The following is a 57,671-nucleotide window of genomic DNA, read 5'->3' as shown; positions in this document are numbered from 1 at the left end:
GGAGCTGCTAAAGGCCGAGTCGGAGCACGAAGCGCTCAGCCGCCGGCGGGAGCGCCGGCTCGAGCTGGAGCGGGTCGAGAAGCAGTTGGCGGAGCTCGATGCGGAGGCGCCCCGGATCGCGGAGCAGGAAGCGCTTCTGGAGAAGCTGAAGCACGCGGAGCGGGTATCGCCCGCCATTCTCGACAACGACGAGGCGGAGCGGGACGCGGCCGTTCGCCGGGAGGAGCGAATCGCCGCCGAAGCCGGACGTGCCGCCGGCTCCAAGGAAGCGGATGAGGCCGCTGCCGGATGGATGGCCGCCCAGGAGGAAGCCGCGAAGCGGGAGCCGGAGCTCATTCTCCGGGCGGAGCGGCTGTCGCAGGCGGTCAAGCTGGAGGACGAAGCCGCCGAGTGGGAAACGAAGCGGAAGGAAGCGTCTTCGGAGCTCGTACATACGGAATCCCGCGGTGAGGAGGTCGAGCGTGCCTTCGCCGAAGAAGCGGATCGCCTGCAGCGGGCCAAGGCGAAGCAGGCCCAGCTTCGCGCCCAATGGGAGGAGCTCGGCCCGCAAGCCGAATCCGCCGGCCGCCTGCAGCAGGCAGCGGCGCGCAAGGAACAGGCGATGGAAGCCGCCCGCCAGGAAGAAGAAGCGGAGCGCGAAGCGGCCGATTGGCGGGACAAGCTCGCCAAGGCCCAAGAGAGGAAGGCGGCTGCGGAGACGGCTGCGGATCTAGCCCGGCGCCAAGGAGCGGCTCTTCGCAGCCGGCACGAAGAGGCAGCCGAACGCGCGGAGGAGCTGGTCGGGCGGATCGGATTGCTGATCCAAGCCGCTGAAGAGGCTTCCCGTCGCGACCAACAAGCGCACGCGGCCGCCCATCTCGCGGAAGGGCTGCGGGAAGGCGAAGCCTGCCCCGTGTGCGGCTCAACGGCGCATCCGCGCCTCGCTTCCGCCGCATCATCGGCGGCTGCGGCGGAGGTCGAAGCGGCGTCCGTCTGGACCGATGCGCTGCGAACGCTCGAGGCGACGGAGAAGGAGTTGGACGCCGCCGTCGAACGGACGGCTTGGTATGCCGACCGCCTGCGTTCCCGGCTGTCCGAAGCGGACGAGGACGGCCTCCTCCCTTCGGCATCCGAAGGGCAAACGCCGGATGATCCGCTCTTGCGGGAAGCGGCGGCGACAGCCGAGCTTCAACCGTTGATTTTCTCCAAGACCCCGGATCACCCGGCCGAATGGCGCGAAGAGCTAGACGTCATAAGCCGGTACTCCAAGGAGTGGCGAGAGCTCAGCGGGAGCGTTGTCTCGCTTCAGGAACGGTGGGAATCCGAGGTTCAAGCGAGCATGCGCGAGCAGGAACTGGCGAAGGAAGCGGAAGCGTCCGCAGCGGCGACGTCGGCCCAATTCCGGGACAAGCTCGCCCGGCTGGCAGAGCAGGCCCGGGTCTTGAGGGAAGCTTGGGATCGGGATTACCCGGATCTCCCGTTCGCGGACGTTCAGGCGCTCGCCTTGTCGGCGGCTGAAGCCGAGAAGGAAGCGAGAACGCTGCGGGAGCGGCTGGACAAAAGCGTCGACTTCGTCGGAGAGCTCGACGAGCGCCTCCGCGCGATGGAGCGGGAGAAGCAAGCGCTCGCCGTGCGTCGAGCCGAGCTCCGCGCCCGCTCCGAAGCGATCGCCGCTTCGGCGGACGCCGTGGCGGCCAAGCTGCGCGAATGGACGGGAGGAGCTCCCGCCCGCGAGATGCTGGCCGAAGCCGAACGGGAGCGAGCCCGGCTCCAATCGGCGCTGGCCGCAGCGAGGAGCAGGCACGACGCTGCGCAGAGGAAGCTCCAGGAAGCGGAAGCAGCCAAGACGGCCGCGGCCGAACGCGCCATCGCGGCGGACGATCGGCTTCGGCGGACGTCGGCCCGGCTGGCGGAGGCGATCGCGTCTTCCGGCTTCGGCGATGCGGCAGAGATTCGCCCGCTCGTCGACCGGCTGTCCGAGATGCCGATACTCGCGGAGGAGATCGAACGCCATCGCGGGCTGCGCCAGCAATTGACCGGGCAGGCGAAGCTGCTGAAGGAAGCGCTGGGAGACGAGCCGGCGACCGAGGAGGCTTGGGCGGAGAGCGCCGCCCGGCTGTCCGCGTTGAAGCGGGAGCTGGAGCTGGCGGCCGAGAGCGCGGCGAAGGCGGAGCGGGACGCCGAGGATTTGACCTCGAGGCGCGACCGGTGGGAGCGGCTCGAGACGCGCCGCGCTTCGCTCGCGGAAGAGAGCGGAAGGATGGCGCAGCTCCAGTCGGTGTTCCGCGGCAATGCGTTCGTCGAATACGTCGCGGAGGAGCAGCTCGAGCAGGTGTGCCGTTCGGCTTCCGAGAGGCTCGGTTACTTGACCCGGCGGCGCTACGCGCTTGAAGTGGACGCGGGGGGCGGTTTCGTCATTCGCGACGACGCCAACGGCGGGCTCCGTCGCCCGGTATCGACGCTGTCCGGCGGCGAGACGTTCCTGACGTCGCTGGCGCTGGCGCTCGCCCTGTCGGCTCAGATCCAATTGAGGGGCCGGTATCCGCTTCAGTTTTTTTTCCTGGACGAAGGCTTCGGCACTCTCGACCCCGAGCTGCTCGATACGGTCGTCACGTCGCTCGAGAAGCTGCAGCAGGACGAGCTCGCCGTCGGCATCATCAGCCACGTGCCCGAGCTGCAGGCCCGGCTTCCCCGGCGTCTCGTCGTCGCTCCAGCGGAACCGGGCGGACGGGGCAGCCGTATAAGTTACGATACGATTTAATTACGTTACTTGAAGAGGAGATATCATGTCCGGCAAAAGATCCTACACGATCCCCATCCTGCTGATCGTTATTACTGCTATGGCCATCGGTCTCGTCGCGCTCTACTCCAAGGTTCTGCTGGACGGCCAGTCGCTCAAGACCGACCGGGGAGAACGCTTGGCCTCCTCGTACAACTATTGCCTGGCGCTCGCCAATACGCTCAATAACGGCGCGTCCGAGCTGGCTCCTACCCAGACAGCGGCCGAGCGGCTGCCGGTCAAGATCAAGATCGGGCAGGTCCAGCTGATGTCCGGCGAGTGCTCGGCCGCGTTGATCGAATCCGGCAGGCTGAGCGGCCAGTCGAAGGAGCAGGCGACGGAAGCCGTCGCGACGGCTCTTCAGGCCGTCTGGGCGAAGCTGGAGCCGATCGGCGACCACGACGGACCGCTCACGGACGAGGAGCAGACCGCAATCCAGCATATTCAAGCGGCAGGCTCCGAGCTCGAAGAGACGCTGCAGGCGTACGCCGTGCCGACGGGAGGGGACCGCTACCGGCAGATGGCCGCCGGTGTCGATTGGACCGCTCCCGCCCAGAAGGCGGTCAAGCAGCTGCAGGAGCTGGCGGCCGCTCTCAAGTAAGCTCGAGTGCCGCTCCGCCTCCGTTGGACGGGGCCGGCGCCGATGCGGTAAGATGAGGGTATTCCCATTTTTTCCGGTGGAGGTTGCGATACGATGGACTGCCTATTCTGCAAGATCGTCGAGGGAACGATCCCGTCGACCAAGGTTTACGAAGACGAATACGTCTACGCGTTCAAGGACATTCAGCCGCAAGCGCCGGTACACCTGCTCGTCATTCCGAAGAAGCACATCGCTTCCCTGAACGAAGCCGAGCCCGGCGACGCCGAGCTGCTCGGACGCGTGACACTGGCCGCCCAGCGGGTAGCGAAGGAAGCGGGCCTCGGCGACAGCGGCTACCGCGTGCTCACCAACGTCGGCAAGGACAGCGGCCAGGTCGTGTTCCACATTCACTTCCATGTCCTTGGCGGCGAGAAGCTCGGCGCTCTGAACGCGAAGGGGTAAGCCGCTCGCGCTTGGTTTTCCAAACAAAGATCTGGAGCGGAACTTGGAAACTATGAAACGTCTCTCGCTTATGCGGGGGGCGTTTTTATTTTGGGAGAAGCTTAATGCAACATGAAATCAAAATTAAAAAAACATAAAAAAATGATTCGATGGTAATTGAAGGAATTTGTCGCTTCGTGTAAGATAGTGGAAATAGGGAACTGGGACTTAAGTTTTGGTTCTCAACGAACAAAACAAGCAGCAGATAATGGCAAACCCGACCGAAAGGCGGGGACGCAAAGCCACGGGCCTGGGACATTCGTCGTGCGACGAAGTGACGGCAGCCGGGTTGCCTAATTGGCTTGTTTTTTTATTTTTCGGGAACAGGAGAGGGTTGAAGTTATGAGAGTTTTTTTAAGAGCGGGGATCATTGTATTATGTATGGTTATTGCTATACCGTTCGTCTCGCCTAATAACGGTTCTCGAGCCCATGCGGAAGCACTGCCTACGGTGAAGATGGACTTTCTCACTCCGGACGCGGAAGGGACGGAGGGATATCTTCCCGATTACGGGCATGAATTCGGAGAACAAAATGGCGTTAACTATGGTTGGACCTTGGATCAATCATCCAATATGGTTTTGATAACCGCGACCGACTCGCCGCTCGAAAGCTCCTTCATCCGTTTGCAAGGGGAGGCGACTTGGGAAATGGAGCTTCCTAACGGGAAATACAATATAAAAGTTGCGGTAGGAGACGCGGAGCAGGACAGCTTGAACACCCTATTCGCGGAAGAGTCGGAATTATTGGCTCAACTTGCAGTTCCGGTGGGAGAATCAAAAGTCCTAACCAAAACTGTTCAAGTAGATGACGGAAGGTTGACTATACATACGGAAGATTCTACGAACATAACGGCACTGCAGTATTTAGAAATTACTCCTTATCGCGAAACGATTCGTAAACCTCGCGCCTTCATAGCTCCTCATATCGGATTACCGGCAGAAGAGAATAAAGTTCCTAGCAACCATATTATTCTGTCAGGCAATCAGAACAACGAGCACAACGCTGTCCCCACAATACCTGTTCCAGGCTTAGGCTCAGAAATATCGCGTTACATGAATGAGAATCTCGAGAATCTGATGCGACAATGGGAACCTTATAAGGAAAAGGCGATATCCTGTACAGGATGCAGCGCTTCCGATATTGCGTCAGCTATTGCCGACAACCACGACACTCCTGTTGCGATTCGGGCTGGGCATCTTAACTTGGACTCTGATGTTACGTTCGGTTCTCCCACCAACCCAGTGTTTCTCACAACGGATGGAATTAATACCAATAAAGCTTTGACACTTACCATTTACGGATCGCTTCTTGTTCAGGGCAACTTCAACGCCAACAACGGTGTGAAAATAAGGGTAATCGCTCCGGATAATCCTAGCGATTCGGTCGGGTCCAATCTTCGCGTAAGCGGGACGATGCATCTGAATAGTGATTCGGAGCTCAATGTGGACGGCGATCTGGTCGCAGGGAGCTTAATCTATAACAATGGGCGTCTGTCAATCGACGTCCAAAGAGCGATCGTTGAGAACAGCATGCATATAAATACGAAAGTCGACATGTCCATTAAGGAAGAATTCATCGTCGGCGACTTGGTGTCCAATAACGATGAGGCAAGTATTCATGTCCAGTCCGGAGATTTCTTCATTCAGGGAGATGTCCATGTCAATAACCATTTAGAGGTGCAAACCGGGGGCGTATGGGCTGTCGGAGGCAACATTACAGCCAATAAGAGACCGATTGTAAACAGCGGGTACAGCGAAGAAGGTAAGACCAAATTAAAATATACTCCTTATGGATTGCTAGCCGAGTATTTTTCGGATCGCGATCTGAATGGGGACAGAATCACTGTGCTGGATGCCAACATTGATTTGAATGGCAAATTCCCGGTGTCTTCAACCGGATTAACGGATGGCCAATATTCGGTTCGATGGACGGGGCAGATTGAGCCTTACGCGACGGACGACTATGTATTTACGATTCAGGCCCGGGGCGGAGTTAAGCTATGGATTGACGGTCAGCCGATTATCGATGATTGGAATCGTACCGGAGAAAACGCGAATGAAGGGACGTTAACGCTAGAAAGCGGACATCGCTACGATATTCGGATGGAATATACAGGGTCTAGTAATCAACCGAGAGCGAGCTTGTCCTGGAAAAGCGCTTCGCTTCAGCAAGAGGTTGTACCGCAGAGACAACTGAGTCCCTTCATGGTTCCGGATCTTACGGCGCTGCCCTCGGATGAAGACATCACTCTCGCATGGACACGGGCATTTAATGGGGAAGGATACGAATTGGAAGCGGACGGCATCATTCATCCGTTGGATGATCGCGATCAGTACGTGGATTCTCCGCTAGAATCGGGCACCTTGCATGCTTATCGGGTCAGGGCTAACGGAGGAGGTATCCATGGCGAATGGTCTCCGATATCCGAGCTATGGACACTCCCGGGCATTCCAGACAACATTCGATTGGAATCTACAAGCGAGACTATTGTCTTGCAATGGGATGAAGTAAGAGGCGCGGTCACATACGAAATTGAGGCCAATAACGAGATTATCGACAATGGGGATTCGACGACTTATACCGAACAAAATTTAAATCCTAATATGCAGCGCGCGTTTCGAGTAAGAGCCGTGAATTCCAGCGGCCCGGGGAAATGGAGCGAAGTTGTCGCCAAGACGACATTGCCGGGGACGACCGGATCCATAAGGACCGAGGCATCGGAGAGCTCCATTAAGGTGAGTTGGGATGCGGTATCAGGAGCCGGTTGGTATGAACTCGAAGTGGATGGGGCAGCTAAGAAAGTTGAAGGAACGGAATATGTTCATGAGCATTTGAAGCCGGGCACTACGCATTCCTATCGAGTTCGTTCAGGCAACGCAGACGGGTACGGCGAATGGAGCGAGCCGGTTCAAGCGACTGTTCTGCCGCCTGTTCCGAAAAATTTGCGCGCGGAGGCGAGCAATGATCGCATAACGGTGGAGTGGGATCCCGTTAATGAAGCAACCGGCTACGAGCTGGAAGTGGATGGAGTAGTCAAGGACATTGGCTCCGAACTATTTTACCTTCACCAAGGCTTGCCCTCCAATACCGATCATTCGTATCGCGTGCGTGCGAAGATTGGAGCCTTGACTGGCGAATGGACAAGCCTGCTTACTCGGACGACTCTCGCCGCATTCCCTGTTAATCTACAGACCGAATCTACAGGGACCGAAATTAAGCTGACCTGGGATCCCGTAGTAGGAGCTGTGGGATACGATGTCGAAGCTGACGGTCAAATCTACGACAGTAAGCTGGAACTGCTCTTCATTCACTCCAAGCTCAAGCCGTACACAAGCCATTCTTACCGAGTCAGAGCCCGAAGCAACGGAGGAGTCGGGCCATGGAGCGAGACGGTCAACGCTCTAACTACGTTGGGCAAACCGGAGAACATCAAGCTTGCATCGACGAAGGATTCGATAACCATTAGCTGGGAGCCTGTAGTCGGCGCAACAGCCTACGAGCTTGCGGTAGATGGCCAGATCATCGATGTCCGAACAAAGACACAATATACCCACGACTCCTTAGCCCCAAATTCCGTGCATGTCTATCGAGTACGAGCGAAGAATGCGGATTTGGCCGGAGAATGGAGCGAAGCCTTTACGAAATCGACCGGATTGGGAGCTCCTGTTATTACTCAAGCCACCGCATACAGTAATCGGATTTCTTTGAAATGGAGCGAAGTCGAGGGGGCAACGGGATATGATGTCGAAGTGAACGGAGTCGTAGTCGATAATGGCGCAGCAATCACGTATATTCATCGCAACCTGGCGTCGGAATCCAAGAATACGTATCGGGTACGAGCCAAGAACAGCGAGGGCGTCAGCGAATGGAGCGCAGCCGTCACCCGATATACGGCGTCCGAATCGCTGAGATTTGTATCGGCGACTTCTACGACGAGTTCTATCTCGTTAACTTGGACATCCGTAAGCAGCGGAGAATACGATCTCGAGATCGACGGCACGGTGATCTCGGGGCTAACAACGACGAGCTATACCCATAAGGTGTTAAAACCAAATACCATCCATATCTATCGGGTAAGATCGCACAGCAACGGTCAAGGCGGAGAATGGTCTGAACCGTTAGAGAAGAAGACCGTGTCCGAAGTAATCGTGAATGTCGGCAAAGACAACCTATTCAACTTAGTCGTTATTGCGCCTCCTAAATCGGGAGCTTCAGAGCGAATTGTTGTTGTAACGTTCAACCCGAACGAAGTCGAGGTCATGGATTTAAGCGCGGTAACCCCGGCGATTGAGTTAAGCGCGGGCGATATTCCGAATGCGGGCATGAGCATCGACCGCTTCTCGGCCGGAGAAATCATCATTCGAGTCCATAATCCGAATAAGACATTTGTTAACGGCATTCGCTTCCTTGCCAAATCGAATAATTCATCCAGCATCACATATACCGTCGATTAGTCCATCTCAAAGGAGTGAACCGATTGAAGCGCCTATCGATCCTATTTTCACTGTTATTCATTATATCGAGCTTTGCAATGACAGCCCCGGCTTTCGCGAAGAGCAGCATCGATATCGTGTTTATTATCGACAGATCTGGCAGTATGACATCTTCTATTAATGCTGTGAAAAACAATGTGAAGCATTTCTCGGATTTGCTGGTCGCCAGAGGAATCTCCTACCGATTGGGTTTAGTCACGTATGCGGCCAGTGTGACAAGATATGATCTAACGAGCGATGTGGACAAGTTCAAAAATCAGGTCGGAAGAATTTCGGTTGAGGGTGAAACAGAGAACGGACTCGATGCCATCATGGAGGCTGGCCAAAATTACCCTTTCGACCTAAATGCCACCAAATATTTTATTCTGATCGGCGACGAAAATGTTGTCAGCCAGAAAAGGTATACTAATACCAGTGTGATTCAATATTTGAGAAGCACGAGCACGACATTAACGACCATTGGGATTGAAGATAATAAAACCCAGTTCCAGCATTTGGCCAATGGGACCGGGGGAATGTACCTCGATTTAAACAGTGATTTCGGTACGACCTTAACGAGTATATTCGAACAAATTCAACAAATCCCCACATTGGAAATAATCGCTCCGACTTCGGGACAAATGCTGAGCGATCTGAACGCCTTCATTCCGACAGTCAAGGTGACCGATCCCGACAGCTCTACGTTGCAGTTGTCCGAATATATCGATTCGGAGACGACGCCGCGGGAGACCAAGACGGTGACGAACTCCACGATAGCTCAGACAGTAAGCTTTAATGCCCTTAATCTGGAGTCGTTAGCCGAAGGCGGCCATACTCTTCGCTTCACGGTGAATGACGGGACGAATACGGTTCAAGATACCGTAGCGATCACAATCGACAAGGCTTCACCAACAATAGGATCCATGAACGTAACGGCGACCGCTACTTCCATTCAAGTAACCGCATCGGCTGCCGATTCGGTATCGGGGTTGCATGCGTCGCCCTATCGGTTCACGGTCGGATCGAATGTGAGCTCGTGGATCACGAATTCAACTTACGCTCAGACGGGCTTGACGCCCAATACGGCTTATAGAGTTCTGTTCGAAGCCCGAGATGCCGTCGGCCACATTGGGCAAATGACGAAGAACGTTCAGACTAAAGCGGAACTTCCCGTTTTGGCCATGGGACAGATCTCCGAGAATGCTGCGGACATCATGCTGCAGGATGCTAATCCCTCTGCAACCGAGTATCAAGTGAAGGTGGGAACCCAGTACATCGGCAATACCGGTTCGTTAACAGCCACGCCAACTTGGATTACACCAGCCAACAAGAAGCTGACCATAACCGGATTAATTCCTAACAGCGATTACACGGTTCAAGCTAAAGCCAGGAATCAAAGCGGAGAAGAAACCGCGTTCAGTACGGCAATCAGTCTGAAAACGCTAGTGAACTCTCCTGCCAATCTTGTCTCGAAAGCGGAACAACGCTCGATCCAGATCAGTTGGACGCCCATTCCCGGAATTAGCCAGTATGAAGTCGAAGCTGACGGCTTTGTTATAAGTATTGGTGCTGCAACCTCTTACACGCACAATGCACTATCCCCCAATACGCAGCATAGTTACCGGGTGAGGGCATTTAATGCAACGGGGGCAGGAAATTGGAGTCAGCCGTTGATCGTATTTACATTGGCCGATCCGCCTGGAATTCCCGCTAACATTCAGGCTATTCCGAAGCAGAACGACATTACGATTACATGGGATGCCGTGGCAAAAGCGGAATTCTATGATATCGAAGCAGATGGATCGGTAATGGAGGCCGGCAACCAGTTGAAATATGTATTAAACGGGTTGCAGCCCGAGTCCGAGCATAAGATCCGTATCCGTGCCAAGAATTCGGGAGGAATCGGCGAATGGAGCGCGCCAATCTTCATTCGCACCCTGCCTGTGCCTCCTTCGACTCCGATCGGATTAGAAGCGAATCCTACGAATAATCAGGTGACGCTTCAATGGAGACCGTCCCAAGGAGCAACCGGCTATGAAGTCGAATCGGACGGCCTCATCCTGGATAATGGGCAGCTTACTCAATACGTTCACCAAGGCCTATATCCATTGACCGGTCATACGTACAGGGTCCGAGCCGTAAATAGCGGAGGAAAGAGCCCGTGGACCGCCCCTATCGAAGTAACGACGCTGCCGGACAAACCGAAGAAACCTTCGAATGTGATGACGACGGCCGACCCGAACTCGATCACCTTAATGTGGTATCAGGTTGCCCATACGGATGAATACGAAATTGAAGTGGATGGAAGCCAAATCGTCAAAGTAAAAGAGAATCAATACGTCCATAGCGGAATCGCTCCGGATTCGGTCCACTCCTATCGGGTCAGAGCGCATAACGTAAGCGGGTATAGCGATTGGACTCGGCCGGCGACAATGTCGACTTTCCCCGCGGGAGACAATAATGATTCCTTAACGAACATGGTGGCCGTCGTGACGAACCGTGCCATAACGATAACTTGGGATACGGTAGCTCAGAACGCCCAATACGAGATCGAAGTGGACGGACGAATGAGCGACATTGGGAGCAACACGGTCTATCACCATGGCGGTTTGCAGGCGGAGGAATTCCATACGTATAAAATTCGGTTGAAGCAAGAGGACAAGCCGGGCAGATGGGTCGCTATTTTGTCTCTATCGACTTTGCCCGACCCGCCGGATGCTCCCGCAAGCTTGAACGGCTTCGCGGCGAACACTTCCATTGAATTGCGGTGGGATCGGATTGCCGGTGCTACCGGATACGATCTGGAAATAGACGGCGAGACGATAAACGCGGGAGCGATGGATTCTTACATCCACAAGGATTTATCGCCGGGAACGTCCCATACCTATCGTCTGAGAGCGAAGAACGAGACCGGAGTAACGGCATGGAGTCCTGCTCTAATCAGTTCTACGACGAGTCCAACCTATTTGATAAATGCGCAGCAAGGACGATCCTTCGATTTGTCTCTGCTTGCCTTTAACGTTCAAGATTTCAGCGAAATGACTTACGTTGTCAAGTACGATCCGACGCAAGTGGAGGTTCTCGATCTGTATCAGTTTACGCCCAAGGCAGATCTAATGGCTTCCGGGGAAATACCGGGATCGAATCTCGAGGTTACTTATTCGAGCGGCAAAATTACCTATAAAATCAAGCGGAATATTGTTCCTGGAACTTCATGGTCCGGCGAACTGGCAACAATCACATTCAAGTCTAAAATAAACGGTCAAGCAGCTATTGATGCTCTTGTCGAATAACGGAATGCGGGGTTGAACAATTGAAGAAGAGAGGAAAATTCGGATTCAGAATCGTGGCCGTGGTCGTGGCTGCGGCGCTAATCACTGAAGCGGGATATTATCTCATTCAAAACAAGACAGAGGCTGCCACTCAACAAAATAATAAGGCTATTGAAGAGAGCGATGCTCAAATAGCGGCGGACATATCGAACCTGACTGGCGTGAAGTCGGAGGATATCCTGCTGCTGAAGCGGACAGGCCTTAACTGGAACGATGTCCTGGAGCATTTGAAAAAGCAAAAGACTGAAACCGCCTCGGCCCAGAGCAAAGAGTCGCGAAGCTCGCTTCTGGCGACATTGGATATGGATGAAGCCGTCAACAAGCTCCGGGCGGACGGTTATCAAGATCAACTCATTCAAAATGCGAAGATGCTGGCGGAGAGGATTGAATACCAATTAACCGAAATTACGAGCGCCGACACGAGAAATGCGAAGCCTTCATCCGCAGAAGAGGAGAAATCTAAATCCGACGGTGAAGATACCGATCAGTTCCGGAAGCTATCCGAGCGTTACAAAGCGACGGAAGCAGTAGTCTTTATGCTAACTTTGTCAGACGACTTCGGTGGAATCGATGCCGTGCTGGACGAATACTTACTAGCCCTTCAGATCGAATTGGATTTGCGGAAGTACAAGGAAGACCCGAAGGCCTACTTGAAAAGCAAAGAGGAAAAGACGGCCTTCTTGCTTCCGAATGCTCGTATTACTGCGGCTAAAATCGAAGAAGCGATGCTGACCCGGATTAATCGATCGATGAATGCCGAAGCGGACGATATCTCGAACTCTATACCTTCAGGCAAGTCGGCCTCAATCCATAACGAGGCGGGTCGGGAGGCTACCGTCCCAAGTCTGCCTATACCCGAGGTAGCGGATGTTCGTCCGGTGAATCCTTCGGATCGGCTCAAGCAAGAACTTGATGCATTGAACCCTAACATGCCGTAAAGGGGCTTGAAAATGAAACTTAGAGCGAGAACATTTATTAAAATGCTGGTCGTAATATTGGTGCTTGGAAGCATGATTCAACTCGGGCAGGCGCTGGCGCAAACAGGGCTGTTCGGGGGAGGGAACAAGATCACATACGAACAGTGGTTGAGTTCGATGCAAGTACATGACAAATTCAAGCTCGAACTGGAGCGCTTGAGTCAACAGAACCATAGCCGCTCCGATCTCATGATCGCCTACACCTTTTTATTCTACGAGTATGGGCAGATCAAGGAATTAGAGCCGATGGTTGTCAAGAAAGAGAGCGGCATTCCATGGGATACCGTCTTTACGGAATATTTGAACGCACATGAGAAGTTCGAGCCACGGACTTTCGATACGGAATACCTGGAAGGTCTAACGACTACCTCAAGAGTGACTGCCGACGATATTATGATTGCGGATCGGCTATCCTTCGCCTCGGGTGAACCCCTCAAGACTTTGATCTCCGACAAGATGGAGTCCGGACAAAGCTGGGGTGATATCGCCGTGGAGCTCGGCATCGTGAATGGGTCGGAGACTTTGCCGCGAGTCCAAATCACGGCTGACCAGATGGAGCAATTCGTAACGGATGAATTCCCTGAGGAACGCGTGGCTGAAGCGTTTGTACTGGCGCAGAAAGTGTATGCGGAGCCCAAAGACGTGGTTGCCAAGATGAAAGGCGGACGATCGGAATCCTTTATCATGGCAGAATTTTGGTCTAGCGAATTTTAAATAAATTCCATATACATGCAACCGACATCGGAGGTGCTGTTTTTTGAAACGCCGGAGCATCGTTTCTATTTTTGCGTTTCTTGTAATGGTAACATTCGGATCTGCTGCTTCAGCGGAGACGCTGGAAGAACAAATGAACAACTTAATCGGACCGCAGCAACAATATAATACGAAGCTATCCCCCGTCTATTTGAGGACGAATACGGCCGAAGAGTCGATCAGTCCACAAAGCGGAGATTTGACACTCGTTCAGACGGATTACGTTCTGCCCGGCCGCAACGGGCTCGATCTCGAATTCAAACGAATCTATAAGAGCGGATCCTCCAACATCCAAGAGATGAATGCCAAGTACGTAGGAGGAGCATGGGTAGATTACGTAGAGTCCGACAACGATACCCCGACTTTCTATGAGAATCGCTACAATCTGGGGATCGGCATGAGGTTCTCTTTCCCGACCATGGAGATTAAAGACAATAAGGATAAGACGAACTTCAAGTTTTTACATACGGAAAGCGGAGACGTCTATCGTCTAAGACCTTATACCCTGAATGATGAAATTGTGTATATGCCGGACGGACAGACCGTTCAGGACGTTGTCGTTCGGGAATCGAACGCGTTCAGCAACGGTCAAAGCGATGGCGTATCCAAGTTTATGATGACGGGCAAAGATGGCAAGAAAACGTACTTCGCGGACGATGGAGCCATCTTGGGAATCGTGGATCGATACGGTAATCAAATCGTGTTCGAACATACGAAGCTGGATTATAAAATCAACAACAAGACGATTACGAAGAAGGTAATATCCAAAATTACCGATACGGTAGGCAGAGTTACGACGATCGAATATAAGGAAGACGCGACATTCAAGGTCGGTAAAATCGACAATAAGGTGTACGGCGCGGAGGAGAGCTACAAGGCTTCGCAAAATCCGAATACGACCGACTCCGGTGATCTGCAAGGGAAATTCCAGGTCATCGTTCATTTGCCGACTGGAAAAACGCTTGTATACGATAAGACGGCCGCTCTGGTCAATAAGACCAAGAACGTTCTACGGACTCGATTGCAGCGCGTGTTCGACGTTGACGGTCAACCGAAATATCATTTGTGGTACGAGCAGCCCGATCTCGGATTTACGTTCATGAATAAGGATAAATATAAGACGTTTAACCGGTACGAGAACCTTACCCAGATCGATTATGTAGGTACGAATCGGTTAACAAGGTATATTTACAATTCCTATAAAAAGGGACTTAGCGAAAAAGGAAGCATGGAATACCGCAAAGTATTCGAGAAGAGAGAGTTGGTCAAAAAAGGATACGATTCTTCGATAGAGAAGTTCGAGGAACGCTTCAAGACCGACGTGAAAAACAAAATCACCTATGCGTATACGAACGAGGCGGACGGATACGGCTTCGAAGGCTACAAGCAGGATGATTACGATTATTTGAAAGTTACGTATCGGTATTATACCGAAATAACGGACGGCCGGGGCAGCAAAACGAAGTTAACCTACGACGGTCTGAATGAATTAGTGGTGACGGAGAGGAACGGAAGCGGGCATAAAGAAGTCATCCGCAACGAAATGGACGGTATGAAGCTGATCAAGAAGTCGGAGACTTTGCAATACGACGTCCATAACGGACAAACGAAGGAGCCTCCGGTTCGCCGAGTCGAGAACTTCAGATACGACCAATACGGCAACTTGACCAACTATACCGGCCCTGAAGCGGCCAGGAACGAGAATGGCGAGCCTACCGATAATGAGCATACTGTCGTGTACACCTATGCTTATGATAGGTTTCACGCCCTCACTTCGAAGACGTGGAAGCAGGATCGGAACTCGACGGTTCAGATCTTGTATGACATTGACGAGAAGGGCAATGTCGTCAAAGAGACCAAGATCAATGCGAACAATAAGGATCAAGGGGTTATAACGGATTACACGTATGATAGCTACGGTAACTTGACGGGGAAGGCCGCGCATTCGAACGGCCAGACGTTCGCGACATACTACGAGTATTCGACAGATGCGGATGGACGCGATATGAAAGGGGCTTATCTAACACGTGAATATAGCTTGCAGAATGCCCAACAGATCTCCAAGCGCTACGCATACGATTTTCTGACCGGCAATCGAACGGCCGAGGTCGATGCGAAGGGCAACCGGACGAATCATCGATACGACGTTCTGAATCGACTGGTGGAGACGACGAATCCGGACGGAAGCAAGCAGTCCTTTGATTACAAAGAGCAGAACTTCGCGAATATGAATATCCGTTTTACGGATCCGGAAAATAATGTTCATGTGTATGAATACGATATTTCCGGGTCAATGGTCCAAGAGAGCGTGAATAACGGAGATGTCGGGGCTCTCGTTCTTGCCAAGATCGAGTATGATCAGAATGGCAATAAGACACAAGAGAAGGATGCGAATGGCAATATCGTTCGCTATGAATACGACAGTTCTAATCGGTTAATTAAAAAGACGATGTATGACAAAGACGGTGCTCTGAAGGGGACGACGACCGTCGATTATGTCATTGGCGCAAGCGGGGATACGCCATTGCTTGTGACAATTACCGATGAAGAGGGATACCCGCGCAAATATTCATACGATTCCTTGAATCGGCTGATCCGATTGGATACAACGCCTGACCGCAATACGATTTACCGAACATCCTATGAATATGATTACGTCGGCAATCTGATCGCGGAGACGGATGCTAGAAATTTCACTTCGCATTATAGTTATGACTACTTAGGCAGGCTGAGATCCAAGCAGGATGCGATGGGCAATGAGACATCCTATCTTTATAATGCCCTTAATCAAATATCGGAGCAAAGAGAACCTGGAGGCAAAATCACCGGGATTATTTATGACGAGCTTGGCAGAGTTAAAGAGAAGAGGACTTTTGCCGAGGGTTCGGAGAGCTTCGTATTTGAAGCCTATGAATACGATCCCGCAGGTAACGTTATTCGGCGTCAGAAGGGAGAAGACTTCGGGGGCAAAAAGCAGGTCTCGACCGACATCAGTTATAGCTACAATTCGGTTAACCGCTTGACGGACGAGTACCCGAAGATAGATGCCTCGAGAACGGGCCATATTTCTTACGAATATGACAAGAACGGCAATAAAACCTCAACGAAGAATGATGCGGATTCGTCGAACAAGCAATACCGATTGACAACATCCAAATATGACTTTGCCGGCCGCGTCATCGAAGAAACCGGAAGTTCCGTGGAAATATCTTCGAACGGCACTCGTATTGAGCATGGAAGTTATCAGAACGTATACGAGAGAGATGGTTCCGGCAATGTCGTTAAGATGAAGAGATTTAACGGGACGGGATACGATACGATCTCTTACGACTACGATTACCGCAATCAGGTGAAGGAGAAGCGGGAACCTTATCAAGGGCAACCGGAAGGCAAGAAAACTCAATTTGTTTATGATAAAACGGGCAGGCTTACAACGGAATCATTGACGGTTCAGGGGAAGAACATTGCAACATCTTACCAATTGGATGGACTGGGCCGGACAATTCGAAAAACGGATCCGCTCGGCAATGTTACGCGTTATGTTTACGACTCCTCTGGGAACCTCGTGAAGGAGATCGATCCTCGATACTCCTCGCTGGAAGCTGTTACTGCTCCAGGCATGGAATATGAGTATGACGGGCTTAATCGCGTAGTGAAGACCTCTGCGTTCGATGGGAATGCCCGTACCGTCATATCCTATAAACAGTATGACGGCAGAGGGAATGTCACCTTAGACGTCCAGGGGGAAGGGTACAATGTTAACGACCCGACGGACTCCTTCGGAATTCGGACAGAATACGATCTTCTCGATCGCAAAGTGAAGGTAACCTCCGCCCAGATGGCAGCCGATAATAAACGCGACGGAACCCAGAAGGTCACATTGCGTTATTCGTATGACGGCTCCGGCAATCTAACCTCGGTGATCGATGCACATGGAGAGGTTACGAATTATAGTTATTATCTCAACAATCTATTAAAGGAAAAGCGTTATCCGGACGGAAGCAAAGAGAGTTACGATTACGATCTTAGCGGAAAATCGTGGAACACCATAATCAATCGGAACGGTGGAACCACGAAGTCCTATATGTCCATTTTCGATAAACCCTATCGCATTGAGTATCCGGATGGTTCATCCGAGTTGTTCACATACTCGCCTCGGGGAGATCTGGCGAAGAAGATCGATCAGGTTGGAAATGAGTCAAGTTTCGAATATGACGAGTCCGACAATTTGACCGCCAAGATCGAATTCGTCTCTCGACTCAAGGATCGTTCGATCTACAAGCGGACGGAACTGCATTACGACGAATCGAACAACTTGATGGATTCGGAGACCTTCTCCTACGAGAGGACTAGCGGTACCGGAGTGACGCCGGTCAAAGCTTCGATGGGCGATCGTACGGAATATGAGTCCGATAAAGCAGGTCGCTTGGTGCGCGTATCCGGACCTAACGGGCATGAGACGATCCAGGAATATGACCGAGCCGGCAATATCGTCGTCAAGAAGCAGAAGGTCGAAGACAATAATTATGATATCACGAGATACGAATATGATGTCCGTTCCCAGCTAGTGTCCGAGACGCTTCTCGTTCGAATGTCGGATTTGGCTCAAGGAGAGTTAGTTGGCGCAAAATTCGACGGTACGTACATCGATCGCGTCTTGTCCTCCACGAAGTATGAATACGACAAGAACGGTCAGTTGAAGAGTCGAACGGATGCGAAGGGGAATAAAACTGTTTTCTCTTATGACTTGGATAATCGTCTCGTTCAGAAGAAAGATCCGCTAAATAACGTTACTTCTTACGAATACAACGACAATGGTCAATTAACGAAAGAAACAGATGGTCTCGGCTCGTCCATTTTCTATGAGTACGATTCCATGAATCAGATGGTTCGCAAGAAACAAATGACGGCCGACGGTTCCTATGGCATAACTCGTTATTTCTACGATAATTCGGGCAACTTGATTAAGGAGATCAGCCCGAATCAATATGATGCTAGCTTAGATCATGCTGCTTCCAGCGCGAAGATGAAGGGAATCTCCTATCTCTATGATGTCATGAATCGCCGCATCGCCACCATTTCGCCGGAAGGAGCAGCAGTTGAATATGTGTCGTTCGACGCTCTTGGCCGTGTGGTCAAAGTCGTCGACGGTTTGCGTTATACGGGCAGTCTAAGCGGTTCTGCCGGAACCGTAATGGAATATGACGGTCTGGGCAACATGGTTAAGCGAACGGACTCTTTAGGCAATAGCGAAAGCTATGAATACAATGTTCTGGGCAAAATGACCAAATCGACCGATCCGCGCGGCTTCGTCACTCGGTACGAGTATTTCCCCGATGGTTCCGTTAGCCAAGTTACGTACGCAGATAACGGAGTCGTAAAATATGCATACGATAAGCTTGGTCGTGTGATATCCGAGATCAATCCGCTTGGAGCCGAGACGACGTACACTTATAGTTCGTTCGGCACGGAGAAGTCGGTTACGGATGCTTATGGGAAGTCGACGGATTCCAAGTTTGATTTGATCGGCAATCTTCTGTCTACGAAGGACAAACGGGGCAACATGTCATTGTACCGCTATGACGGCAACCGGCAGCTAGTAGAGAAGCGTATCCCGTTGGAGCTGGACGGGAGCGGCAATATCGTCTATTCCGTCGAGACCTACCTTTATGATGCAGCGGGACAGTTGATGAAGCAAAGCTTGACCGGGTCACAGGACAAGAAGTTCTTGCGCGAGACGAGTTATACTTATTACCCGAATGGTCTCCTTCATACTCGATCAGACAACAGCGGCGGCAAGGAAGAGTATTATTATGATAAGAACGGCAATCTGTCGCGAACCGAGAAGCTTCGGACATCCGCATTACGAGATATCGAACGGTATGCATACGACAGTTCGGACCGGATGATTCAATACATTCAATTGGCAGACAAAGAGATGATGGACCCCGCTTCTCTTGGCGGAACAATCAAGGAAGATGGGGACCATCCGGGAATGGTGAGACTTGTTACCGCCTATGAATACGATCTTCTCGGCAATCGTACGAAGGAGACGGATCCGCGCGGTTTCGAAGTTCGATATGCATACGATGAGATGAATCGTCTCATTCAAATGTCGCGCCAGCTTAACGGTTCGGAGACGAATGTCCGGTACGCTTATGATAAGTCCGGCAATCGGGTCTCGATGACGAATGAGTTGGGTTACACGACTCAATTCGAATTCGATGGTATGAACCACCTTGTATCTAAGACCGACGCGGAAGGAAAGGTGACTTCCTCCGAGTATGATTTAGCAGGTAACATGGTCGCCGAGGTGGACTCGCTGGGCAACCGGATCACTTACGCTTATGACAAGCTAAACCGTCTGATCATGAAAACGGACGCGAACAAAGTCGTCGTAGGCCGCTATGTATACGATGAAGACGGGCATCAAGTCAAGAGCATCGATGCGAAGGGCTATGCGTCGGGGAGTACGGATTATCAGCGCTATGGGGAGGTATACAGCTATGATCTGGCCGGCCGTTTGACTTCGGCGACCGACCGCGAGGGTCATAAGACTACGTATCGCTACAATGTCGCCGGGGAGAAAGTCTCCGAGACGAACGCGCTAAATAAAACATACACCTACGAATACGACAAAGCTGGCCGTCTTACTCGAGTTACAGACCCAATCGGAACGAGCGTCGTGTATAGTTACGATCTGGCAGGCAATAAACTCGATATGACCGATGGAAGAGGGAAGTTGACCGCATACCGGTACGGATCCTTCGGCACTTTGATCGAGACGACGAATCCGGATCGCAAATCGACCTCGTATCGATACGATCCTTCCTTCCAGCTCGTCGAGATGACCGACCGCAATGGCAATCATACCCGTTATTCATACGATGGCCGCGGCTTGCTGTTGGAACAGAAGGTTACGGAGACGAACGATAGCGTCAAGTTTACTTACGATAAGGCGGGTAATCGTCTTACAATGTCCGATGCAAGCGGCACAAGCGAATATAGTTACGATCGTAACAACCGAGTGAAGTCTATTGTCAAAAATAATGCAATTCAGGTCTCTTATAGCTACGATTCCGTTGGCAATATCAAATCAGTCACGGATGGCAAAGGATATGCGACGACATTTGCTTACGATGCTTCCAACCGGATGGCTGCCGTCACGGCAGGCGGAAAGACGACAAGCTATACGTACGACTTGAACGGGAATCGGACTTCCGTCTCTTACGAAGGAGGAGTGCAAGAGAATTATACCTTCGACCGTAACAATCGTCTTCTCGTTCTCAAGAACGTGAAGCCGGACGGGACTCTTCTGTCTTCGTATACGTACACGTATGACGCAGCTGGCAAACAGTCTTCCAAGACGGACAGCTACGGCAAGACGAGTTATGTCTACGACGACAACGGACGAATCGTGAAGGTTGAAGCTCCAGGCAAGACAACCGTCTACTCATACGATAAGAGCGGCAATCGTCAAACGCTGAATGAGACCTATACGTCCGCTCAACCAAGCGGATTTAAAGATCCTTCGAACGGGAAGGAAGTCGCCTTCATCGTCAAGAAGAGCGAGTATGTTTACTCCGGTGCGAACCTGCTTCAGAGACTGGTCGAGAGAATGCTTGATGAGAGCGGTCAAGAGTTGCTGGAGAAGACAACGGATTATCTGTACGACGATAACGGCAACGAATTGCGGCAGCAGATCAGTTACATTCGCCCGCATACCCGCGATATGAAGCAGGTGACAGGCGCCAATCCGAACGGCGACGGCGTGACGAATAATCTGTACGAAGCGTTCGAGAAAACAACGAATGCGTTCGACGGCTTCAACCGGCTCATCCGGGCGGAGCGAATTCAAGGAGGGTTGCGCTCCAGCATCGAGTATACGTACGACGGGGACGGACTACGTACTCGGAAAGTCTCTCGCAGTTCCAAGAATGACCAAGCGACGGTTACGAACTATACGTATGATCGTCAATACGTCATACTGGAGACGGATGCGAACAACAATGTATCGGTCCGTTATGTGAGAGGCGTCAACTATATCGCTCGAATCGACGCCTCGTCTAAGCTGTCGTACTTCCTGTTTAACGGACATGGCGATGTGGTCCATACCGTCAGCGAATCAGGTACGGTTGAGAATCAGTACGACTATGATATCTTCGGCAATCCGATTCTAACCGTCGAACAGTATTCCAGCTCCATTCGCTATTCGGGAGAATTCTACGACGCAGAGGTCGGCCTGTACTACCTTAGGGCGCGTTACTATGATCCTTATATCGGCAGATTCATCTCCGAGGATACGTACACGGGTCAAGCGGATGATCCGCTCAGCTTGAACTTGTATACGTATGTTCATAACGATCCAATAATGTTCTGGGATCCAACGGGGCATTGGGTTGAGTCGGATAAAAACTTGAATATTGAGGATCAAGCTAAGATTATAGCTTTAACAACAGCTTATTATAATGCTACTTCATCCCAAGAGAAGAAAGCCATTCAAGCCCAAGCATCTAGTATTCGTGATAGTGCGAAAACAGCTCAAAGTAATGGCACATACAACTTGAATGTTGTCACACCATTGATTTTTAAGACAACAGAAATTACTCAAGTTGTGAGTATTGCTACAAATACAAGAGGATACATGAAGGCAGAAGAGTGGAGTAGCGCAATTAAAAGTGCTGGAATTGTCTCCTCTACACCTGAAAGAAAGGTAGATGTAGGTAATGGCAGTACGTCCACAGTGAGCGTAACTACAATTGGACGAACAAATTTATCAGTCACATCGAAAAATGTGGTTACAAAAAATGAGAGAACACATGAAGTTACCTCAGTTGCTACTTCGAACTTAGATATCTCATATAATGTGACCAGCAACGAAGTGAAATTTTTGACTTCTATGGCGAGTAATGGGACATATACCTTAGAAGAGTCTTTAGTTTCCCTAGAACTGTTAGAACAAAACGGAGGTAAACTGTCCAATAAAGATTTGGAGGAATACGGACTTAAAACCTCAAGTCACCTATGGGGAATTGACTCAACGGCATCCTATATTCAAATGTTCTATGAGTTTAGTCAAAAAGGCCAGACTGCAGAAGGAATGAATAAGCTATACCTCCAACGACAACAGCAGCAATTCGAACAGTTGATAGATGGTATGATTCCAATATCGGGTGGTAAGTTTTCACTCGGCTCAAAGCAAGTCACAAAACCTGGTTATGTTAAATCCAAGTCGAGTCCCTCCTCAAAAGGTGAACCTAAAGTCAATAGGCCCACAGCCGATAAGGGGACGGGAAAACTTGATAAACCTGTTGCCGGTGATAATATTGGTAATAGGCTCCGTGGCGAGGGGACGGGTAAGATTGACTTAACTAAATCGACCAATCCCGAAGATTTCCTAAATACTGCATTGAATCGACAGGGACTAGACAAAGCACCGAGTAGTATGAAGGAAAAATGGTCAGAGAGTGGTTTTGACTATGAAGTAAGAATTCATCCTGCCGACCCAAGATACGATAAAGAAGGAAGTATTTATCGAGTATCGAGGAGACAACAAGGTACAAAGGAAGGCACAAATCAAGGTTACGGTTGGGAGTACCTAGGTGACGATGGGAAATGGTATCATACAAGTGAATTGAAGTCAGGTAATGATGCAGGTGCTAAGGCAACTCATATACAATTGAAATAAGGGTGAAAATATGACTTTAGAGGAAGCTAACATTGTTGTTGATGAAATTTGCAATTTCATTAAACAAGAAAAGTGGTTTGACTTCATGGTCAAGCAATACGTTGATAATGAATTAACCTTACAAGGAGGACTTAGCTTAACTTACCCCGACATTGAGATTAAATTTAAGGATGTATTCTTCACATCTCTTCCGATGGAATGGAAGACAGACACTAGTGCAGTTGTCTTATCAATACTGACGGGGGAGGAAGAAAGAATCACAAGTGAAAAATTCCAAGTAGAATATTTACATTATATATTTAAGTTTACCCCTGAGGATTACCCTGATAATTTTGGTTGCTTTATAGCGGCGAAGCAAATATCATATGAGATTTTAAGAACTATGTAATGAATATCCCAAGCGGTTAATCGTCCGCTTGGGATATTTAATTCCAGTAAGAGTATTGAGGGGGCTAAGTGATCTTCTAAAGGTCGTAGAAAGTCATAAAGCAGAGTTAGCAAAGCTCAATAATGAGCATCAAATAAAATTTAATAGATTAATTCAAGTGCAAGCAGTAATAATAAGAGAGCTTTATAGTAACTAGCTGATTTAGAAATATCCTTGGATAAACTTATTACACCACAATTTGTAGAAGGCGCTGTGCCTCAAGTAGGTGAAGCAGATACTGCAAAAAAATTAATAACAACTATTGATGAGTGTTGGAACAAATTTGTATCTACAGGGATGTATTTTGATTGGAAAAGAGGGAAAATAAGTATCTATATAAGTTGAACCAATGATAACTATGCTACATCCGTATGCATAACCGATCAATGATCTTTAATGGCTCTTTCATAATTCGATCCATAAATGCTTGGACATTAGCCATTTCCAAAGTCCTTCAACAAGATTGAATTCTGGACTATATGAGGGCAGAAATACCAGTTCAAGACGATTTTTGTTTTCTTGGAGGAAGCTTGCAAGCAACTTCGCGTGATGAATTCGAGCATTATCCAATACCATAACGATCTTTCCAGTCGGAGGACTTGCTCGAGAAACGCCAAGAATGATTCTGCGTTGTATTGCTCGTCTTCTTTCCAGACGATCTTGCCTTCTACATAATCCAGAGTGACTAGCAGTTTTACGCCGAGGTGCTTTCCAGTTGTCTTAATCAAACGTTGCTTGCCATTAGCAAACCACGTCTTCTGAAGCGCTTGATAGTCTCAGATCATGCTCGCATCTTCAAACAATAAATGATCAATTTCGCCGTTCTCATATTTTTTTTAACCTTGGGAAGGTAGTTTCGACAAACAATCGTTGCTTTTCTTCGTCGGCCGCCGCCAAGGTGTAGGTAGGTTTCGTGAGCTTAGATCCATGCGATGCATCAACTTGGAAACACCGTGAATTGAATACGATTTACCAAATTCACGGTGAATATATTTTCCAATGATTTGCAGTGTCCAGTTAAACTTCGCTGTGAATCCGACATCATGTGGAACACAATCCATGCTCGTTTTCTTGAGCGTATCTTGCTGTTCCTTACTCAGTTGCTCTGGCGGATCAGGTGAGAACTTCATCTGAAGTCCATCTAAACCTTTGTTTCGATATAGTCGCAAATAGGTGTCCCCGTGCTCTCTTTTCTTCCGATACTAACGGCAATGTCGGCGTTGCTTTTCCCAATAAGGTGGAGCTTCACGGTTTGGTATCGCTCGAACATCCGCCTGCTTTTCTCATGTTTCAGTCGTTGCTCCACAGCATACAGCTGCTCTTCAAGAGGTTGCATCTCGATCACCGTCCAAATATTTAATGCTTATCTATTCGACGGATTGATCTAGAAATTCCTTCTAAGCCGCTTTAGTTCAACTTATATAGTAGATGCAAAGAATAGAAAGAAGTTACCAGAGTGTTTTGAAATCATAAAAAAAGAGATGCCTGCAGCTAGAGAAGAGCTGGAAAAGTACTTTAAAGTTCTATTGGGTGTTTATTAGAGGCCGAAGATTACGTCTAACATTATGTTCACGCATCGGAGCCTGGCGGCTCCTCGGTCCGCGAGAAGTGATTGGCAGGGAAGTGAACCCAGCGGTCACACCCGCACCGACTAACTGCGCAAGCGCAGCCAGGCCCTTCGGTTCTTTAAGCCGATGGGGCGTCGTGAATACGGAGACGTTATCTAAATCAAATGTAAGACATAGAGGAGTTTGTAACAAAATGTAGAATATTACCTTCAATAACTATACATCGGAGGCCTTTCATATGCCAGAAAATTTAACTATTCAAGGGATACATGTTCAAACGCTATATTCGCAATACGCCTCAAAGAAATTTATAGTAAATAGAAAATACCAGCGGAAACTGGCTTGGACGATTGAAGAAAAAAGGAACTTCATTGATACAATAATTCGAGGGCTGCCGGTTCCTTTATTTTTATTGGCTGAAGTGAAAAATGATAATGAAATGAAGCTTGAAATTATTGATGGAATGCAAAGGCTTGATGCTATTTTTTCGTTTATTGAACAAAAGTACATGCTAAAAGATGGCTATTTTGATCTGTCTGTCATGGCTGATACCCTTGAAAAAATGAAAACAAAAACTATTTATCAAAGAGAACCGGTATTAGATTCAAAAATATGCAAAGAAATTGCAAATTATTTGTTACCAGTTTCAAAATCTCTTTCTATGGTGCAACAAGAAATCGAAGAAACATTCCGCAGAATTAATTCAAGTGGTCGTCACCTGTCTTACCAAGAGTTACGGCAAGCTGGCGCCATTGGTAAATTCCCAGACTTAGTCAGCAGCCTCGCAGCAGAAATTAGAGGTGATATTTCACGCGATAGTGTGCTTTTAAATGACATGTCAAAAATCAGTATTACAAACAGACGATTGGAATACTATGGAATTAATATTTATGAAATATTCTGGGTTAAGAATGATATTATGTCTTACCGAAATATTCGTGAATCTAAAGATGAGGAATTAATTGCGCATATAATTTCAGATATGATTCTAGATAATAAAGAGAATTATAATGCAGAGGCACTGGACTCTTATTATGGATATAATTCAAATCCACTAGGGGAAACACCACTGGGCAAAACCAAGATTGAAACTGCAATCGACAGAATTTCAGAAGATGCCATAAAAAAACAATTCGATGCTGTATTCTCAGCAATTGAGGAAATCTTAACAAAGAAAAATATCAAGTTTGCAAACCTAATATACAGAAAATCAGATAGAAAAGAAAATTGGCGTTCATTTCACGTAATTTTTATGGCATTTTATGAATTAATTGTTCGTCAATCCAAGAAAGTAAATGACGAAGATGGTTTACTTTCATCACTAAAAGGTATTGGTGATGAATTAATAGACAATCGCGTTTCTGAAAGATTGTGGGATTGGCAATTTAATGACCGAACAGTTAAATCTATTGTTGGTAGAATCCAAAGTTATTTTGCAGAAAGAGTTGTAGATGACCCAGCATTTGATGATTGGACCCGTAACATTACAAAAATACTTATGCAGTCTATCACAGAACAAAATCAGTACGATTTCAAAATCGGAGTTCATGATTTTAATACCGGTAAATACAATGAAACTTTGGTATGGGATATTATCAAAACCCTTTCAGCAATAAACAATCTAGGACCAAATAGGGTTGGCTATGTTTTAATTGGACTGACAGATGATTTGAAAAGTGCTGAAAAACATGAAGCAAAATATCAAAACCCTTTTGTGCAAATTCAAGAATTTTATATTACAGGAATTAAAGACGAAGCAAGTTTACAAACTGGAAATGTAGATAAGTTTCTACATAAGATAATTGAAACTATTAAAAAAGCACCAGTTAAACCTGAGTCATACCTACAATCAATTCTGAACAATATAAAATCAAGACAGTATCACGGTAAGGAAATATTAATCTTAAAAACAGAGTTTAATGAACCTGCTTGGTTCGATGGACGACTATATGAAAGAAATGGATCACATAGTGAGCCTGTAAAGGAAGAAAATTACTATAAAATTTATAATAAATTTCAAAAGTAGATTTATTACAAGCCTTACTTCATGCATCGAAGTTAGGCTTATTTTTTAGTGAAGTCGAAGAAGGCATTGGCTTCAGATAACACCGTATTCCCGCATCGGGTCTGCATTCTCCGACCCTCGGTCCGCCTGAGGCATTTTCGAGGAAGCGGATCCAGGCGGACAACCCTGCGAACCTAACCGCGTAGCGACCGCCTCGTTGGGACTTAAGGTTCTCGGGTTCATGAATACAAGAATGTTATACGACAATATTACTACTGAAGGAGCAATAATGAAACCAATCCGAAATTCGTCTAAATCCGTTATTATTCAAAATCAACAAATTCTATTAACTAAGAACAAGGATGATCTGGGCTTTTTCTATTTGTTCCCCGGAGGAGGCTAGGAAATTGGTGAGACTTTAATAGAAGCAGTATATCGTGAATGTCTTGAAGAGATCGGAGCAGAAATTATTGTTAAGGACTTGATTCATATCAGAGAATACATTGGGAAAAATCACGAATTCGCAGAGTGGGACTCAGATATTCATCAGGTCGAATTCTATTTTTTATGTTACTTAAAAGACTCAAATTCTGGTTTAACCAATGGATCTAATCCTGATTCGAATCAGGTTGCAGTAGAATGGATTGGACTAGAGAAAATTGACACAGTTAGAGTTTATCCAAAGGCACTAGGGATCATCATTAAGAACAATATTAAGTCGAACATATATATTGGAGATGTGAAATAATTTGGAGTTATTTCGAAAATGCCATTATCATCGTATATCACTTTATTCACGCAGCGGGACGGCTGGAGCCGTCCCCTTGGTCCGCCTGAGGCATTTCGAGGAGTTGGATCAGGTGGACGACGAACCTAACCGCGTCGCGGTCGCCCCTCGTTGGGGGCTTAAGGTTATCGGGTTCGTGAATACGGGAACGTAATATGAAATACGAGCAAATCATTAACAGGTGGAGATCATAAAGGAGCTTATATGCATTCTTTATCAATTCGGTTTGAAATCGAAAAAGCAATTAAAAAGTTTCAATTAAATAGAAACAAGCTTCATGAAGTTAGAAAAGATCAATGGAAGAAATCTTAGAAAATATTGAAAATCGCTTTTTAGTGAAGAATCACTATTCTCATGGGTTACATTGGGGATGGAACAAACTTAAAGAACCAAAGTTATCTATGAGATTTGTTGATCAACCATATCAATATATAAGAGAGATAATTGAAGATGATGTTTTCTGGTTCATTGTGGAGGATCTAAATGATAAGTTGTGGATGTATGAGGGGGAGAAGGATACTATTTTTGAGTTAATCCCTGAGTTATGTCACCTAAATGAATACTACCTGGTGTCAAAGAAATATCAATGGCTGATTTGCGAAGATCATCATGAAATTGTCCATCTTCATGGACAAGAAGTCATTCAACGAATGATAACTTACACGCAGAATAATAAAGATAAGATATATCAGTGACATCATCAATCTGGGGAGGGGCTATGAAGCAGATATTAGTATCTATAATCATATTCTTACTTCTTGTAGGATGTAATGACAGGAGATTAGATTTTGAAGAAGTATCTGACGCAATGGGACATGCCGAAAAAATTATGAATGATAACGATTTGGTAACAACAAGTGCTTCTAGTATTCTTGATAACCAATTTATCAATTTTAGGCTGATGGTAAAGGATAGAATTTCAAACGAACAAGCAAAGCTACTTATTGAAGAATTAGTGAATGACATTGAGAGTAATCTTTCTGATATAAAAATCTTTAGGAACAAATATGATTTTAAATTCGATATAAAGTCAGAAAAAGATGGAGAAATATTATATAAGGGACGATTAGATCAAGATCAAATTTGGTGGCAATTCTAGGAGGACAATGACTTCGTATAACATCATAACCACGCTTCAGAGCCTGACGGCACCTCGGTCCGCCCCATGAGATTGGCAGAGAAGCAGATTCACGGACACATTCGCACCGATTAACTGCGCAGGCGCATCAGGACCCTTCGGATCCTTAAGTCGGTGAGACGTCGTGGATGCAGGAACGTTATGTGAAATATCCGAGAACTGAAAAAGAAACTAAAGATTAAATGAAAGGAATTGGGAACACCTTAAGACTGAATCACAGGATGTGCTCGGCATGATTTTCCATTACTCAAAAGGATTCTCACATTAACCGCTTCTGAAAGTTCCTCCGCTTATCAAAACCGACTTCAAAAACGCAATCGTGACCCGAGAAGGACCGGAATCGGCCCCACCTAACGAACCCGTCAAAAAAGAATGGGCAAAAGTTGACACCCCCTTTCCCAATAACCTATAATGAGGTTTGATAACCGTGTGTTGTGGTCTGTTCCGGAGGGAGGGAAAACTGGTGTCCGAAACGAAAGTTCGCAAAAATGAATCACTCGACGCTGCACTCCGCCGCTTCAAGAAGTCCATCGCAAAAGACGGCGTTCTCGCGGAACTGAAAAAACGTAAGCACTACGAGAAACCGAGCGTCAAACGGAAAAAGAAGTCCGAGGCTGCTCGTAAACGGAAGTTCTAGGAGGAGTTTCGCATCATGAGCCTCGCGGAACGTTTGAACGAAGACATGAAGCAAGCGATGAGAGCACAGGACAAGTTCCGGCTTTCCACGATTCGTATGGTTCGTGCGTCGGTCAAAAATCAGGAAATCGAATTGCGCCGACCGCTTGAAGATAACGAAGTGCTCGATATTCTGAGCCGCGAAGTCAAACAACGCAAAGATTCCCTCCAGGAATTTACGAAGGCAGGCCGGGACGATCTGGCCAAGGATTTGCAGGCGGAAATTGACATTATCGCCCAATACCTTCCTGAACAGCTGACCGAAGAAGATATCAAAGCTATTGTAACGCAGACCATTCAAGAGACCGGTGCTTCTTCCAAAGCCGATATGGGTAAGTTAATGGGGGCCTTGATGCCGAAGGTGAAGGGACGCGCCGACGGCAAGCTCGTGAATCAAGTCGTCCAGCAATTTCTGCAGTAACCGACCAGAGACAACAAGCGAAGCACTCCCGCAAGGGGGTGCTTTTTGCGCTAATCGGGCGCGTATCGGTGCTTGCGGCGGAACCGTATACATAGGAAGTTCGTATGCAATCGTAATATAGAAAATCGTGCGACAACGAATCGCCCGGAGCTTGCTGGCCGGACGGGAGCGAATCGCATGGGCGGGGAGGAATGCCATTGCGTTGGAGGAATGATGCCGGCGGCCGTCTCGCCGGTCCGATCGGAAGGCTGCTGCTCGCGTTCGCGGCTTCGCTGCTGCTAATCTGGAGCGGAGCCGGAATAGCGCAGGCGGCAGACGGCAAGGATGGGCCGAAGCCGGCCGAGAACGGCACGGTGTACGTTATCCCGGTGAAGATGACGGTGGAGCGGGGGCTCGCCTCCTTCCTCGACCGCGCGCTGACCGAAGCGGAAGAAGCCCGCGCCGCTCTCGTCGTACTCAAGATCGATACGCCGGGAGGGAGCCTGCAGAGCGCGGACGAGATCGGCAACCGTATCCGCTCCACCGCCGTGCCGACGCTCGCCTTCGTCGACGGGAAGGCGGCTTCGGCGGGCGCCTACCTGGCGCTGAACGCAGGAAGCCTCGCGATGGCTCCCGGTTCGACGATCGGCGCGGCCATGGTCGTGAACGGCTCCGGCGAAGCGGTCGACAACCCGAAAACCGTGTCGTTCTGGACGAGCGAGATGCAGGCTGCCGCCCAGCTGAACGGGCGCGACCCCGCCATCGCCGCAGGGATGGTCGATCCCGGCCTCGTCGTCGAGCTTAAGGAGCTGGGGCGGACGAAGCAGAAAGGCCAGATTATCTCGCTAACCGCGGATGACGCGCTCAAGGTCGGCTATGCCGACGTCGTCGCGAAGTCGGTCGACGAGGCGATCCGCTGGACCGGAATGAGTCAATGGACGACGGTCGACATCAAGCCTTCGTTGGCCGAGAAGCTATCCCACGCGATTACGTCGGGCGGCATGACGACGCTGCTGCTTATACTGGGCATCGCCGGCATCCTCATCGAGCTGCTCGTTCCCGGGTTCGGCGCGCCGGGCATAATCGGGATCGTCTCGTTCGGGCTTTACTTCTTCGGGCAATATATCGCGGGCTTCGCAGGAGCGGAATCGATCGTTCTATTCGCGCTCGGCATCCTGTTCCTCATCCTGGAGATGTTCGTTCCCAGCTTCGGCATTCTGGGCGTTCTCGGCGTCGCCGGGGTGGCGACCGGAATCGCGATCGCCGCCTACGATACGGGGGACGCGCTTCGGGCGCTCGGCATCGCAGGCTTGATCGCCCTCGCGATCGTCGCCGTGTTCGCTTACGCGTTCCGTCGGAAGGGCATCTGGAACCGGTTCATTCTGAAGGACCAGCTGACGACCGAGCAAGGGTACATTCCGCAAGAGTCGCGGGAGTCCTGGATCGGCCGCGAAGGCGTGTCCCTGTCGGCGCTGCGTCCTGCCGGGGTCGCGGACATCGGGGGCCAGCGGGTCGACGTCGTCACTTCCGGCGAGTTCGTCGAGAGAGACCGGCCGCTTCGGGTCACGGCGGCGGACGGTACCCGGATTGTGGTGCGCGAGATTCGGGCGGCGGAGACCGAATAATTTAGTTCTAAGAGGCAGAGAGAAGGGCGGCCCGACAGGGGCGCGACAATAAGATATCGGAGGGATTCGATGGACTTGAATATTCAATTGCTGATCATTATCGCCTTGGCGTTTATCGTGCTGGCCGTGTTTTTTAGCTTTTTCCCGTTTATGCTGTGGATCTCCGCCCTCGCTTCGGGGGTTCGCATCAGCATCATTACGCTCGTGGCTATGCGGCTTCGCCGCGTTATCCCAAGCCGGATCGTCAATCCGATGATCAAGGCGACGAAAGCCGGGCTCGGCCTTACGATTAACCAATTGGAGAGCCACTTCCTCGCCGGGGGCAACGTGGACCGGGTCGTCAACGCGCTGATCGCGGCGCAGCGGGCCAACATCCCGCTCGTGTTCGAACGGGCGGCGGCCATCGACCTTGCGGGCCGGGACGTGCTGCAAGCCGTGCAAATGAGCGTTAATCCGCGCGTCATCGAGACGCCGATTGTCTCCGCCGTCGCTAAGGACGGCATCGAAGTGAAGGTCAAGGCGCGGGTGACGGTGCGAGCGAACATCGATCGTCTCGTCGGCGGCGCCGGGGAGGAGACGATTATCGCCCGCGTCGGAGAAGGGATCGTCACGACGGTCGGCTCCTCGGGTTCCCACAAGGACGTGCTGGAGAATCCGGACCTGATCTCCCGCACCGTGCTGAACAAGGGCCTGGATTCGGGCACCGCGTTCGAGATTCTGTCGATCGACATCGCGGACGTCGACGTCGGCAAGAACATCGGCGCGCATCTGCAGACGGAGCAGGCGGAGGCCGACAAGCGGATCGCCCAGGCGAAGGCGGAGGAGCGCCGCGCGATGGCCGTCGCGCAAGAGCAGGAGATGAAGGCGCGCGTCGTCGAGATGAGGGCGAAGGTCGTCGAGGCCGAATCCGAGGTTCCGCTTGCCATGGCGGAAGCGCTGAAGGGCGGCAACCTGGGCGTCATGGATTATATGAATCTGAAAAACCTCGAAGCCGACACGCAGATGAGGGGTTCGATCGGAAGGGCCGACCCTTCCCGCGGTGACGGCAAAGAGGAACGTTGACCGGGATGGAGCAGCTTTTCGAATTCCTCGTCCGCCATTACTATATCGTCATCGTCGTGGTATGGATGCTCTACGCGATGTTCTTCAGGAAGTCGCCGATCGAGAAGCGTCCGCCCAACCGGATGCCCAACTTTGGAGGCGGAGGGCTCTCCCGGCCGAAGCCGTCTCCGTCCGCCAATCGGCCGGAGAAGCGCGCGGACGCCCCGGGAGAGGCTTCGCCCTTCCCGGAGCCCTCCGAGCCCCGGAGCCGTCCCGAATCGCCGCGACGGCGGCTCGAGAGAAGCGAGCCTTGGCCTTCGGAGCGGCCTGAAGCGGGCTCCGAGCCTTCCGGCTTTCCCGCGGATGGCTCCGGGCGGCCTAGCCGTCTCGACTCGGAGCGGAGCGAACCCGTTCGCCCGCAGCCGGAGTCGCCCGCGAGGCCGGTTAGCTCGAGCCCGCCGCCGGCGCCTGGGCGATCGGGAGCGGCCGAGCGCTCGGCTTCCGGCGCCGGGTATGCCGCTGCCGAGGCAGCGGATCGCATGGCCGCAGTCGCCGCCGCTTCGCCGGCGTCGGCCGGCGAGCAGCCGCTAGCCGCGGCCGCCCCCGAGGCTCCCGGCCTCCGCTTGCCGCGCGACGAGCTGAGCCGGGCTATCGTCTGGGCGGAGATTCTCGGCCCGCCCCGTTCCCGCAAGCCCTATCGTCGCTAAGCAAAACTTCGAGCAGGCTATCCCATTCGGGTCCTTATTCGGGACCTGTAGGGATAGCCTGTTTGTGTTTGCGCACCTCCGCCTCAAGTACGCCCCACCCAGGAGAGTAACCACGTTCCTCAGCTTCTCTCCAAGATCAGCAATCCTGTCCATGAGAGCAACCGCGTACCGCATGCGGACGGAGAGAGCGACGAAGGAGAGGGTCGGGGCGGATGTACGGATGCACGACGCGACATCCCCAACCGGCGACGATCGGCCGCGGCTTGAAATCATTTTCCGCCCGCCTTCTGCATATGTTGTACCGTAAAGGAGGGGGGGCGCGTCATGCCACGAGTTGTCCGCAAGCTGCGCAACTGGACCGCTCGCATCCTCGACCTGCCGCGGGACGTCGTGCTGGACCTTCCGCGGGTGACGATGATCGGAGGGCTGCAGCTGACGGTGGAGAATCACCGCGGCGTGCTCCATTTCTCTCCCGAATCGCTGCGCCTGGCGATGGATAAGGGAGAGATGGAAGTGACGGGCCACGAATTGGTGATCCGCAACATCGGCGCCGAAGAGGTGCTGGTCGAAGGCCGAATTACGGGAGTGCAGCTCAAAGCGTAACCTCTCCGCCCCGACGAACGCGATTCGGAGGCGGTTGAGGCGCATCGCGGGACTTCGCGGCGGACAAGCCGCCAGGCGCCGAGGCGCCGGGGCGCGGGAGCGCCGGCCAGGGGAGGATGTGGAGATACGATGAAGGGAAGCTGGATTCATTACATACGAGGGTTCGTGACGGTCAAGCTGGCGTCCGGCGAAGCGGACAAGTTCCTCGCCGAGACGATCTCGAAGGTGGAGCTGTGGGATATCTCCTACGGCAAAGACGGGAAGCTTCGGTTCCGGGTGTCGGTCCCGGATTTTTTCCGCCTTCGGCCGATAGTCCGGAGAGCGGGAGGACGCACGAGAATTCTCGAGCGTCACGGCATTCCTTTTCGCATGGCCCGCCTGTCGCGCCGCAAGACGTTCGCCGCCGGGATGCTCGGCTTCGTCGCCGCGCTCTTCGCTCTATCTACCCTGATCTGGGACGTGCAGGTGGAAGGGAACGACCGCATCGCGTCGGAGCAGATTCTGCAGGCCGCCCGGGCGGAAGGCGTCTATCCGCTGCAATGGTCGCCCCGGATGAAGGACACGTCGGAGCTGGCGAGCCGCCTCGCGCTTCGGATTCCCGGCGTCTCGTGGGTCGGCGTCGAGAAAAAAGGGACGAAGGTGCAAATTACGGTCGTCGAAGCGGCCAAGCCCGATGATCGGAAGCTTGAATCGCCCAAAGATATCGTCGCCAAGACCGACGCCGTCGTCACCCGGATCGTCGCCGAGAACGGGCGCCCGAAGGTGCAGCGCAACGACCGGGTACGCAAGGGCGACGTGCTGATCTCGGGCATCGTCGGGGAAGGAGAACGCACGAAGGCGGTCGTCTCCAAGGGCGAGGTGCGCGGGCTCGTCTGGCACGAGTACAAGATCGCGTCGCCGCTTACGGTCAAATCCAAAGGCTTCACGGGCGCCTCGAACGAACGCGGCTATCTGGTCATCGGCAACCGCGCTCTGCAGGTGTCGGGGTACGGGCAAGAGCCGTTCGAGCGTTCGGAGGTGCTCGGCGAGGTCAAGCGATTGCGTCTCGGAAAATGGACGCTTCCCTTCGGCAAAATGAACGAAGTCGAAAAAGAAGTATCCTACGCGGAGACGAAGCTTACGGAGGAAGAAGCCAAGCGGGCGGGCTTGGAGCAGGCTCGCGCGGAGTTGCTCGCCGCTTGCGGCCCCGGGGCCGTCATCAAGGGGGAAAAACTTTTGCATGAACATACGGAGAATGGTAAAGTGATGATAAATGTTTTATTCGAAGTAGAACAATCCATCGCGATGGATCGTCCAATCGTTCAGACGAGTCCGGACGAGACGGACCGGACGGAATCCGGGACGGAAGCGACGAATCGCGACTAGCAGAGCAGGGGGAATGAGGCTTTTTGTCGGATAACAAGCACATCATCACGATTCCGCTGCGCAACGCGGCGGAAGGGCTCGCCCTATTCGGACCGCAGGACAAGTTCCTTCGCCTCGTACAGGAGGAATCGGAAGCGCTGATTCATTCCCGGGAAGCGGAGGTCGTCGTCGAAGGCTCCGAATCCGAGGTTCGCTCTCTTCAGCAATTGTTCGACACCCTGCTTCAGTTGATCCGCAGCGGCTTGCCGCTCGGCGAACGGGATGTCCGGTACGCATTCGCCCTGGCGCGCGAGATGAAGGCCGATCAGCTGCTCTCGCTGTTCGGGGGCGAGATCACGACGACGTTCCGCGGCAAGCCGATCATACCGAAGACGCTCGGGCAGCGGCATTACGTGACGACTATCCGCAAGAAGGACATCGTCTTCGGGATCGGCCCCGCCGGAACCGGGAAGACGTACTTGGCCGTCGTATCGGCGGTCGCGAAGCTTAAGGAAGGCAAGATCAAGAGAATTCTGCTGACCCGGCCCGCCGTGGAAGCGGGAGAGAACCTCGGCTTCCTGCCCGGCGACCTGCAGGAGAAGGTCGATCCGTATTTGCGCCCGCTGTACGACGCGCTCAACGACGTACTCGGGACGGAAGGGGTCGCCAAGGCGATGGAGCGCGGCCTGATCGAGATCGCTCCGCTCGCCTACATGCGCGGCCGGACGCTGGACGATTCGTTCGTCATTCTCGACGAAGCGCAGAACACGACCGCCGAGCAGATGAAGATGTTCTTGACCCGGCTCGGCTACGGATCCCATATGGTCATCACCGGCGACGTCACGCAGATCGATCTGCCGAAGGGGAAGAAGTCCGGCTTGATCGAAGCCCAGCGGATCCTGAAGGACATTCCGGAGATCGGCATGGTGACGTTCTCCGAGCAGGATGTCGTTCGGCACCCCTTGGTGCAGAAGATCATCCTCGCCTACAACCAGGATCAACAGGAACAACCAACGTAAAGGAGAGGACGCCGGATGAATCGGAAACGAAGCGGGCCGGCGAGCGTATCGGCCTCCTTTTCGGCAGGGGGATGGAAGCACAGCGGAGCAGTAAGGGTGTTGTTGCTGCTTGTGTTTGTGCTGCTTTTTTATTTCAGTCTCGCGTCCCGGCTCGTGCCGGAGACGTACGATATCGCCTTGAACGCGAAGAGCGCCCACGACATCAAGGCGCCCCACCAGGCGGTCGACGAGAAGGCGACCCTGGAAGCGCAGGAGAAGGCGGCGGACAAGGTCAACCCGGTCTACTCGAACGTGGCGCTGCACAACGAGCTGCTCATCGACGAGATTCTCGTCCGCATCGATCAATTGAACCAGGACGACCAGGTGACGACGGAGAACAAGGTCGACATCTATCGCGGGGAGATTCCGCAGAGGCTCGACAGCTTCATCGCCTCGTTCGTGTCGGTCAACTCCGGATCGGAGACGTATTCCAAGAGCCTTCTGGAGGAGATGCAGAAGGTCATCCAGGCGCAGAAGTACAGCCTTCCCGAAGAGACCTACTACAAGCTTCCGCGGCTGACGTCGGAGCAGATCGCGGAGATGCGGCCGGTCGCCCGGGATATCGTGCGCCGGCTCGTCAGCGAATCTCTCGCCGACGCCGAGACCGCGCGGATCAAGGTGGCGGAGCTCGTCAACGGCAGCTCGCTGTCGCTGAAGACGGAACGCGAGATCGTGCAGGAGCTGGCGCGGTTCGTGCTGACGCCCAACAAGTTCTACGACAAGGACGCCACCGAAGAAGCGAAGGTGCAGGCGAAGCAGAACACGCCCGCCGTCGTCATCAAGCAGGGGGACGTCATCGTCAAGGCGGGACAAGTCATTACGCAGGATCTGTACGAGCGGCTGGACAGCATGGGACTGCTCAAGGAACAGAAGACCTACTGGCCGCAGCTCGGCGTGCTGCTGCTGTCGATTCTGTTCGTGCTGTCGTTCTACGGCTACAGCGAGCTGACGTCGGCTTCGTCGCGCGGCTCTTCCGCGAAGATGAGCAACGTTCATCTGCTGATGCTGCTCATTATCTGCGCGATCAATCTGCTCATGATGCACCTCGTCGCGCTGGCGCATAGCGACCGCTGGCCGAACGTCGGCTTCCTCGCGCCCATCGCGCTGGGCAGCATGCTCGTCACTCTTCTCATCGACATGCATCTCGGGCTCGTCAGCGCCCTGCTGTTCACGGTGCTGTCGAGCATCATCCTGAACGTCGGCCAGCAGACGGTGTTCGACTTCCGCTACGGCTTCATCGCCGCGGTCGTCTCGTTCACGTCGGTGCTCGCGATCCATCGGGCCAGCCAGCGCTCCTCGATCCTGAAGGCGGGCATCATGGTCAGCCTGTTCGGGTCGATCGCCGTCGTCGCGCTCATGCTTGTCGAAGCGGAGCCGGACCGGATCCAGCTTATGGAGTCCGTCGGCTTCATGTTCGCGAGCGGGCTTCTGACCGCGGTGCTCGTCATCGGCATGATGCCGTTCTTCGAGATGACGTTCGGCATCCTGTCGGCGTTGAAGCTGGTCGAGCTGTCCAACCCGAACCACCCGCTGCTCCGCAAGCTGCTCACGGAGACGCCCGGCACCTACCACCACAGCCTGATGGTAGGCAATCTGTCGGAAGCCGCGGCGGAGGCGGTCGGGGCGAACGGCCTGCTCTGCCGGGTCGGCTCGTTCTACCATGATGTCGGCAAGACGAAGAGGCCGTCGTATTTCATCGAGAACCAGAACGGCGGCGTCAATCCGCACGACAAGCTCGATCCGAAGGTGAGCGCGTCGATCATTATCGCCCACGCCCGGGACGGCGCCGAGATGCTGAAGCAGCACAAGCTGCCGAAGCCGATCCGCGACATCGCGGAGCAGCATCACGGGACGACGTTCCTTAAGTTTTTCTACTACAAGGCGGTCAAGCAGGCCGAACAGCAGGGAGTCGAGAACCCGTGGTCGGAAGACGACTTCCGCTACCCCGGACCGAAGGCCCAGTCGAAGGAAGCGGCCATCGTCGGCATCGCCGACAGCGTGGAGGCGGCCGTCCGGTCGCTGGACCATCCGACGATCGAGCAGGTCGAGAACATCATCGGCAAGATCATCAAGGACCGGCTCGACGACCAGCAGTTCAACGAATGCGACCTGACCTTGAGGGAGATGGACAAGATCGCCCAGACGCTCAAAGAGACGGTAATCGGCATGTTCCACTCCCGAATCGAGTATCCTGACGACAAGGATCTCAAAAATCGCAAAGAAGCAAAGGAGCAGCAAGCATGACACTCACCCTGGAATGGATCGACGAACGGGAGAACGCCGGGAGCGGCGAGGAGAGCTGGCCGGGCCTGCTGGAGAAGCTGCTGAACGTCGCGGGCGAGCTGGAAGGCGTCGAAGACGGCGTCGTCACGCTGACGCTGACGGACGACGACGGCATTCGCGAATTGAACAAGGAATTCCGCCAACTCGACAAGCCGACGGACGTGCTGTCGTTCCCGATCCGGGGCGGCGAAGGCGACGAACCGGCCATTCGGTACGACGACGAATACGAGACGCTGGAAGAAGAATATCCGGACGAGGGCGAAGGCGACCCGTTCGCCGAGCTGCTCGGGGACATCGTCATCTCCGTGCCGCGGGCGCTCGCCCAAGCGGAAGAATACGGGCATAGCGCGGAGAGGGAGATGGGCTTCCTGTTCGTGCACGGCTTCCTGCACCTGCTCGGCTACGACCACGAGACCGAGGAAGAAGAGCGGGAGATGTTCGCGAAGCAGGAAGAAGTCCTGTCGAAAGCGGGGTTGTCCCGTTGACCGGGAGAACGGGAAGGAACTGGAACCGAACGGAACGGGAGTCGTTCCGCAACGCCATGGAAGGCATCGCCTACGCGATGCGCAACGAACCGCACATGCGGGTTCACTTGGCCGCCTCCGCGGTCATCGTCGCCGTCGCCTGCGCGCTGAAGCTGCCGCCGGAGGACTGGATGTGGCTGTTCTCGGCGGTCGCGGCCGTCTGGGTGACGGAGCTGCTGAACACCGCCGTCGAACGCGCCGTCGATCTGGCCTCCCCGGGCTCTCACGAGCTCGCGAAGATCGCCAAGGACACGGCCGCGGGGGCGGTTCTCGTCGCGTCCGCCTACGCGGTCGCGATCGGGCTGATCGTGCTCGGGCCGCCGCTCCTGGATTGGGTCCGAAGCCTCTAAGAGACGGCTAACGAATCGTACAGCTCTTATTTTCGAGAATAATGGTCGTTTTAAGATCCAACGAACCCCACAGCTCTTATTTAGCGTCAAAAGACCGATTTATCATGAGAATGAGCCGAATAGCGTCTCTCGGATTCGTTAGCCAAGAAAAAGCCGATTACGGAGCCGAATAACGTTTCTTGGATCCGTTGCGTCTCTGGCCGATGGCGGAGAGCGGTATAAATTCGATAGAAGCTAAGGAGCGGTTGAACATGGAAGCATGGACGAACGAACGGCTGCTTGAAGCCGCCGGCGAAGCGATGAAGCGGGCCTACGTGCCGTATTCCCATTTCAAGGTCGGGGCGGCGCTGCTCGATTCGGAAGGCCACGTGCATTACGGCTGCAACGTGGAGAACGCCGCGTACGGCCCGTCGAACTGCGCCGAACGCACCGCGCTGTTCCGGGCGGTAGCCGACGGCCATGCGGCCGGCTCGTTCCGGGCGATCGCCGTCATCGGAGACACGCCGGGCCCGATTACGCCGTGCGGGGTGTGCCGCCAGGTGCTGTCGGAGCTGTGCGAGCCGGATATGCCCGTCATTATGGGTAATTTAAGAGGGGACGTTAAAGTCATGACGGTCTCGGAGCTTCTGCCGGGAGCGTTCTCGCCTCGAGATCTGAACGCAGGAAAGAAGGACGAAGAGTGAAGGATACATTCAAATCGGGCTTCGTCGCCATCGTCGGCCGCCCGAACGTCGGCAAGTCTACGCTGATGAACCAGGTTATCGGCCAGAAGATCGCGATCATGTCGGATAAGCCCCAGACGACCCGCAACAAGATTCACGGCGTGTATACGACGGACGAAGCGCAGATCGTGTTCCTGGACACGCCGGGCATTCACAAGCCGAACTCCAAGCTCGGCGACTACATGGTCAAGTCGGCCCAGAGCGCGCTCAGCGAAGTGGAAGCCGTCCTGTTCCTGACGGACGTCTCGGAAGAGCTGGGAGGCGGCGACCGCTACATCATCGAGCAGCTCAAGAAGATCGACACGCCGGTCTTCCTCGTGCTGAACAAGATCGACAAGGTTCATCCCGAAGAGCTGCTTCCGATTATCGAGAAATTTTCGAAGCTGCATTCGTTCGCCGAGATCGTTCCGGTATCGGCCATACACGGCAGCAACGTGTCGGCCCTGCTCGAGACGCTGACCCGCTACTTGCCGGAAGGTCCGATGTATTATCCGGCCGATCAGGTGACGGACCATCCGGAGCAGTTCGTCTGCGCCGAGCTGATCCGGGAGAAGATTCTGCAGCTGACGAGAGAAGAGATTCCCCACTCGATCGCGGTCGAGATCGAGAGCATGGGAACGCAGGACAACGGCGTCGTTCAGATCGGGGCGGTTATCTACGTCGAGCGGTCTTCCCAGAAGGGGATCGTCATCGGCAAAAACGGGGCGATGCTGAAGGAGATCGGCAAGCTCGCCCGCCAGGACATGGAGCGGCTGCTCGGCTCGAAGATCTTCCTCGAGCTGTGGGTCAAGGTGAAGGAAGACTGGCGCAACCGCGAGTCGGTGCTCAAGTCGCTCGGCTTCCGCCACGACTGAGCGCGAGGCGCCTGCGATCCAATCGCGATCCCGCAGCAATCCAAGAAGATGGCAGGCATACCGCCGGCGGCCGGGAGCCATCCTAATGACGGAAATACGTTCAATTCATTTCCGTCAGGGGAGGATGAGGCGCGGTGCGGGATTTCACGTGGCACGTGTTTACGCAGACCGGCGATATCGAGGCCTACTTGCTGTATAAGGAAATGAACAAGCTCGGGACGGCCGGCTCGGCGCCGGAAACGGCTCCCGAACCCGGGGCCGGGGAGGCCCTAGCGGAGCCGGCGGCGACCTAAGGACGCCCGGCTTGCGACGGACGGGGGAATGTCCGATGCTCTATCGGATGGAAGGAATCGTCATACGAGGCACGGATTACGGGGAAGGCAACAAGATCGTCACGATCCTGACGCCTTCGCACGGGAAGCAGGGAATCGTCGTCAAGGGAGCGCGCAAGCCGAAGAGCCGTTACTCTTCGCTTGCGCAGCTGTTCACTTACGGCGATTTCTCCTTCTACAAGTCCGGCCAGCTCGGCACGCTGAACAGCGGAGAGATCATCGAGTCGTTCCGGGAGCTGCGCGAAGGGCTCGACGCCGCCGCCTACGCGGCCTACGCGGTCGAGCTGTGCGACCGGGCCGTCGGGGAGGAGGACGCGGGAAGCTTCCTCTTCCATCAATTGAAGGCTTGCCTGACGGCGCTCGCCCAAGGCAAGGACGCGCAGATCGTCATCCGCGCGTTCGAGATGAAGATCGTCGCGACGGCCGGCTACGCTCCGTTGCTGGACGAATGCGCCAGCTGCGGCAGGGCGAACGGTCCGTTCCGGTTCAGCACGCTCGCCGGCGGAGCGCTGTGCGACGGCTGCCGGTACAAGGACCCGACGGCGCTGGAGTTGGGCGAGACGACGTGGAAGCTGCTGCGGCTGTTCGCGGCGCTCGACCTGCGGCGGCTCGGACAGATCAGCGTCAAGGACGTCTACAAGAAGCAGCTGCGATTGGCGATGCGCAAGTGGATGGACCATCATATCGGGGTGAAGCTCAAGTCGCAGAACTTCCTGGACCAATGGGAGAAAATGGCCGAGCTGCCGCCCGCCGAGCCCCGCGCGCCGAGGAGAGGAGCTGCGGAAGGGGCGCCCGACGATCGGCCGCCTGCCGAGGATCGGTCTTCCGAGGAGCCGCCGGCCGGGACTTTCGGGAAGCCATCGGACGGAGAGCCTCCGGGGGAATCGCCATAACGGATTGCCATAACTGCTATCGATATCCATTACATAATGCGCGCGAGATGTGCTATTCTGAATGGGCGAACTCATTCGAATCGAACGAACGAATCCGCTAAGGGCTGACCTGCGGATTTTTTGTTGCGTTTTTTTGGCAGGGCAGAAAGGGGCGCTCAAATGGACAAACTAAACCAATTCAAGAAGGCTTCTCGTCTGCAGGTCGTTCCCGTCATGCTCATTCCGGTCGCCCTCGGGGCGCTGGGAGCCTGGGTGTGGGACGGGGAGTTCAATATCGGGCTGCTGCTTCTGACGCTCGTCGGGGCGGGCGCCGCCCACCTCTTCTCCAATATGATCAACGACCTGTGGGATTACAGGAACGGCACCGACGCCGTCGCGCAGGAGAGCGCGGACGCGATCTCGACCCATTCGGGCTACTTGACGAAGGGCATCTGGAGCGTGCGCAAGTTCGCGGCCGTCACCTGGGGGCTGTTCGCCGTCGCGGCGCTGTCGGGCCTCGCGCTGGCCTTCCTGAGCGGCTGGCTCGCGTTCGTCTTCGGGGCTATCGGCGGCTTGATCGCCTACTTCTACGTGGCTCCTCCGCTGCGGTTCGGCTATCGGGGCAGAGGCTACAGCGAGCTCGCGATTCTGCTGTCGTTCGGGGTGCTGCCGGTTATGGGTTCCTACTACGTGCAGACCTCTCGTCTCGACTATCGGGCGCTGCTGCTGTCGCTGCCGATCGGGCTGCTGACGACTCTCATTCTGTTCAATCACCACTTCCTGCATTGGCAAGCCGACCGGCAGGCCGGCAAGAAGACGCTGGTCGTCGTCTGGGGAGAGAAGCGGGCTCTGCGGTTCTCCCGCTTGCTTCTGCTGTTGGCCGCCCTGAGCTTGATCGCGTGCGTCGCTGCGGAAGTGCTGCCGATCTACGCGCTCGTCGGCTTGTTGACGGCGATTCCGCTCTATTCCGTCTACGGCCGGCTGCAGGACCGGAACGCTTCGCACGCATACGGACCGCTGATGGGGGCTTCGGTGAAGGCGACCTTCCGCTGCGGGTCGATTCTGATCTTGTCCTTGATTCTCCAAGGCCTTATCTAAACGACAGGAGACGATAATATGGAGACGCGACGGATATTCGGGGATTTCCATACCATTCTGAACGAAGGCGAAGTTTGGAAAATCGGCGGCTTCCCGCTGCCGGACGGCTCGTTCTGGGAATATCGCGAGCCGGACGCGGTCGTCATCGTGCGCAACGGCATCCTGTACGTGCGGGCGCCTCTCAGCCGGAAGCACGACAAGGTGCAAATTCTCGACAACGCGAAGCATATGTATTACTCCGTCGAGGATGTCGAAGTGCCCGAGAACGGCGAGGCGAGCTTCGAGGTGCAAATCCGGGCCCGGACCCAAGGGACGGCGCCGGGCGATCTGTACGACGGCTACGTCTCGCTGAACCTGCTGGACTTCACGACGGGCGCCGCGCTCGACTTCTTCGCCGGCAACGACAAGTACGCGAGCGTCTACGCGGTGCTGCCGTTCCCGGGCGTCGAGGTGCCGCCTTCGGACAAGACGAGGTACTTCTGCATTTTCAAGGAGGATACCGGCTTCAAGGCCCGCGAATTCAACACGTACAAAATCGCGTACAACCGCGCGGAGGACGAGGTCGTCTTCTATCTGAACGGTTCCGAGGTGCGCCGCGAGAAGGGCGTGCCGGTTAAGTTCAACCGGTTCACGATCGCGCTCGGCATCATGACCGAGAAGGATCTGACGCCGGAAGGCAGCGTATCCGTCCACGGCCAGACGGTTATCGCGGAGTATTCCCCCGTGACGGTGACGATCAAGACGCCGGACGTTTGACACCCGAAGCCCCGATAGGATAGAATGAGCAGTACAAATGGATATCGTCTCGACGATGGAGAAAGTAGCCGGTTGCTTCCGCAACCGCAGCGAGCCGGGGAAGGTGCGAGCCCGGCGCGACGTACCGGCGAACATGGCGCTCCGGAGAGACGGCCGCAAGGCGAAGAAAGAGCGGGCCGAAGGGCGCGCTCGCGGCGGAACGGGACGGCTTGACGGCGTCCGCGCTCCGGGCGAGGCGATGCCGGAGGCCAAGTAGGGTGGAACCGCGGGACGCAAGCTCCCGTCCCTACGTCTGCGATCGGGCGGACGTAGGGACGGGAGTTTTTTGGCTTGTTCTCCCCTCGCCGTCGCCGCCCGGCGGCCCAGTCTGAGCGATGTTTTTAGATTTTTCGGCGGCACCGGGCAGGTCAAGCGGAATTGTTCTGGAGAAACGAAGCGGTCGCTTTTTGTCCACGGATTCCTTCCTTACTGCGGGGTTGCCAATCCAAGGAATCCGGGGGCAATGGCGATCGGAAGAACAATCCGCTCCGCATGCCCGACCTTCCCGCCGAATTCCGTAAAGGAGAGAGAAGCTAATGAACTTTCAGCAAATGACGCTGACGCTGCAGCAGTTCTGGGCCGAACAGAACTGCATCGTCGTCCAGCCGTACGACGTGGAGAAAGGCGCCGGAACGATGAACCCGATGACGTTCCTGCGCGCGATCGGCCCCGAGCCGTGGAACGTCGCCTATGTGGAGCCTTCCCGCCGCCCGGCGGACGGCCGCTACGGCGAGAACCCGAACCGCCTGTACCAGCACCACCAGTTCCAGGTCATCATGAAGCCGTCTCCGGACAACATCCAGGAGCTGTACCTGGATAGCCTGAAGCGGCTCGGCATCGACCCGCGCCATCACGACATCCGGTTCGTCGAAGACAACTGGGAGTCGCCGACGCTCGGCGCGTGGGGACTCGGCTGGGAAGTATGGCTGGACGGCATGGAAGTGACCCAGTTCACGTACTTCCAGCAAGTCGGAGGCATCGACTGCCATCCGGTCGCCGTGGAGATTACGTACGGCATGGAGCGGCTCGCTTCCTACATCCAGGAGAAGGAGAACGTGTTCGACCTCGAATGGGTGGACGGCGTCACCTACGGCGACGTGTTCAAGCATCCGGAGTACGAGCATTCCAAGTACACGTTCGAGATCTCCGACGTCGCGATGCTGTTCCAGCTGTTCTCGACTTACGAAGCCGAAGCGAAGCGGGCGATGGACGAGAACCTCGTTTTTCCGGCGTACGACTACGTGCTCAAATGCTCGCATACGTTCAACCTGCTCGACGCCCGCGGCGCGATCAGCGTTACGGAACGAACGGGCTACATCGGACGGGTGCGCAACCTGGCGCGCCAAGTGGCCGCCACCTTCCTGCAGGAGCGCGAGCGTCTCGGGTTCCCGCTGCTGAAGAAAGGAGTGGAGATCGATGGCTAAGGACCTGCTGCTCGAGATCGGGCTGGAGGAAGTGCCTGCGCGCTTCGTGCGCGCGGCGATGGATCAATTGAAGGAGAAGACCGAGAAGTGGCTCGACTCCGCCCGATTGGGTTATAAGGAAGTAAAAGCGTTCGCGACCCCGCGCCGCTTGGCCGTGCTCGTGACGGAGCTGGCCGACAAGCAGGCCGACGTCAGCGAAGAAGCGAAGGGGCCGGCCCGCAAGATCGCGCTGGACGAGTCCGGCGCCTGGACGAAGGCGGCGCTCGGCTTCGCGCGCAGCCAAGGCGTCGAGCCGGAGGCGCTGTTCTTCAAGGAGCTCGGCGGCGTCGAATACGTCTACGCGATCAAGTCGAGCGTCGGCGTCGAGACGGCCGCCCTCCTGGCGGAGGCGCTGCCCGCGCTCGTCACGTCCCTGACGTTCCCCAAGAACATGCGCTGGGGCTCGTACGAGCTGCGCTACGTCCGCCCGATCCGGTGGCTCGTCGCGCTGCACGGCTCCGAGGTCGTTCCGTTCGAGATCGCGGGCGTCGCGACGGGCAACGTTACCCGCGGACACCGGTTCCTCGGCGCGGACGCCATCATAGAAGAACCCTCGCAATATGTAGGCAAGCTTCGCGAGCAGCACGTGCTCGCGGACGTGGAAGAGAGGCAGGCGGCCATTCTGGCGGGCATCAAGGCGCTGTCCGAAGAGCGCGGCTGGCATATCGCCGTCAAGGACGACCTGCTGGAGGAAGTGCTGTTCCTGGTCGAGACGCCGACGGTGCTGACCGGCTCGTTCGATCCGGCGTTCCTGAACATTCCGCAGGAAGTGCTGATCACGTCGATGCGCGAGCATCAGCGCTACTTCCCGGTGCTGGACGCGGCCGGCAAGCTGCAGCCTCACTTCGTCACCGTCCGCAACGGCGACTCCCTGTCGCTGGACGTCGTGGCGAAGGGCAACGAGAAGGTGCTGCGCGCCCGTCTGTCCGACGCGAAGTTCTTCTACGAGGAAGACCAGAAGGTTAAAATCCCGGACTTCCTGGCGAAGCTGGAGAATATCGTGTACCACGAGGAGCTCGGCACGGTGGCCGACAAGGTGCGCCGCGTCCGCGCCATCTCGGACGAACTGGCGCGCAAGCTGCGCGCGGACGAGACGACGCGGGCGGACGTCAGCCGGACGGCCGACCTGTGCAAGTTCGACCTCGTCACGCAGATGGTGTACGAATTCCCCGAGCTGCAGGGCATCATGGGCGAGGACTACGCGCTTAAGGCCGGGGAGAAGCCCGAGGTCGCCCGGGCGATCAACGAGCATTACTCGCCGCGCAACGCGGGCGACACGCCTCCGGCGTCCCTCGTCGGCGCGATCGTCGGCATCGCCGAGAAGATCGACACGATCGTCGGCTGCTTCTCGATCGGCATCATCCCGACCGGGTCGCAGGACCCGTACGCGCTGCGCCGCCAGGCGGCCGGCATCGTGTCGACGCTGCTGGCGCACGAGCTGGAGCTGACGCTTCCGGAGCTGTTCCAGCTTGCTCTGGACGCCCACGCCGCCGCCCGCCCGCCGAAGCGCGAAGCGTTCGACATCCTGAAGGATCTCGGCGAATTTTTCTCGCTGCGCGTGAAGAACGTCCTCACCGAGCAGCAGATCCGCTACGACGCGATCGACGCGGTGCTGAGCGCCGGCAGCGACGACGTCCGCCGTACGCTGCTGCGCGCGAAGGCCTTGCAGGCCGAGACCGAGGAGGCGCGCAAGGAAGCGTTCCGCCCGGCGGTCGAAGCGTTCGGCCGCGTCTGCAATCTCGCTTCCAAGGCGGGAGACAACCGCCAGGTCGTCGCCGATCTGTTCGCGGATCCGGCGGAGGGAGCCTTGTACGAGGCATGGCAGCAGGCGCACGGCGAATTCGCGAAAGCGATGGCCGAAGCCCGCATGACGGACGCTCTCGACGCGCTCAAGGGGCTGGCCGGCCCGATCAACCGCTTCTTCGACGCCGTCATGGTCATGGCCGAGGACGAAGCGGTGCGCAACAACCGACTCGGCCTGCTCGCCACGATCGCGGACGACGTCAAGTCGTTCGCGGACTTCTCGAAGTGGGTCGGATAATCGCGAAGAGGAGGTGAGGCGGATGTCGTCCGACAGCGTCACGGTATACGTCGTGTCCGACTCCGCCGGGGATACCGGCGAACTCGCCGTCCGGGCGGCGGCCGCGCAGTTCCATCCGCTCCAGGTGCAGATCCGCAGGGTCGGCTTCATCCAGTCTCGCGAAGGGATCGACGCCGTGCTGGACATGGCCGCCAGCGACAAGGGAATTCTGCTCTACACGCTCGTCATCCCGCGCTTGCGCGAGCATATGACGACGCAGGCGGAGGCGAGGGGCATCGTCACGATCGACCTGCTCGGCCCGTTGATCGACAACATGGAGCGGCTGTTCGGCCGGCCCTCGCGGCACGAGCCGGGACTGAACCACGTGCTGGACGCGGGCTACTTCCGCAAGGTGGAGGCGGTCGAATTCGCCGTCCGGTACGACGACGCCCGCGACGTGACCGGCATCCTGAAGGCGGACATCGTGCTCACGGGCGTCTCCCGGACGTCGAAGACGCCGCTGTCCATGGTGCTCGCCCACAAGACGTTCAAGGTCGCGAACGTGCCTCTCGTGCCGGAGCTCGTTCCTCCGAAGGAGCTGTTCCAGGTCGATCCGAAGAAGGTCATCGGCCTGACGATCCGAACCGACGCGCTCAACGCCATCCGCAAGGAACGGCTGAAGGCGCTCGGGCTTCCGGATTCGGCCTCGTACGCGACGACGGCGAGAATCGAGCAGGAGCTCGAATACGCGCACGGGATCATGAAGAAGATCGGCTGCGTCGTCATCGACGTCTCGAGCAAGGCCGTGGAGGAGACGGCGAGCCTCATTCTCGACCATTTCCAGAACGGTTGACCGACCGGGAATACGTCCCGCTTCCTGCAACCAGCCCTCCGCCCCGCGGAACGGCTGGTTGTTGCTTCCCGGACCCGATAGGGAGGATTTGACAAAAAATCGACAGATTTATGGCTGAAGTCTTGACATCATCGGGCGGAAGGTATATCATTTTAAAATTTAATGGGACGCAGGCAGGATTTTGAGCCCGTTTAGCGTATATAATAATACGGCAAACTTTGGGTGGAATCGTGGTGATGTCGGATGATCCCGTATCGGAACCGCGTCGTCGTCGACGGGGACGCCTGTCCCGTCAAGGCAGAGATTGCCGAGACGGTGCGAAGCTGCGGAGCGACCGCGCTGATGGTGTCTTCCCACGACCACCGGCTCGTTCCGGAGCCGGGCGTCGAAGTCGTGACCGTGGACGCGCACGACCAGGCGACCGACCTGTACGTGGCGAACGCGCTCAAGCCGTCGGACGTGCTGGTGACGGGAGACTACGGGCTGGCCGCGCTCGGGCTTGCCCGGGGAGCCGCGGTGCTGACGCCCCGCGGGAAGCTGATCACGGAGTCGGACATCGACGGGCTTCTGGCCCAGCGGCACTTCTCCGCCAGGCAACGCCGGGGAGGCGCGCGCACCAAGGGCCCGCCGCCGTTCACGGGGGAAGACCGGTCGCGATTTCAACAAAAACTGACCTTTCTACTGCGGGGGATGCAGGAGAATCGACATTCTTAGCGAATTGTAATACGTGCCGTGCCTAACGGATCGCTGGCCAGACACAGACATTGAGAACGGGATCCGCTTAGGCGACTGATTCGGAAGAGATCAGGCTCGCTGACTTGGAAGAATCGCGCAAGAGAAGGTGGAATTCGAATGAACAACGGCATGATTCCACAGTCGGCCATCGATGAAGTGTTGCGCCGTTACGATATCGCGGAGACGGTGGGGCGTTACGTTCATCTCACGAAGCAGGGCAAGTACCTGAAGGGGCTGTGTCCGTTCCATTCCGAGAAGACCCCGTCGTTCACGGTGACGCCGGAGAAGCAGATTTACCACTGCTACGGGTGCGGGAAGGGCGGCAACGTCATCAAGTTCGTCATGGAGATGGAGAACGAGACGTTCCCCGAAGCCGTGAAGCGGTTAGCCGAAGAAGCGGGCATCGCGGTCACCTGGTCGACCGTCAAGGAGGGAGAGGAGCTCTCTCCCCGCCAGAAGGAACGGGAGACGCTGGTCGAGGCCCACGGCTACGCGACGAAGCTGTACCACTACGTTCTTCGCAACACGGCCGCCGGCAAGCCCGCGATGGACTACTTGCGTTCCCGCGGCTTCTCGGACAAGCTGATCGAGGAGTTCGGAATCGGCTACGCCCCGTCCCGATGGGACACGCTGACGCAGGCGCTGCAGAGGAACGGCTTCGAGCTTCCGGAGATGGAGAGAGGCGGTCTCCTCTCCCGGAGACAGGAGGGCGAGGGCTATGTCGACCGCTTCCGGGACCGGATCATGTTCCCGATCCACGGAGGCGACGGACGGGTCATCGCCTTCGCGGGAAGATTGATGTCGGCCGGCCAGCCGAAGTACTTGAACTCGCCGGAGACGCCGCTGTTCGCCAAGAGCCGGACGCTGTACCGGCTGCCCGAGGCGCGCGGGGCGATCCGCAAGACGCGCCAGGTCGTGCTTTTCGAAGGTTACGTCGACGTGATCAAAGCCTGGTCCGCCGGAGTGACGAACGGAGTGGCCACGATGGGAACGGCTCTGACCGCCGAGCACGCGGCGCTTCTGCGCCGGTTCGCGGACGAGGCGATCCTGTGCTACGACGGCGACGACGCCGGACAAGCCGCCGCGGCCAAGAGCTTGCCGCTGCTGGAGAACGCGGGCTTCCGGGTCCGGGTCGGCCTGCTGCCGCCGGGCATGGATCCCGACGAGTATATCGGAGCCCACGGCCCCGAATCCTTCCTCCGCGAAGTGATCGAAGGGGCGGTCTCCGCCGTCAAATTTCAGCTCATCTATTTAAGGAAATCCCATATACTCCTAGAAGAAGATGGGAAGATCCGGTATTTGCGCGACGCGGTGCAGCTGATCGCGAGGAGGGATTCGCCGACCGAGAGGGAGATGCTGCTCAAGGAGCTGTCCCTGGAATTCGAGGTCTCGCTCGATACCCTCAAGCAGGAAGCGGCCGACGTTCGCAGACGAGAGAAATTGGGAACGTCTGGGGATATTCCGGACGGAACGTGGAATAATGTATGGAATGACAACCGCTCTTCATCCAAACACCCTCCTCTTGGGCCGGCGTTCGTTCAAGCGGAACGGCAGCTCATCTCCTGGATGATGCAGGATGCACAGACGGCCATCCTCGTTCAGAACCGGCTCGGGGACCGTTTTCTCGTAGAGGATCACGCGGCTCTCGCCGCTTACTTATATGGATATTATTCGCAAGGCAACGATCCGGACGTCGGCAGGTTCATCGCGTTCCTTCAGGACGACCGCTTGGAGCGCGCGGCGAGCGCCATCGCGCTGGAAGATACCCCCTTCGACGAGAGGGTGCTGGAGGATTGTCTCCGCACGATCGGCCAGGCGGCGCTGACGCGCGACATCGAGAGCAAGAAAGACGAGATGCTGCGGGCGGAACGGGCCGGCGACATTATGCGTGCCGTACAAATTGGAACAGAGATTATCGCCCTGGAGAAGCAGCGCAAAGAGGGCTGAAGCCGCTGCGGATTCGGGGAGGAGGGAGTCGGAAATGGCGAACGATCAACACACCGGGTTGGAGACGGAACTGACGCTGGAGCAAGTCAAAGCCCAGATGATGGAGCAGGGCAAGAAGAAGGGCGCCCTGACCTATAAAGACATCATGGAGAAGCTGTCTCCATACGATCAAGACGCGGACCAAATCGACGATTTCTTCGAGCAACTGGCGGACCACGGCATCGAGGTGGTCAACGATCACGACGAGCTTGGACGCGGCAACGACGAAGAGGGCCACGACGAATTCAACTTCGACGACGACCTCAGCCTGCCTCCCGGAATCAAGATTAACGATCCCGTTCGGATGTATCTGAAGGAGATCGGACGAGTCCCGCTGCTCGCCGCCGACGACGAAGTCGAATTGGCGAAGAAGATCGAGCTTGGCGGGCACGAAGCCGAAGAAGCGAAGAAGAGGCTGGCCGAAGCCAACCTCCGTCTCGTCGTCAGCATCGCCAAGCGCTACGTCGGACGAGGCATGCTGTTCCTCGACCTCATCCAGGAAGGCAACATGGGCTTGCTGAAGGCCGTCGAGAAGTTCGACCATATGAAGGGCTTCAAGTTCAGCACGTACGCGACCTGGTGGATTCGTCAGGCCATTACCCGCGCCATCGCCGACCAGGCCCGCACGATCCGGATTCCGGTGCATATGGTGGAGACGATCAACAAGCTCATCCGCGTGTCCCGCCAGCTGCTTCAGGAGCTCGGACGCGAGCCGACGCCGGAAGAGATCGCCGAGCAGATGGAGCTGAGCGTGGACAAAGTCCGCGAGATCATGAAGATCGCCCAAGAGCCGGTGTCGCTCGAGACGCCGATCGGGGAAGAGGACGACTCTCATCTGGGAGACTTCATCGAGGACCAGGAAGCGCTGGCCCCGGCGGACGCCGCCGCTTACGAGCTGCTCAAGGAACAATTGGAAGACGTGCTGGATACGTTGACCGAACGGGAAGAGAACGTGCTGCGGCTGCGCTTCGGCCTCGACGACGGACGGACGCGGACGCTGGAGGAAGTGGGCAAGGTGTTCGGCGTTACCCGCGAACGGATTCGCCAGATCGAAGCGAAGGCTCTTCGCAAGCTGCGCCACCCGAGCCGGAGCAAAAGGCTAAAGGATTTCCTCGAATAAGCCGATACAGGTATTAGCCTGTTGAGATGACCTTCTGCCGAGACGGTTGAAGGTCTTTTTGTTCCAGAAGGGACGAGAGGAGACAAGCCTGATGCCCGTATCGGAAGATGAGAAGAAGAAATTGATCGTCAAAGAGATCGAATCCTGGCGGCGGGGGAAGATGCTTCCCGAGCAGTACTGCGACTTCCTGCAGAATCTGTATCTCGACGATCTGGACGATCGTCCGAAGAACGTCGTGGGACTCGCGGTTCAGAAGATCGGCCAGGCCACGCGCAAGCAATGGCTGTTTGCATTTGGAATTTTTGTCTTGATCTGTTTGATTGTACTTCATTTTAGCGCGTTTCCCCTTGCATTGCAAATCGGCCTTATCGGCCTCGGAACCGCCGGCTTCGTGGCCGGGGGCGCCTATTGGCGGGAGCGGCTGCCGCTGCGGGCGTATTTGCTGCTCGGAGCGGGCATGCTGTTCCTGCTGGGAACCGGAGTCGAGCTGCTGCATCTGCACGGCTGGGGGACCGGAGGCGGCCCGATCGCGCTGCTTATGATCTGCGCGCTCGTCTGGATCGGGTGCGGCATCGCGCTGCGGTTCGGCCTGCTGCATTGGTTCGGCTGGCTGGCGATCATCGTGCTGTACGCCTGGCTGCTCGGCCGCCGAATTCCCGATCCGAGCGCCCTGCAGGTGCAGCTGTTCTGGCTGCCCGCTTCGCTGCTGTTCGGCTGGATCAGCTGGTTCATGCACGTGAAGTTCCGCTCGGCGGGCACGGTCATGTTCGCCACGGCGCTCGTCCTCTGGTACATGCCGGAGCTGTATTCGGCTCTTCGCCATCTGGACGAGAGGTGGATTCAAGCGGGGCTGCTCGTGAAGACGGCGGCGCTCGGCTTGGCGTTATATCGGTTCCGAAAACATTGGATGGAATGGGTTGTAGAATCATGACGGATACGAAAAGGTACGAAGAGGCGGACGTGAAGCTGTCCGACCGGTTGTCCGCGCTCGCCGAATGCGTTCCCGAAGGCGCGCGCTTCGCCGATATCGGAACGGACCACGCGCTGCTGCCGGTTCATCTCGCGAGATCGGGGAAGGTTCCGTTCGCGGTGGCCGGGGACGTTCACAAAGGACCCGTCGAGGCGGCGCGTCGGCAGGTGGCCGCGGCCGGGCTGACGGGCAAAGTATCGGTGCGCCATGGAGACGGCTTGACGGTGCTGGAGCCGGGAGAGGTCGACGCGGTGTGCATCGCCGGCATGGGGGGCAGCTTGATGGTGCGGCTGCTGGAAGCGGCCGGAGCCCGGCTCGACGCGGTCCATACGCTGATCCTGTCTCCCCACGTGGCCGAGGACCAAGTCCGCCATTGGCTGATCGAACGCTCGTACGTGCTCGACCGCGAGCGGCTCGTGGAAGAGGACGGAGAGACGTACACGATCCTTCGGGCGGTTCGCGCCGGGAAGGAGGAAGCGGATCGGCGGAACGCGGAGCTGTACGATTCCGGACTGCTCGCCCCTTGCGTCCCCGCGATCGCCCGGCCCTTGCTCGAGCTGATGGGTCCGCTGCTGCTGCGGGGCGCTGACGGGGCGTTCGGACGGAAGTGGGAGGCGGAGATCGCCAAGCGGGAGCATATTCTCGGCCAGCTTCGCCGCTCTACGGCCGAGGAGGCCGCCAGGAAGGCCTCGGAATGGGAAGAGACGATTCGAACCTTGAAGGAGGTGCTCGCATGCTGGCGCGCGGAGAGACGATCATCCAACTGATGGAGAAGCTGGCGCCAAAGCATTACGCGGTGCCGGACGACCGGATCGGATTGCAGGTCGGCTCGCTTCGCAAGGAGGTGAAGCGGGTTCTGGTGGCGCTGGACGTCACCCGGGCCGTCGCCGAGGAAGCGGCGGAACTCGGCGCGGAGCTGATTATCGCCCACCATGCCCCCTTGTACCGGCCGCTGAAGCATCTGCAGACCGATACGCCGGAAGGAGCTCTCATGGCGAGCTTGCTTCGCAACGACATCGCCGTATACGTGGCCCATACGAACCTGGACACGGCGGAAGGCGGCATGAACGACTGGATGGCCGAGGCGCTCGGCCTCGAGGGACGGGGCGTGCTGGAGGAGGTCCATACCGACAAGCTGTTCAAGCTGGCCGTCTTCGTGCCGGAGACCCATCAAGACGCGGTTCGCAGCGCGATGTTCGGGGCGGGAGCCGGCTGGATCGGCAACTACAGCCATTGCAGCTTCAACGTCGAAGGGAAGGGGACGTTCCTGCCGCGGGAGGGGACCAATCCGTATCTCGGGCAGCAGGGCAAGCTGGAGACGGCTTCGGAGGTGCGGATCGAGACGGTCGTTCCAAGCAGCGTTCACCGCGCCGTCATCCAAGCCATGCTGAAGGCGCATCCGTACGAGGAAGTCGCTTACGATCTATATCCGATGGACCTGAAGGGGCGGTCGTTCGGTCTGGGCCGGGTCGGAACGCTTCCGGAGCCGGAGTCGCTGGACGCGTTCGCGGAGAGAGTCAAGGCGGCGTTCGACGTTCCGTTCGTCCGCGTCGTCGGAGATGGCTCGCGGCAGGTGCGCAAGGTCGCCGTGCTGGGAGGCTCCGGCTCGCGGTATATCCGGCACGCCAAGTTCGCGGGAGCGGACGTCCTCGTCACCGGGGACATCGACTACCATACGGCGCACGACGCGGACGCGATGGGACTTATGATCGTCGATCCCGGGCATAACGCGGAGAAGATCATGAAGCCGAAGACGGCCGAGTGGCTTCAAGAGAGGCTCAGGGAGAAGGGCTACGCGACCGAAGCGATCGCATCCCGGTTCGACACGGAGCCGTTCAAGCTTCGCTGAAGCGCGGATCGCTGGCAAAGTTGTCAACGACTTGCCGTTGTATCCGAAGCCGATTCGCGCTATACTAGACGTTGCACATCGGAAAGTTCGACAGACAATCGCTGGCGGCGCTAGCCGCGAGAGGAAAGTCCGGGCTCCACAGGGCAGGATGCTGGATAACGTCCAGTCGGCGCGAGCCGAAGGATAGTGCCACAGAAATGGACCGCCGATGATCTCGTCCCTGCTTAGTGGGAGATGAGAAACAGGCAAGGATGGAACCGTGGTGTAAGAGACCACGAGGAGCATGGGCGACCCTGTTCCTGGTAAACCCCATCTGGAGCAAGACCGAAGAGAACGCGGCGGCTCTCGAGGCCGCAGCCCTTGCCCGGGGCGCGTTCGGGTTGGTCGCTTGAGCCTGTCGGCAACGGCAGGCCTAGAAAGATGATTGTCGCTTCCATCCGTGGGAGGACCGCCCGGTCCGCGATACCACCGGAAGTACAGAACCCGGCTTACGGCGAACTTTCCGGAATGTCAATCAAAAGCCCCAAGGCATCTGCCTTGGGGCTTTTGATTGTTTATTGGCGTCGTCGGCGCATCTCAATCCTCGTAAGCTTGATCCTTCTCCGCCTTCCGGACGAACAGCAGGAAGACGGTAATCAGAACGAAGGCGATGAGCGCGAGCAGCGGAATCGTGATGAAGCCGAACCAATCGAGGTAGTCCTCGTTGCACGGAACGCCCGAGCGGCACGGCACGATGCGGGCCATGCCCGGCACCATCTGCTCCATGTAGTGATACAGCGAGAACAGTCCGCCGATGACGCCGAGCGGAAGCGCGTATCCCGCCATTCCGCGGTCGTCGCGCAGGGCCGCCCGGCCGAGCAGAAGAACGAGAGGATACATGAAGATCCTCTGGAACCAGCATAAATCGCAAGGGATGTAGCGCATGACTTCGCTCAGGAACAAGCTCCCGCCGGTGGCGACGAGCGAGACGACCCAAGCGAAATATAGTCCGTAATTGCGAACCCAGGAAGACACTTGTCCATCCTCCGATCGATTCTACTTCGTTTCGACGTTCGCTTCCTTCAAAGCCTCGTCGATCTTAGCTTTTAATTTATCCAGGTTGAGAGCGTGCTCGTCGTCGAGGCGCTCCCCGTTGATGAGAACGGTCGGCGTTCCGGGGAAGTTCTTGCTTCGGGCGAGCTTGTTCTGCGCATCGACTTCGTCCTGGTACGTTTTGTTCTCGATATCGGCCTTCAGCTTGTCGTAATCGACCTTAATGCCTTCGCTGCGAGCCACTTCCGTCAAGAATTCGGGCGTCGCCCAGACTTCGTGCTCTTGCGGTTGCTGTTTACGGTATAACGCATCGTAATATTTCCAGAACTCGTCTTTGTTCTGATGATACACGGACTGGGCTGCCAGAGCCGCGTCGTTCGAATCCTGCCAGATAATCGTATAATTCAAGAACGAGAGCGATACCAGGCCCGTGTCGATGTAATCCTTCTTGATCTCGGGCAGAAGGTTCAAGCTGAAGTACTGGCACGTCGGACACTTGAAATCGCCGAACTCGGCGATCTTGACCTTCGCGTCGGCCGAGCCCATCGTCGGAACGTTGTCGTAATCGATCGCCACCGGCGCTTCCTTCGGCTTGAAAATAATAACCGCCGCGATCAGGGCGACGAACACGACAGCCGTCGTCCAGACGAGAATTCGGGTTCTCCGCTTTTTCTGCTCCTGCTGCTTCTGCCGAAGCTGCCTGTTCTCCGCTTTGCGTTGCGATTTCTGCAATGATTTTCTTCCTTTCTCCCCAATTGGAACCGATATAAATACCTATTTTCCCATCTTCCACTGTACAAGCCTAAGCTTAAAATAACATGAGAAAGTTCCCCGTGCCATAAAAAAACCTGAAAAAGGAGAGTTACTTTCCTTTTCAGGTCGATTCGGTGAAGTTTTTAGCCGCCGCTCAGCAGCCGTTGAAGCTCGCGCCGGACTCTCTCGGGGAACGTCAACAGCGATTCGCCGGGCGCGATCTGGTCGCCGGCCGCCCCGGTTGAAGCCGCGTCGGTCGGCTGCCCTCCGCCGGCGGAGCGGACCGCCGCGTTCACGTCGACGAGCCCGTAGCCGAAGTCGACGTCCTTGCCGGGATTCCCCAAATCCTTCGTCGTCCGCCGCATCAACTCCATGACCTCTTCGTTGCTCAAGGCCGGATTGGCCGAACGAATGAGCGACGCGAGAGCGGCGACATGCGGGCTGGCCATGGACGTGCCGGACAACGCCGCGTACCGGCTTCCCGGATACGTGCTGGCGATCGACGTGCCGGGGGCGGCGACGTCGATGTAGTCCCCGTAATTCGAATATTCCGCCTTGGATTCGTCCGCGTTGGTGGCGGCCACTGCGAACACTTCCGGATAAGCCGCCGGGAAGCCGGG

44 protein-coding genes, 1 other RNA gene, 1 pseudogene and 1 riboswitch (2 of these 47 only partly in view) are annotated in these 57,671 nt (G+C 55.1%); of the genes and pseudogenes, 41 read left to right on the top strand and 5 right to left on the bottom strand.

The annotated features are described in order from the left end of the window. From H7B90_RS29255 to H7B90_RS29215, 9 genes are all read left to right on the top strand, one after another. Window positions 1–2,740, top strand: the 3' portion of a protein-coding gene (locus tag H7B90_RS29255) for an AAA family ATPase (protein ID WP_185139436.1). Its footprint begins 707 nt before the window's first position; the window shows 2,740 of its 3,447 coding nt (coding positions 708–3,447); its start codon lies beyond the left edge, outside the window; its stop codon occupies window positions 2,738–2,740. 25 nt (window positions 2,741–2,765) lie between these two features. Further along, the gene (locus H7B90_RS29250; protein WP_185139435.1) at window positions 2,766–3,359 is read left to right on the top strand and encodes a hypothetical protein; all 594 of its coding nucleotides are present in this window, start codon (window positions 2,766–2,768) and stop codon (window positions 3,357–3,359) included. A 93-nt stretch (window positions 3,360–3,452) separates the two neighbouring features. Then, the gene (locus tag H7B90_RS29245; RefSeq protein ID WP_185139434.1) at window positions 3,453–3,800 is read left to right on the top strand and encodes a histidine triad nucleotide-binding protein; all 348 of its coding nucleotides are present in this window, start codon (window positions 3,453–3,455) and stop codon (window positions 3,798–3,800) included. A gap of 239 nt (window positions 3,801–4,039) precedes the next feature. Beyond that, window positions 4,040–4,136, top strand: a riboswitch (cyclic di-GMP riboswitch). Between the two features lie 45 nt (window positions 4,137–4,181). Then, a complete protein-coding gene (locus H7B90_RS29240; RefSeq protein WP_185139433.1) occupies window positions 4,182–8,294 on the top strand; it encodes a fibronectin type III domain-containing protein in 4,113 nt (1,370 codons plus the stop codon). Window positions 8,295–8,317: 23 nt separating this feature from the next. Then, window positions 8,318–11,605: a fibronectin type III domain-containing protein gene (locus H7B90_RS29235; RefSeq protein WP_185139432.1), complete on the top strand. Its 3,288-nt coding sequence runs from the start codon at window positions 8,318–8,320 to the stop codon at window positions 11,603–11,605. 20 nt (window positions 11,606–11,625) lie between these two features. Continuing rightward, entirely contained in the window at window positions 11,626–12,582 is a 957-nt protein-coding gene (locus H7B90_RS29230; protein ID WP_185139431.1) for a hypothetical protein, read from the top strand. A gap of 12 nt (window positions 12,583–12,594) precedes the next feature. Further along, entirely contained in the window at window positions 12,595–13,335 is a 741-nt protein-coding gene (locus H7B90_RS29225; protein WP_185139430.1) for a hypothetical protein, read from the top strand. Window positions 13,336–13,378: 43 nt separating this feature from the next. Then, entirely contained in the window at window positions 13,379–23,062 is a 9,684-nt protein-coding gene (locus H7B90_RS29220) for an RHS repeat-associated core domain-containing protein (RefSeq protein WP_185139429.1), read from the top strand. A gap of 10 nt (window positions 23,063–23,072) precedes the next feature. After that, on the top strand, window positions 23,073–23,450 hold the full coding sequence (locus tag H7B90_RS29215) for a hypothetical protein (protein WP_185139428.1): 378 nt from the start codon (window positions 23,073–23,075) through the stop codon (window positions 23,448–23,450). 444 nt (window positions 23,451–23,894) lie between these two features. Here H7B90_RS29215 and H7B90_RS33785 read toward each other — a convergent pair. Both H7B90_RS33785 and H7B90_RS33780 read right to left on the bottom strand, forming a co-directional pair. Further along, window positions 23,895–24,217, bottom strand: a pseudogene (locus H7B90_RS33785) (transposase). Between the two features lie 108 nt (window positions 24,218–24,325). Further along, a complete protein-coding gene (locus H7B90_RS33780; protein WP_373315982.1) occupies window positions 24,326–24,550 on the bottom strand; it encodes a helix-turn-helix domain-containing protein in 225 nt (74 codons plus the stop codon). Window positions 24,551–25,295: 745 nt separating this feature from the next. On the opposite strand from H7B90_RS33780, the gene H7B90_RS29205 reads away from it, so the two are divergent. The 32 genes from H7B90_RS29205 (at window position 25,296) to rnpB (ending at window position 55,772) form a co-directional block, all read left to right on the top strand. Continuing rightward, complete coding sequence (locus H7B90_RS29205) at window positions 25,296–27,083, top strand: DUF262 domain-containing protein (RefSeq protein ID WP_185139427.1); 1,788 nt, start codon at window positions 25,296–25,298, stop codon at window positions 27,081–27,083. A 385-nt stretch (window positions 27,084–27,468) separates the two neighbouring features. After that, entirely contained in the window at window positions 27,469–27,810 is a 342-nt protein-coding gene (locus tag H7B90_RS29200; protein WP_446483100.1) for an NUDIX domain-containing protein, read from the top strand. 335 nt (window positions 27,811–28,145) lie between these two features. Further along, window positions 28,146–28,544 carry a DUF6756 family protein gene (locus H7B90_RS29195; RefSeq protein WP_185139426.1) on the top strand — a complete coding sequence of 133 codons (399 nt, stop codon included), beginning with the start codon at window positions 28,146–28,148 and terminating at the stop codon, window positions 28,542–28,544. A 23-nt stretch (window positions 28,545–28,567) separates the two neighbouring features. Beyond that, on the top strand, window positions 28,568–28,948 hold the full coding sequence (locus tag H7B90_RS29190) for a hypothetical protein (protein ID WP_185139425.1): 381 nt from the start codon (window positions 28,568–28,570) through the stop codon (window positions 28,946–28,948). 502 nt (window positions 28,949–29,450) lie between these two features. Then, window positions 29,451–29,624 carry a 30S ribosomal protein S21 gene (gene rpsU, locus H7B90_RS29185; protein WP_027091135.1) on the top strand — a complete coding sequence of 58 codons (174 nt, stop codon included), beginning with the start codon at window positions 29,451–29,453 and terminating at the stop codon, window positions 29,622–29,624. 15 nt (window positions 29,625–29,639) lie between these two features. Next, window positions 29,640–30,083: a GatB/YqeY domain-containing protein gene (locus tag H7B90_RS29180; protein WP_185139424.1), complete on the top strand. Its 444-nt coding sequence runs from the start codon at window positions 29,640–29,642 to the stop codon at window positions 30,081–30,083. A 197-nt stretch (window positions 30,084–30,280) separates the two neighbouring features. Beyond that, complete coding sequence (locus tag H7B90_RS29175) at window positions 30,281–31,687, top strand: NfeD family protein (RefSeq protein WP_246578625.1); 1,407 nt, start codon at window positions 30,281–30,283, stop codon at window positions 31,685–31,687. Window positions 31,688–31,756: 69 nt separating this feature from the next. Beyond that, the gene (gene floA, locus H7B90_RS29170; RefSeq protein ID WP_185139422.1) at window positions 31,757–32,749 is read left to right on the top strand and encodes a flotillin-like protein FloA; all 993 of its coding nucleotides are present in this window, start codon (window positions 31,757–31,759) and stop codon (window positions 32,747–32,749) included. Between the two features lie 5 nt (window positions 32,750–32,754). Then, entirely contained in the window at window positions 32,755–33,435 is a 681-nt protein-coding gene (locus H7B90_RS29165) for a hypothetical protein (protein ID WP_185139421.1), read from the top strand. A 324-nt stretch (window positions 33,436–33,759) separates the two neighbouring features. Further along, on the top strand, window positions 33,760–34,038 hold the full coding sequence (gene yqfC / locus H7B90_RS29160) for a sporulation protein YqfC (protein WP_185139420.1): 279 nt from the start codon (window positions 33,760–33,762) through the stop codon (window positions 34,036–34,038). A gap of 129 nt (window positions 34,039–34,167) precedes the next feature. Next, entirely contained in the window at window positions 34,168–35,403 is a 1,236-nt protein-coding gene (gene yqfD / locus H7B90_RS29155; RefSeq protein ID WP_185139419.1) for a sporulation protein YqfD, read from the top strand. A 23-nt stretch (window positions 35,404–35,426) separates the two neighbouring features. Beyond that, the gene (locus H7B90_RS29150; protein WP_185139418.1) at window positions 35,427–36,401 is read left to right on the top strand and encodes a PhoH family protein; all 975 of its coding nucleotides are present in this window, start codon (window positions 35,427–35,429) and stop codon (window positions 36,399–36,401) included. A gap of 15 nt (window positions 36,402–36,416) precedes the next feature. After that, the gene (locus H7B90_RS29145; RefSeq protein WP_185139417.1) at window positions 36,417–38,684 is read left to right on the top strand and encodes an HD family phosphohydrolase; all 2,268 of its coding nucleotides are present in this window, start codon (window positions 36,417–36,419) and stop codon (window positions 38,682–38,684) included. Continuing rightward, entirely contained in the window at window positions 38,681–39,208 is a 528-nt protein-coding gene (gene ybeY / locus H7B90_RS29140; RefSeq protein ID WP_185139416.1) for an rRNA maturation RNase YbeY, read from the top strand. The genes H7B90_RS29145 and ybeY overlap by 4 nt, the downstream gene beginning before the upstream one ends. Beyond that, complete coding sequence (locus H7B90_RS29135; protein ID WP_246578624.1) at window positions 39,205–39,597, top strand: diacylglycerol kinase family protein; 393 nt, start codon at window positions 39,205–39,207, stop codon at window positions 39,595–39,597. The genes ybeY and H7B90_RS29135 overlap by 4 nt, the downstream gene beginning before the upstream one ends. 245 nt (window positions 39,598–39,842) lie before the next feature. Then, window positions 39,843–40,280: a cytidine deaminase gene (gene cdd, locus H7B90_RS29130; RefSeq protein ID WP_505661180.1), complete on the top strand. Its 438-nt coding sequence runs from the start codon at window positions 39,843–39,845 to the stop codon at window positions 40,278–40,280. Then, the gene (era, locus tag H7B90_RS29125) at window positions 40,277–41,173 is read left to right on the top strand and encodes a GTPase Era (protein ID WP_185139415.1); all 897 of its coding nucleotides are present in this window, start codon (window positions 40,277–40,279) and stop codon (window positions 41,171–41,173) included. The genes cdd and era overlap by 4 nt, the downstream gene beginning before the upstream one ends. A 134-nt stretch (window positions 41,174–41,307) precedes the next feature. After that, the gene (locus tag H7B90_RS29120; protein ID WP_185139414.1) at window positions 41,308–41,466 is read left to right on the top strand and encodes a YqzL family protein; all 159 of its coding nucleotides are present in this window, start codon (window positions 41,308–41,310) and stop codon (window positions 41,464–41,466) included. A gap of 35 nt (window positions 41,467–41,501) precedes the next feature. After that, complete coding sequence (gene recO, locus H7B90_RS29115) at window positions 41,502–42,398, top strand: DNA repair protein RecO (RefSeq protein WP_185139413.1); 897 nt, start codon at window positions 41,502–41,504, stop codon at window positions 42,396–42,398. Window positions 42,399–42,557: 159 nt separating this feature from the next. Continuing rightward, window positions 42,558–43,475 (top strand): prenyltransferase, encoded by a 918-nt coding sequence (locus H7B90_RS29110; RefSeq protein WP_185139412.1) that lies wholly within the window; start codon window positions 42,558–42,560, stop codon window positions 43,473–43,475. Window positions 43,476–43,493: 18 nt separating this feature from the next. Further along, a complete protein-coding gene (locus tag H7B90_RS29105; RefSeq protein ID WP_185139411.1) occupies window positions 43,494–44,231 on the top strand; it encodes a DUF6081 family protein in 738 nt (245 codons plus the stop codon). A 37-nt stretch (window positions 44,232–44,268) separates the two neighbouring features. Beyond that, window positions 44,269–44,487, top strand: coding sequence for a hypothetical protein (locus H7B90_RS29100; protein WP_185139410.1), 219 nt, complete (start codon window positions 44,269–44,271; stop codon window positions 44,485–44,487). A gap of 319 nt (window positions 44,488–44,806) precedes the next feature. Beyond that, the gene (glyQ, locus tag H7B90_RS29095) at window positions 44,807–45,694 is read left to right on the top strand and encodes a glycine--tRNA ligase subunit alpha (protein WP_185139409.1); all 888 of its coding nucleotides are present in this window, start codon (window positions 44,807–44,809) and stop codon (window positions 45,692–45,694) included. Further along, window positions 45,687–47,774, top strand: a complete 2,088-nt coding sequence (glyS, locus tag H7B90_RS29090; protein WP_185139408.1) for a glycine--tRNA ligase subunit beta — start codon at window positions 45,687–45,689, stop codon at window positions 47,772–47,774. Before glyQ ends, glyS begins: the two co-directional genes overlap by 8 nt. A 22-nt stretch (window positions 47,775–47,796) precedes the next feature. Beyond that, window positions 47,797–48,606: a pyruvate, water dikinase regulatory protein gene (locus tag H7B90_RS29085; RefSeq protein ID WP_185139407.1), complete on the top strand. Its 810-nt coding sequence runs from the start codon at window positions 47,797–47,799 to the stop codon at window positions 48,604–48,606. A 243-nt stretch (window positions 48,607–48,849) separates the two neighbouring features. Then, window positions 48,850–49,320, top strand: a complete 471-nt coding sequence (locus H7B90_RS29080) for a YaiI/YqxD family protein (protein ID WP_185139406.1) — start codon at window positions 48,850–48,852, stop codon at window positions 49,318–49,320. Between the two features lie 138 nt (window positions 49,321–49,458). Next, window positions 49,459–51,288 carry a DNA primase gene (dnaG, locus tag H7B90_RS29075; protein ID WP_185139405.1) on the top strand — a complete coding sequence of 610 codons (1,830 nt, stop codon included), beginning with the start codon at window positions 49,459–49,461 and terminating at the stop codon, window positions 51,286–51,288. Between the two features lie 34 nt (window positions 51,289–51,322). Continuing rightward, complete coding sequence (rpoD, locus tag H7B90_RS29070; RefSeq protein ID WP_185139404.1) at window positions 51,323–52,447, top strand: RNA polymerase sigma factor RpoD; 1,125 nt, start codon at window positions 51,323–51,325, stop codon at window positions 52,445–52,447. Window positions 52,448–52,538: 91 nt separating this feature from the next. Beyond that, window positions 52,539–53,378 (top strand): hypothetical protein, encoded by an 840-nt coding sequence (locus tag H7B90_RS29065; RefSeq protein WP_185139403.1) that lies wholly within the window; start codon window positions 52,539–52,541, stop codon window positions 53,376–53,378. Then, on the top strand, window positions 53,375–54,184 hold the full coding sequence (locus H7B90_RS29060; protein ID WP_185139402.1) for a tRNA (adenine(22)-N(1))-methyltransferase: 810 nt from the start codon (window positions 53,375–53,377) through the stop codon (window positions 54,182–54,184). Before H7B90_RS29065 ends, H7B90_RS29060 begins: the two co-directional genes overlap by 4 nt. Beyond that, the gene (locus H7B90_RS29055; protein ID WP_185139401.1) at window positions 54,151–55,266 is read left to right on the top strand and encodes a Nif3-like dinuclear metal center hexameric protein; all 1,116 of its coding nucleotides are present in this window, start codon (window positions 54,151–54,153) and stop codon (window positions 55,264–55,266) included. Before H7B90_RS29060 ends, H7B90_RS29055 begins: the two co-directional genes overlap by 34 nt. A gap of 82 nt (window positions 55,267–55,348) precedes the next feature. Next, window positions 55,349–55,772: RNase P RNA component class A (rnpB, locus tag H7B90_RS29050), an RNA gene on the top strand. Window positions 55,773–55,842: 70 nt separating this feature from the next. Here rnpB and H7B90_RS29045 read toward each other — a convergent pair. The 3 genes from H7B90_RS29045 to H7B90_RS29035 all read right to left on the bottom strand — a co-directional run. Beyond that, window positions 55,843–56,280, bottom strand: a complete 438-nt coding sequence (locus H7B90_RS29045) for a disulfide oxidoreductase (RefSeq protein WP_185139400.1) — start codon at window positions 56,278–56,280, stop codon at window positions 55,843–55,845. Window positions 56,281–56,301: 21 nt separating this feature from the next. Beyond that, window positions 56,302–57,030, bottom strand: coding sequence for a DsbA family protein (locus H7B90_RS29040; protein WP_185139399.1), 729 nt, complete (start codon window positions 57,028–57,030; stop codon window positions 56,302–56,304). 164 nt (window positions 57,031–57,194) lie between these two features. After that, a protein-coding gene (locus tag H7B90_RS29035) for a S8 family peptidase (RefSeq protein ID WP_185139398.1) crosses the window boundary here: on the bottom strand, window positions 57,195–57,671 show its 3' end. Its footprint extends 1,455 nt past the window's final position; only the last 477 of its 1,932 coding nucleotides appear in the window; its start codon lies beyond the right edge, outside the window; the stop codon is at window positions 57,195–57,197.

Origin of the sequence: Cohnella xylanilytica, from assembly GCF_014212175.1 — a bacterium.
GTDB classification, from domain to species: Bacteria; Bacillota; Bacilli; order Paenibacillales; family Paenibacillaceae; genus Cohnella; species Cohnella xylanilytica.
The sequence above is the reverse complement of the archived record's forward strand: the minus strand, read 5'-3'. Positions and strand labels throughout refer to the sequence as shown.

What these genes read in the sequence shown, in the direction of transcription:
- H7B90_RS29250 (WP_185139435.1), top strand. Translation starts at nt 2,766, where the DNA reads ATGTCCGGCAAAAGATCCTACACGATCCCCATCCTGCTGATCGTTATT.
- H7B90_RS29245 (WP_185139434.1), top strand. Translation starts at nt 3,453, where the DNA reads ATGGACTGCCTATTCTGCAAGATCGTCGAGGGAACGATCCCGTCGACC.
- H7B90_RS29240 (WP_185139433.1), top strand. Translation starts at nt 4,182, where the DNA reads ATGAGAGTTTTTTTAAGAGCGGGGATCATTGTATTATGTATGGTTATT.
- H7B90_RS29225 (WP_185139430.1), top strand. Translation starts at nt 12,595, where the DNA reads ATGAAACTTAGAGCGAGAACATTTATTAAAATGCTGGTCGTAATATTG.
- H7B90_RS29215 (WP_185139428.1), top strand. Translation starts at nt 23,073, where the DNA reads ATGACTTTAGAGGAAGCTAACATTGTTGTTGATGAAATTTGCAATTTC.
- H7B90_RS33780 (WP_373315982.1), bottom strand. Translation starts at nt 24,550, where the DNA reads ATGGATTGTGTTCCACATGATGTCGGATTCACAGCGAAGTTTAACTGG.
- H7B90_RS29205 (WP_185139427.1), top strand. Translation starts at nt 25,296, where the DNA reads ATGCCAGAAAATTTAACTATTCAAGGGATACATGTTCAAACGCTATAT.
- H7B90_RS29195 (WP_185139426.1), top strand. Translation starts at nt 28,146, where the DNA reads ATGGAAGAAATCTTAGAAAATATTGAAAATCGCTTTTTAGTGAAGAAT.
- H7B90_RS29190 (WP_185139425.1), top strand. Translation starts at nt 28,568, where the DNA reads ATGAAGCAGATATTAGTATCTATAATCATATTCTTACTTCTTGTAGGA.
- H7B90_RS29180 (WP_185139424.1), top strand. Translation starts at nt 29,640, where the DNA reads ATGAGCCTCGCGGAACGTTTGAACGAAGACATGAAGCAAGCGATGAGA.
- floA (WP_185139422.1), top strand. Translation starts at nt 31,757, where the DNA reads ATGGACTTGAATATTCAATTGCTGATCATTATCGCCTTGGCGTTTATC.
- H7B90_RS29165 (WP_185139421.1), top strand. Translation starts at nt 32,755, where the DNA reads ATGGAGCAGCTTTTCGAATTCCTCGTCCGCCATTACTATATCGTCATC.
- yqfC (WP_185139420.1), top strand. Translation starts at nt 33,760, where the DNA reads ATGCCACGAGTTGTCCGCAAGCTGCGCAACTGGACCGCTCGCATCCTC.
- yqfD (WP_185139419.1), top strand. Translation starts at nt 34,168, where the DNA reads ATGAAGGGAAGCTGGATTCATTACATACGAGGGTTCGTGACGGTCAAG.
- H7B90_RS29145 (WP_185139417.1), top strand. Translation starts at nt 36,417, where the DNA reads ATGAATCGGAAACGAAGCGGGCCGGCGAGCGTATCGGCCTCCTTTTCG.
- ybeY (WP_185139416.1), top strand. Translation starts at nt 38,681, where the DNA reads ATGACACTCACCCTGGAATGGATCGACGAACGGGAGAACGCCGGGAGC.
- recO (WP_185139413.1), top strand. Translation starts at nt 41,502, where the DNA reads ATGCTCTATCGGATGGAAGGAATCGTCATACGAGGCACGGATTACGGG.
- H7B90_RS29110 (WP_185139412.1), top strand. Translation starts at nt 42,558, where the DNA reads ATGGACAAACTAAACCAATTCAAGAAGGCTTCTCGTCTGCAGGTCGTT.
- H7B90_RS29105 (WP_185139411.1), top strand. Translation starts at nt 43,494, where the DNA reads ATGGAGACGCGACGGATATTCGGGGATTTCCATACCATTCTGAACGAA.
- H7B90_RS29100 (WP_185139410.1), top strand. Translation starts at nt 44,269, where the DNA reads ATGGATATCGTCTCGACGATGGAGAAAGTAGCCGGTTGCTTCCGCAAC.
- glyQ (WP_185139409.1), top strand. Translation starts at nt 44,807, where the DNA reads ATGAACTTTCAGCAAATGACGCTGACGCTGCAGCAGTTCTGGGCCGAA.
- glyS (WP_185139408.1), top strand. Translation starts at nt 45,687, where the DNA reads ATGGCTAAGGACCTGCTGCTCGAGATCGGGCTGGAGGAAGTGCCTGCG.
- H7B90_RS29085 (WP_185139407.1), top strand. Translation starts at nt 47,797, where the DNA reads ATGTCGTCCGACAGCGTCACGGTATACGTCGTGTCCGACTCCGCCGGG.
- H7B90_RS29080 (WP_185139406.1), top strand. Translation starts at nt 48,850, where the DNA reads ATGATCCCGTATCGGAACCGCGTCGTCGTCGACGGGGACGCCTGTCCC.
- dnaG (WP_185139405.1), top strand. Translation starts at nt 49,459, where the DNA reads ATGAACAACGGCATGATTCCACAGTCGGCCATCGATGAAGTGTTGCGC.
- rpoD (WP_185139404.1), top strand. Translation starts at nt 51,323, where the DNA reads ATGGCGAACGATCAACACACCGGGTTGGAGACGGAACTGACGCTGGAG.
- H7B90_RS29065 (WP_185139403.1), top strand. Translation starts at nt 52,539, where the DNA reads ATGCCCGTATCGGAAGATGAGAAGAAGAAATTGATCGTCAAAGAGATC.
- H7B90_RS29060 (WP_185139402.1), top strand. Translation starts at nt 53,375, where the DNA reads ATGACGGATACGAAAAGGTACGAAGAGGCGGACGTGAAGCTGTCCGAC.
- H7B90_RS29055 (WP_185139401.1), top strand. Translation starts at nt 54,151, where the DNA reads ATGCTGGCGCGCGGAGAGACGATCATCCAACTGATGGAGAAGCTGGCG.